General features: G+C 69.2%; 37 protein-coding genes and 1 pseudogene. 17 read left to right on the top strand and 21 right to left on the bottom strand.

What is annotated here, in order from left to right:
• A pseudogene (locus ASF39_RS22055) lies at positions 1 to 212 on the top strand (calcium-binding protein); the annotation flags it as partial.
• Positions 213 to 238: 26 nt separating this feature from the next.
• Positions 239 to 1,102 carry a calcium-binding protein gene (locus ASF39_RS10770; protein ID WP_056283672.1) on the top strand — a complete coding sequence of 288 codons (864 nt, stop codon included), beginning with the start codon at positions 239 to 241 and terminating at the stop codon, positions 1,100 to 1,102.
• 191 nt (positions 1,103 to 1,293) lie between these two features.
• Here ASF39_RS10770 and ASF39_RS10765 read toward each other — a convergent pair whose 3' ends face one another.
• The gene (locus ASF39_RS10765; protein WP_055884787.1) at positions 1,294 to 1,755 is read right to left on the bottom strand and encodes a hypothetical protein; all 462 of its coding nucleotides are present in this window, start codon (positions 1,753 to 1,755) and stop codon (positions 1,294 to 1,296) included.
• A 469-nt stretch (positions 1,756 to 2,224) separates the two neighbouring features.
• Between ASF39_RS10765 and ASF39_RS22530 the strand changes: the two genes are divergently transcribed.
• Positions 2,225 to 7,000: a M10 family metallopeptidase gene (locus ASF39_RS22530; RefSeq protein WP_056283669.1), complete on the top strand. Its 4,776-nt coding sequence runs from the start codon at positions 2,225 to 2,227 to the stop codon at positions 6,998 to 7,000.
• Positions 7,001 to 7,268: 268 nt separating this feature from the next.
• Positions 7,269 to 8,405, top strand: a complete 1,137-nt coding sequence (locus ASF39_RS10755; RefSeq protein ID WP_056283665.1) for a hypothetical protein — start codon at positions 7,269 to 7,271, stop codon at positions 8,403 to 8,405.
• A gap of 8 nt (positions 8,406 to 8,413) precedes the next feature.
• On the opposite strand, the gene ASF39_RS10750 is transcribed toward ASF39_RS10755, so the two are convergent.
• From ASF39_RS10750 to ASF39_RS10740, 3 genes are all read right to left on the bottom strand, one after another.
• Positions 8,414 to 8,809: a hypothetical protein gene (locus tag ASF39_RS10750; RefSeq protein ID WP_055884797.1), complete on the bottom strand. Its 396-nt coding sequence runs from the start codon at positions 8,807 to 8,809 to the stop codon at positions 8,414 to 8,416.
• A gap of 154 nt (positions 8,810 to 8,963) precedes the next feature.
• On the bottom strand, positions 8,964 to 9,623 hold the full coding sequence (locus tag ASF39_RS10745; protein ID WP_055884800.1) for a 3-oxoacid CoA-transferase subunit B: 660 nt from the start codon (positions 9,621 to 9,623) through the stop codon (positions 8,964 to 8,966).
• 15 nt (positions 9,624 to 9,638) lie between these two features.
• Positions 9,639 to 10,373, bottom strand: coding sequence for a CoA transferase subunit A (locus tag ASF39_RS10740; RefSeq protein ID WP_056283664.1), 735 nt, complete (start codon positions 10,371 to 10,373; stop codon positions 9,639 to 9,641).
• Between the two features lie 403 nt (positions 10,374 to 10,776).
• Here ASF39_RS10740 and ASF39_RS10735 point away from each other — a divergent pair, with 403 nt between their 5' ends.
• The 4 genes from ASF39_RS10735 to ASF39_RS10720 all read left to right on the top strand — a co-directional run bounded on the left by ASF39_RS10735 (position 10,777) and on the right by ASF39_RS10720 (position 14,725).
• Positions 10,777 to 11,325, top strand: coding sequence for a hypothetical protein (locus ASF39_RS10735; RefSeq protein ID WP_156387660.1), 549 nt, complete (start codon positions 10,777 to 10,779; stop codon positions 11,323 to 11,325).
• Positions 11,326 to 11,848: 523 nt separating this feature from the next.
• A complete protein-coding gene (locus ASF39_RS10730) occupies positions 11,849 to 12,199 on the top strand; it encodes a phasin (protein WP_056283660.1) in 351 nt (116 codons plus the stop codon).
• A gap of 348 nt (positions 12,200 to 12,547) precedes the next feature.
• On the top strand, positions 12,548 to 13,168 hold the full coding sequence (locus tag ASF39_RS10725) for a hypothetical protein (RefSeq protein WP_210168665.1): 621 nt from the start codon (positions 12,548 to 12,550) through the stop codon (positions 13,166 to 13,168).
• Positions 13,169 to 13,279: 111 nt separating this feature from the next.
• Positions 13,280 to 14,725, top strand: a complete 1,446-nt coding sequence (locus ASF39_RS10720) for a DegQ family serine endoprotease (protein WP_055884815.1) — start codon at positions 13,280 to 13,282, stop codon at positions 14,723 to 14,725.
• A gap of 3 nt (positions 14,726 to 14,728) precedes the next feature.
• Here the strand turns inward: ASF39_RS10720 and ASF39_RS10715 are convergent, their stop codons facing one another.
• Complete coding sequence (locus tag ASF39_RS10715; RefSeq protein WP_082494493.1) at positions 14,729 to 15,430, bottom strand: intradiol ring-cleavage dioxygenase; 702 nt, start codon at positions 15,428 to 15,430, stop codon at positions 14,729 to 14,731.
• A gap of 174 nt (positions 15,431 to 15,604) precedes the next feature.
• On the opposite strand from ASF39_RS10715, the gene ASF39_RS10710 reads away from it, so the two are divergent.
• From ASF39_RS10710 to ASF39_RS10695, 4 genes are all read left to right on the top strand, one after another.
• Positions 15,605 to 16,924 (top strand): replication-associated recombination protein A, encoded by a 1,320-nt coding sequence (locus ASF39_RS10710; protein ID WP_055884884.1) that lies wholly within the window; start codon positions 15,605 to 15,607, stop codon positions 16,922 to 16,924.
• Positions 16,924 to 17,253: a GlpM family protein gene (locus ASF39_RS10705; RefSeq protein ID WP_055884822.1), complete on the top strand. Its 330-nt coding sequence runs from the start codon at positions 16,924 to 16,926 to the stop codon at positions 17,251 to 17,253. The genes ASF39_RS10710 and ASF39_RS10705 overlap by 1 nt, the downstream gene beginning before the upstream one ends.
• A 32-nt stretch (positions 17,254 to 17,285) precedes the next feature.
• Complete coding sequence (locus ASF39_RS10700) at positions 17,286 to 17,837, top strand: hypothetical protein (RefSeq protein ID WP_056283652.1); 552 nt, start codon at positions 17,286 to 17,288, stop codon at positions 17,835 to 17,837.
• A 62-nt stretch (positions 17,838 to 17,899) separates the two neighbouring features.
• The gene (locus ASF39_RS10695) at positions 17,900 to 19,147 is read left to right on the top strand and encodes an Hsp70 family protein (RefSeq protein ID WP_056283650.1); all 1,248 of its coding nucleotides are present in this window, start codon (positions 17,900 to 17,902) and stop codon (positions 19,145 to 19,147) included.
• A gap of 12 nt (positions 19,148 to 19,159) precedes the next feature.
• Here the strand turns inward: ASF39_RS10695 and ASF39_RS10690 are convergent, their stop codons facing one another.
• Together ASF39_RS10690 and ASF39_RS10685 are read right to left on the bottom strand one after the other, a co-directional pair.
• Positions 19,160 to 20,551: an ATP-binding protein gene (locus ASF39_RS10690; protein WP_056283647.1), complete on the bottom strand. Its 1,392-nt coding sequence runs from the start codon at positions 20,549 to 20,551 to the stop codon at positions 19,160 to 19,162.
• Entirely contained in the window at positions 20,548 to 21,267 is a 720-nt protein-coding gene (locus tag ASF39_RS10685; protein WP_056283678.1) for a response regulator, read from the bottom strand. The genes ASF39_RS10690 and ASF39_RS10685 overlap by 4 nt, the downstream gene beginning before the upstream one ends.
• Positions 21,268 to 21,458: 191 nt before the next feature.
• Between ASF39_RS10685 and ASF39_RS10680 the strand changes: the two genes are divergently transcribed.
• Positions 21,459 to 21,770, top strand: a complete 312-nt coding sequence (locus ASF39_RS10680) for a hypothetical protein (RefSeq protein ID WP_056283675.1) — start codon at positions 21,459 to 21,461, stop codon at positions 21,768 to 21,770.
• Positions 21,771 to 21,862: 92 nt separating this feature from the next.
• Complete coding sequence (locus ASF39_RS20420; protein ID WP_162240587.1) at positions 21,863 to 22,273, top strand: EF-hand domain-containing protein; 411 nt, start codon at positions 21,863 to 21,865, stop codon at positions 22,271 to 22,273.
• A gap of 147 nt (positions 22,274 to 22,420) precedes the next feature.
• Here the strand turns inward: ASF39_RS20420 and ASF39_RS10670 are convergent, their stop codons facing one another.
• The 9 genes from ASF39_RS10670 to ASF39_RS10635 all read right to left on the bottom strand — a co-directional run bounded on the left by ASF39_RS10670 (position 22,421) and on the right by ASF39_RS10635 (position 29,180).
• Complete coding sequence (locus tag ASF39_RS10670) at positions 22,421 to 23,578, bottom strand: chromosome partitioning protein ParA (protein ID WP_244472363.1); 1,158 nt, start codon at positions 23,576 to 23,578, stop codon at positions 22,421 to 22,423.
• Positions 23,579 to 23,708: 130 nt separating this feature from the next.
• Positions 23,709 to 24,191 (bottom strand): YidB family protein, encoded by a 483-nt coding sequence (locus tag ASF39_RS10665; RefSeq protein ID WP_056283642.1) that lies wholly within the window; start codon positions 24,189 to 24,191, stop codon positions 23,709 to 23,711.
• Positions 24,192 to 24,399: 208 nt separating this feature from the next.
• Positions 24,400 to 24,837, bottom strand: a complete 438-nt coding sequence (locus tag ASF39_RS10660) for a BA14K family protein (protein ID WP_055884845.1) — start codon at positions 24,835 to 24,837, stop codon at positions 24,400 to 24,402.
• A gap of 308 nt (positions 24,838 to 25,145) precedes the next feature.
• Positions 25,146 to 25,529, bottom strand: a complete 384-nt coding sequence (locus ASF39_RS10655; RefSeq protein WP_056283639.1) for a CsbD family protein — start codon at positions 25,527 to 25,529, stop codon at positions 25,146 to 25,148.
• Between the two features lie 76 nt (positions 25,530 to 25,605).
• The gene (locus ASF39_RS10650) at positions 25,606 to 25,809 is read right to left on the bottom strand and encodes a CsbD family protein (RefSeq protein ID WP_056283636.1); all 204 of its coding nucleotides are present in this window, start codon (positions 25,807 to 25,809) and stop codon (positions 25,606 to 25,608) included.
• A gap of 66 nt (positions 25,810 to 25,875) precedes the next feature.
• Positions 25,876 to 26,781: a PhnA-like protein gene (locus ASF39_RS10645; protein WP_156399240.1), complete on the bottom strand. Its 906-nt coding sequence runs from the start codon at positions 26,779 to 26,781 to the stop codon at positions 25,876 to 25,878.
• A 116-nt stretch (positions 26,782 to 26,897) separates the two neighbouring features.
• Positions 26,898 to 27,401 (bottom strand): CsbD family protein, encoded by a 504-nt coding sequence (locus tag ASF39_RS10640; RefSeq protein ID WP_056283630.1) that lies wholly within the window; start codon positions 27,399 to 27,401, stop codon positions 26,898 to 26,900.
• 61 nt (positions 27,402 to 27,462) lie between these two features.
• Positions 27,463 to 27,636: a CsbD family protein gene (locus ASF39_RS20415; protein ID WP_244472362.1), complete on the bottom strand. Its 174-nt coding sequence runs from the start codon at positions 27,634 to 27,636 to the stop codon at positions 27,463 to 27,465.
• Positions 27,637 to 27,722: 86 nt separating this feature from the next.
• Positions 27,723 to 29,180, bottom strand: coding sequence for a PAS domain S-box protein (locus ASF39_RS10635; protein ID WP_056283628.1), 1,458 nt, complete (start codon positions 29,178 to 29,180; stop codon positions 27,723 to 27,725).
• A gap of 282 nt (positions 29,181 to 29,462) precedes the next feature.
• Here ASF39_RS10635 and ycaC point away from each other — a divergent pair, with 282 nt between their 5' ends.
• The gene (gene ycaC / locus ASF39_RS10630) at positions 29,463 to 30,110 is read left to right on the top strand and encodes an isochorismate family cysteine hydrolase YcaC (RefSeq protein WP_056283624.1); all 648 of its coding nucleotides are present in this window, start codon (positions 29,463 to 29,465) and stop codon (positions 30,108 to 30,110) included.
• A 24-nt stretch (positions 30,111 to 30,134) separates the two neighbouring features.
• Here the strand turns inward: ycaC and ASF39_RS10625 are convergent, their stop codons facing one another.
• Complete coding sequence (locus ASF39_RS10625) at positions 30,135 to 30,887, bottom strand: lysophospholipid acyltransferase family protein (protein WP_055884865.1); 753 nt, start codon at positions 30,885 to 30,887, stop codon at positions 30,135 to 30,137.
• Positions 30,888 to 31,041: 154 nt separating this feature from the next.
• Between ASF39_RS10625 and ASF39_RS10620 the strand changes: the two genes are divergently transcribed.
• Both ASF39_RS10620 and ASF39_RS10615 read left to right on the top strand, forming a co-directional pair.
• The gene (locus ASF39_RS10620; protein ID WP_055884868.1) at positions 31,042 to 31,851 is read left to right on the top strand and encodes an exodeoxyribonuclease III; all 810 of its coding nucleotides are present in this window, start codon (positions 31,042 to 31,044) and stop codon (positions 31,849 to 31,851) included.
• Between the two features lie 694 nt (positions 31,852 to 32,545).
• Complete coding sequence (locus ASF39_RS10615) at positions 32,546 to 35,572, top strand: Rne/Rng family ribonuclease (protein WP_056283621.1); 3,027 nt, start codon at positions 32,546 to 32,548, stop codon at positions 35,570 to 35,572.
• Positions 35,573 to 35,683: 111 nt separating this feature from the next.
• On the opposite strand, the gene ggt is transcribed toward ASF39_RS10615, so the two are convergent.
• From ggt to ASF39_RS10595, 4 genes are all read right to left on the bottom strand, one after another.
• Positions 35,684 to 37,270, bottom strand: coding sequence for a gamma-glutamyltransferase (ggt, locus tag ASF39_RS10610; RefSeq protein ID WP_056283619.1), 1,587 nt, complete (start codon positions 37,268 to 37,270; stop codon positions 35,684 to 35,686).
• Positions 37,271 to 37,560: 290 nt separating this feature from the next.
• A complete protein-coding gene (locus ASF39_RS10605; protein WP_056283616.1) occupies positions 37,561 to 40,473 on the bottom strand; it encodes a bifunctional [glutamine synthetase] adenylyltransferase/[glutamine synthetase]-adenylyl-L-tyrosine phosphorylase in 2,913 nt (970 codons plus the stop codon).
• On the bottom strand, positions 40,470 to 41,873 hold the full coding sequence (locus ASF39_RS10600) for an ATP-binding protein (RefSeq protein ID WP_244472361.1): 1,404 nt from the start codon (positions 41,871 to 41,873) through the stop codon (positions 40,470 to 40,472). Before ASF39_RS10600 ends, ASF39_RS10605 begins: the two co-directional genes overlap by 4 nt.
• 26 nt (positions 41,874 to 41,899) lie before the next feature.
• A complete protein-coding gene (locus tag ASF39_RS10595) occupies positions 41,900 to 42,607 on the bottom strand; it encodes a response regulator transcription factor (protein WP_056283611.1) in 708 nt (235 codons plus the stop codon).
• Positions 42,608 to 42,775 lie beyond the last annotated feature (168 nt).

Genomic DNA, 42,775 nt, shown 5'->3' with positions numbered 1-42,775 from the left:
GTCCTCACCGGCAACGGCGGCGCCAACGTCCTCAACGGCGGTCTCGGGGCCGACACCATGTCCGGCGGGGCCGGGTCCGACACCTACTACGTCGACAACGTCGGCGACCGCGCCCTGGAGGCCAACGGCGCCGCGGGCACCGATCTCGTCTACGCCTCGGTGTCGTACTCGCTCGCCGGAGCGGAACTGGAGGCCCTGGTCCTCACCGGCGCNCGGGACCGGCAACTCGCTCGCCAACGTGATCACCGGCAACGGCGGCGCCAACGTCCTCAACGGGCTCGTCGGGGCCGACACCATGTCCGGCGGGGCGGGGTCCGACACCTACTACGTCGACAACGTCGGCGACCGCGCCCTGGAGGCCAACGGCGCCGCGGGCACCGATCTCGTCTACGCCTCGGTGTCGTACTCGCTCGCCGGAGCGGAACTGGAGGCCCTGGTCCTCACCGGCGCCGGCAATCTCACCGGCACCGGCAACTCCATCGCCAACACGCTGACCGGCAACGGCGGCGCCAACGTCCTCGACGGCCAGGGCGGCAACGACCTCATGACCGGCGGTGCCGGGGCGGACACCTTCGTGTTCAGGACGGCGCTGGGCCCGAGCAACCTCGACCGGATCGCCGACTTCTCGGTCATCGACGACACGGTGCAACTCGCGCGCAGCGTCTTCACGGCGCTGGGAGCCGGTCCCCTGGCCGAGGCGGCGTTCAAGGACCTCTCCACCGGAGCGGCCGATGCCGGCGACCGCATCCTCCCCTGGCCGAGGCGGCGTTCAAGGACCTCTCCACCGGAGCGGCCGATGCCGGCGACCGCATCCTCTACGACAAGGCGACGGGGGCCCTGTCCTACGACGCCGACGGCAGCGGCCTGGCCTCGGCCGCGGTGCAGTTCGCCACCATCGACACCAAGGCCGCCCTCACGCACCTCGACTTTTTCATCGTGTGACGGCCGGGCTCACCCGATTTTCCGCGCGCTCGCCCGAGCGCAAGGAGCGGATCGGGTGCGACCGCGTCGCGACCGGCACCGCCAGCCCGGGCATCCGGACGCTCCCAAGCGTCCGGATGCCCGTCTCGGCTGTCACCGCCCCGCGGAACCCGACCGGTGACGGTTCGAGGAGCGCGTCCATCTCTCATGCGATGACAGAGCGCGATCTCGAGGCTTGGCTGCCGCCTGCCAATCCGGCGATGCCGAATTTCAGAACTTCAGGACGGCTGCCGTTCTCATTGATCGATGCCGGTGGCGTCGGCCTGATACACTGGCTAGTCGTGCGAAACGTGACCGACACGCAGCGACGGTTCAGTCCGAATAGCGCCCCGCCGGCCCGTTATGGCGCGCACGAATGAGCTGGTCGAACACAATCTTCGCGCCGGATGGCTTGTATCGGACGCCCATGGCGCGCCGGCCGATGTTCAGGCTCTTGCCGGTGTCGATCAGGGCCTTGAAACCCGCCGGCGACACCGCGGCCGCGGTCAGGACCCACACGACCTCGGTGCCATTGGCGCGGTCGTTGGGCGGTGGCCGGCCGGTGCACGCGAACTGGCGCGCATCCTCGGCGCTGTAGACCGCCCAGCCGAGATAACCGACCATGCGCCCGTCATCGATCGCGAACAACGCATGTCTGCGCCGGATTTGACCGTCGAGCGTATTGACGAAGTCGCCGAAGCGAAACCCGGAGAAGGGCGCCCGCCGCGCCAGGAAATGCGTCGCGATGCCGAGGGCGGGATACGGTGCCTCGATGGGTTGGATCGTCAGCGCCATGGAATCACGACTGCGTTGGGCCGCTTTCCTACCACGACCGAGCCGGTGCCGCATCTCCTCGGTCGTCAGACACTGCAATGCCTTAAAAGTGATCGCGCCGTTCGGTGATCCGTATGCGCGATCCTGCCGCGTGCCCCTGAATCACCAAATCGTCCGCGGTTGCATGAAATCGATCGACGCCCTTCCGGAGGCCGCGCAGAGACGACGACCCACGGCAATGGCAGGTTAAGGCCAGTTTTCATCGATCCATGGGTTTCGCGCTTGATTTCGGCGCCTGCAATTTACTGCATTCGGATATGATGCGACGCTTTCACATTGATTTTGAATCGTGTATCCAATCCTCGACCAAAAAAATCCCGTTTGAAATGGCTGAGATCGCCGTGAGATGCGGTCGTGTCGTGCAATCTGCACGCGGCCACGCACCATCATGTGACCGAAAACCGTCAGGGATCACTCCCGAGGAGGTACCATGGCCGGACAAGTTGGCGATTCCGCCGTCACCGACGCCAGCGGCAATACGATCGTCGACGCCCTCCTTTGGGACCGGCACTGGGCAAATCGGAACCTCACTTTCCAGATCCCGACGACGGCGACCGGCTATGGCTACGGTGTCTCCGGGTTCGGCGCCCTGCTCGCGCAGCAAAACACCGCCGTCAGGGAGGTCCTCGCCAGCTACTCGGCCGTCTCGCTCCTGACCTTCCAGGAGGTCACGACGAACGACGCGAGACTCAAGTTCGCCCGCGCCGATGCCGTGGACCGGAACGTCAACGGCACCTACGAGTCTACGAGCGCTTATAATGAGACCGTCGGCACGGCCTACGGCATCCCGCCCGACCCGGACAGCTACGATCGTCGCGAATGGGGCGACATGTGGTTCAACGACAATCCCGCCGGCGGCACCAACGACATGACCGACCCCGTGAAGGGGACCTACGCCTATCACACGATCATCCACGAGATCGGCCACGTCCTCGGAATGGACCATCCCCACGGGGATGCCGGTATCGGCGACAACTTCGGGAACCTGCCCTCCAACTGGGACTCGATGGAGTTCTCGGTGATGACGTACCGGTCCTTCGTCGGGGACACGGCGGGAGGGGGCTATGGCAATGAGGGTAACAGCTACGCCCAGAGCCTGATGGCCGTCGACATTGCGGCGATCCAGAACGTCTACGGCGCCAACTACGGTTCGAATGCCACCGACACGGTCTACAAATGGCGTCCCACGACGGGCAACATGGAGATCAACGGCGTCGCCCAGGACGCGGCGACGGCACCGGACGGCAACCGCATCTTCCGCACCATCTGGGACGGCGGCGGCGTCGATACCTACGATTTCGCGAGCTACGGCACGAACCTCGGCGTCGACCTGCGGCCGGGCACCTCCGACGACCCCAACGTCGGCTGGACCACCACCAGCACGGTGCAACTCGCCCGGCTGGGGACGGATGCCGCCGGCCAGGCCGTGTTTGCCCGGGGCAACATCGCCAATGCCTGGCTCGTCATCGACGACACCAGTTCGAGCAACTACCTGCGTCCCCTGATCGAGAACGCGGTCGGCGGCACGGGGAACGACACCATCCGGGGCAACAACGCCAACAACCGACTCGATGGCGGACAAGGCAACGACACCCTCTTCGGCGGCCTGGGCTTCGATACGCTCATCGGCGGCGGCGGCATCGACCGGCTTTTTGGCGAGCAGGACCGCGACTTCCTCGTCTCGGGCGCGGGCGCGACCTACCTCGACGGCGGCGACGGCCTCGATTTCGCCGACTACAGCGCCTCGACCACCGACGTCTATGTCGACTTCTCGATCGGGAAGGTGCTCGGAGGCTTCGCTCAGGACGACACGCTGGTCAGCATCGAAGGGCTGGTCGGCTCCCGGTTCGACGATTCCCTCGGCGGAAACGACAGCCAGAACGAACTGCGCGGCGGTGGCGGCGACGACACCCTGCAGGGCTACGGCGGCAGCGACACCCTGCAGGGCGACGACGGCTCCGATATCCTGATCGGCGGCGCCGGGTTCGATACCCTCGACGGCGGCATCGGCTTCGACACGGCGTCCTACGAGGGCTCGGTGGCGGTCACGATCGATGTCGACGCGCGCACCTACGGCGGCGCCGCGGCCAACGATACCCTGATCTCGATCGAACGGATCGCCGGGTCGTCTGTGGCGGATTCAATCGCGGGCTCTGCAGCCTCGGAGAGCTTCGCCGGACGGGCCGGGGCGGATGCGCTCTACGGACGCGGCGGTTCGGACACGCTGGAGGGCGGCGCCGGCGGCGATACCCTCGACGGCGGCGACGGCTCCGATTGGGTCAGCTATGCCGGCTCGACGGCGGGCGTCTACGTCGATTTCTCGTTCCAGGGCGGCAAGGTCCTGTACGGCGACGCGCAGGGCGACACGCTAGTCTCGATCGAGAACATCGAGGGCTCCGGCTACGACGATACCCTCGTCGGCGGCACCGCCGCGGACCAGATCTGGGGCCAGGGCGGCGCCGATCAGGTATCGGGCAACGACGCCAACGATCAGCTGGCCGGGCATGGCGGCGACGATACCCTCGTCGGCGGCGCCGGGGCCGACTACATGGACGGCGGCGACGGGTCCGACTGGGCGTACTACTCGGATTCGAATGCCGGCGTGACGATCGACATCAGTGCGGGCAAGATCGCCGGCATCGGCGGAACCGCCGAAGGCGATGCGCTCGTCGATTTCGAGAACATCCGCGGATCGATCTACAGCGACCGCATCACCGGCAGCGCGGCCTCGAACTGGCTGGTCGGGCTCGACGGCAACGACACGCTCTTCGGGCTCGGGGCGAGCGACACCCTCGACGGCGGGGCCGGCGAGGACAGCCTCGACGGCGGGGCCGGCGACGATCTCGTCCAACTCATCGCCAGTGCCGGCGATCGGGTGGCGGGCGGCGGCGGGGTCGATCGCCTCGTCCTGACCCGGGCCGCCGGCGCAGCGGCGTGGTCGTTCGACTATGCCACCGGTCGTGGATCGGACGGCTTTGCAGCGGACGGCTTCACGAAGATCGACGTCTATGGAGGAGACGCCAGCGAAACGATCACCGGCGGTGCCACGGCCGACGTCATGAGCGGTGGCGCCGGGATCGACCGGCTTCTCGGCGGCCTGCAGAACGACACCCTCGAAGGGGGCGCTGGCGCCGACACGATCGATGGCGGCGCCGGCATCGATTGGGCCGATTACGCGACGGCGCCAGCGGGCGTCACCGTCAACCTGTCGACCGGCGTCCATACCGGCGTCGCCGCGGGCGATACGCTCATCGCCATCGAGAACCTCGGCGGCTCGGCCTTCGGGGACGTGCTCACCGGAAATGCGGCCGGCAACGCCCTGTCCGGGCGGGGCGGCACCGACCGACTGGTCGGGCTGGGCGGAGCCGACACCCTCGACGGCGGCGACGGAAGCGACACCGCCGATTACTCCGGGTCGAACGCGGCCGTCGTCGTCGACCTGACGACCGGTCTCGGCACCGGAGGGACCGCGCAGGGCGATCGCCTGGTTTCCATCGAGCGCCTGATCGGCTCCGCCTTCGGCGACCGCCTGACCGGAAACGGGGACGCGAACGTCCTGACAGGCGGCCTCGGTCAGGACACGATGGCGGGCGGTGCCGGCATCGACTGGTACTACGTCGACAGTTCTGGAGACCAGGTCGTCGAGACTGCCGGAGGCGGCAGCGACAGGGTCTTCACGAGCGTGAACCATACCCTGGCGGCGGGCCAGGAGATCGAGCGGCTCGACACCACCGACGAAGCCGGCACCGGGTCGATCAACCTCTCGGGCAACACCTTCGCCAACACGTTGGTCGGCAACGCCGGTATCAACATCCTCAACGGCGGTCTGGGCGCCGACCTGCTCTACGGCCGGGGCGGCAACGACGTCTATTACATCGACAGTTCGGGCGACCGGGTGTTCGAGGCAGTGGCCGGCGGCAGCGACCGGGTCCTGACGAGCATCAGCCACACCCTGGCGGCGGGCCAGGAGATCGAGCGGCTCGACACCACAAACGAATCCGGCACGGGATCGATCAACCTGTCCGGCAACGCCTTCGCCAACACGCTGGTCGGCAACGCCGGCGTCAACATCATCGACGGCGGGGCCGGCGCCGACCTTCTCTACGGCCGCGGTGGCAGCGATTTCTACTTCGTCGACAACGGCAACGACCGGGTCTTCGAGGCGGTGGCCGGCGGCAGCGACAAGGTCCTGACGAGCGTGAGCTTTACCTTGACGGCGGGCCAGGAGATCGAGCGGCTCGACACCACCAACGAAGTCGGCACGGGGTCGATCAACCTGTCCGGCAACGCCTTCACCAACACGGTGGTCGGAAACGCCGGCGTCAACATCCTCGACGGCGGGGCCGGAGCCGATCTGCTCTACGGCCGCGGTGGCAGCGATTTCTACTTCGTCGACAATGGCAACGACCGGGTCTTCGAAGCGCTGGGCGGCGGCAACGACAAGGTCCTGACGAGCGTGAGTTTTACCCTCACGGTGGGCCAGGAGATCGAGCGGCTCGACACCACCAACGAAGCCGGAACCGGCTCGATCAACCTCTCGGGCAACGCCTTCGCCAACACGCTCGTCGGCAACGCCGGCGTCAACATCCTCAACGGTGGGGCCGGCGCCGACCTGCTCTACGGCCGCGGCGGCAGCGATTTCTACTTCGTCGACGATGCCGACGACCGGGTGTTCGAAGCGGCGGGCGGCGGCAGCGACAAGGTTCTGGCGAGCGTGAGCTACACCCTGGCGGTGGGCCAGGAGATCGAACGGCTGGACACCACCAGCGAGGCCGGAACGGGGTCGATCGATCTGACCGGTAACGCCTTTGCCAACACGCTGGTCGGAAACGCCGGCGCCAACGTCCTCAATGGCGGTGGCGGGGCCGACGTCCTCTACGGTCGTGGCGGGGTCGATACCTTCGCCTTCAGCACCGGGCTTGGCGCCGGCAACGTCGACCGGATCTCGGACTTCTCGGTTCCCGACGACACTATCCAACTCGCGCGCGGCGTCTTCGCTGCGCTCGGAGCCGGTCCCCTGGCCGCAACGGCATTCAAGGACCTCTCCACCGGCGCAGCCGATGCGAACGACCGTGTCCTCTACGATAAGGCGACGGGAGGCTTGTCCTACGATGCCGACGGGAACGGCACGGCCTCGGCCGCGATGCAATTTGCCATCCTCGACAACAAAGCCTCCCTCACGCACGCCGACTTTTCGGTGGTTTGAGCCGATCGACAGATCGCCGGCCTGCACGATCGCGCGGGGCATTGCTTCGGGCCCGGTCGGTGCCGACTGGCGCCAGCCCATGTCGAAAGACGCCCGTGCCGGAGCGGCGGCTTAGGCTGTCGCCGGAGAAACCGATACCGCCGGGATCGGTCCCGACCCTTCTTCGCCATCCGGGGCTTGGACCCGGGAAGCCCCCGCTTCACGGACTGCGGATTTCGGGTAGACACCTGCTTCGTCGGCACAGGGCCGGCGGTGGAGGACCGAGGACGTGTCGGCTTGGGCTTGGATCCGGCTCGCCCTGGTGGCGGCGCTTCTCGGCTCCGGCGGCGCCGGGGCCGCGCCGTTGCGATTGCTGCCGCCCGACCCCGTCTACGCCCGTGCCGCAGGCTGCCCGGCCGTCAGGATCGACCTGCCGGCCGCCACCCATGCCCTGCCCGGCGGCGTGAAACTGTCGCCGCGTCCCACCGATATCCCGGTGGGCCAGGGCGACAGCGCGATCTGCTATGCCTATGCCACCGCCGACATGATTTCGCAGCGCGTGGGGGTGGCGGTCTCGCCCCTCGACGTCGCCACCAAGTTCTATTTCGCCGATCCGGCCCGCCTCGCCGCGATTCCCGACCCGGCGCTACAGGCGCACCTGCGTGCCCATCCCGGCTATCTCGCCGACATCGCCTGGGCCCGGAACGCGGCGGAAGTCTCGAGGGATCGCAACCCGCGGGCCGAACCGTATTTCGACAAGCTCGAGGGCGGCGAGGAGGATGCCTCCGCGCTCCTCTACAACATCGACGGCCTGTGCGAGGAGCGGGACCTACCGAGCCACGAGGGCTACGCGCATTTCACCGCGCGGTTCGCGGCGCTGCGTTTCAGCAGCGAGGTGCGCGCACCCCGGCAGTGCCTGCGTGCGGTCGGCGCCACCGTGGCGCAGTTGCGCAGCCGGCGTGCGGATGCCTTCAACACCGGCTGGCTCGCGCTCGTCAAGCAACGTTGCCGCCGTCGCCCCCTGCCGGTGCCCTTGCTGCCGGTCTCCTACCGGGTCGCCTCGAACCAGCTCGACTTCATGGAGCGGGTGGAAGCCGGCCGCGCCCCGCATCCGCGCCAGGTGACCCGCATGCTGGCGATGGTGGATTACGCTCTCGACCGCGGCCGCGCCCCGACCATCGGCTACAGCTGGTACGAGCTCCAGGAGCGCGACCCCAAGGACCCGGATCTCGCCGCCGACCATTCGAGCACCGTCATCGCCCGCAGGCGCGAGGGCGGCCAGTGCCGCTACCTCGTGCAGGACAACACCGGCGAGTATTGCTCGCGGATGCGCGCAGGCGTCCGTGAACGCTGCGAGGACGGTCGCGTCTGGCTTCTCGAGAGCGAGCTGCGCCGTACCCTCTACAGCGTGATCTACCTGCGCTGAAGGCCGGTTCAGGCCGGCTGGTCGAACAGGAAGCCGTCGACGGCCGGGATCGTCACCGAGGGGCCGTCGCCCGTGGCATGGGACGCCTTCGAGACGCGCCAGGGCCGCTCGGTGCGGGCGCGGATCGCCTCCGACGGACGCAGCCGGCGAAAGGTGCCCGCGTCCGTCACCTCCTCGACCACGAGGAATCCGTAGACCTGGAGCCGCGAGGCGATCAGCTTGGTCTCGCGGTCGCCGGCCGCCACGGCCAGAGTGCCGGTGGCATAGACCGCATCCATCAAGGCGCGCTGGTCGCCGCGCCGGGCGGCCAGGGCCGAGGGCGCCGGCGTGGCGCCAGGAGGGGGTGACCCCAGCCGGCGGAACGGCACCACATTGTCGTCCCGCTGCAACGCAACGCTACCCATACGCCTCGACCCTCGTGAACCGTCCGGTGGCGCCCCGCCCTGCGTGCGGCGCGCCGTCCGGCTTTCGGTCAAGGTCTACGAGTCCGCTTAACGCTGGCTTAGCCGTGTCGCCGCCGGCCGGGAGCGGATCGTCCCGAAACGATCCCGCTGGCCTTCAGGTCAAGGCGACGGCGAAGCTCGCCTCCGTCTTGGCACGGACCTCGTCCTCGCTCACGCCCTCGGCGAGTTCGACCAGGGTCATGCCGCCGTCGCCCTTCTTGTCGATGGTGAAGACGCCCAGATCGGTGATCACCATGTCGACGACGGCGGTGCCGGTGAGCGGCAGGTCGCAGGCCTTGAGGAGCTTGGGCGATTCGGACCCGTCCTTGCCCTTGGCGGTGTGCTCCATCACCACCACCACCTTCTTGACGCCGGCCACGAGGTCCATGGCGCCGCCCATGCCCTTCACCATCTTGCCGGGGATCATCCAATTGGCGAGGTCGCCGTTCTGCGCCACCTGCATCGCGCCCAGGATCGACAGGTTGATGTGGCCGCCGCGGACCATCCCGAACGAATCGGACGACGAGAAGTAGCTCGTGGTCGGCAGCGCCGTGATGGTCTGCTTGCCGGCGTTGATGAGGTCGGGGTCCTCCTCGCCCTCGAAGGGGAACGGCCCCATGCCGAGCATGCCGTTCTCCGACTGCAGCTGCACCGACATGCCGTCGGGAATGTAGTTCGAGACGAGGGTCGGGATGCCGATGCCGAGGTTCACGTAGTAGCCGTCCTGCAGCTCCTTCGCGGCGCGCTCGGCCATCTGTTCGCGGGTCCAGGCCATGGTTTGGAAGCTCCCTCAGACGACGCCGGCGGCGGCCGGATTGGCCGGCTCGCCGCGCTTGCGGGTGGTGCGCTGCTCGATGCGCTTTTCACGGATCGCCACGTGGACGATGCGCTTGACGAAGATGCCGGGGGTGACGATCGCGTCCGGGTCGAGCTCGCCCGGCTCGACGAGGTGTTCCACCTGCGCCACGGTCATCGTCGCGGCGGTGGCCATCATCGGGTTGAAGTTGCGCGCCGTCCTCCGGTAGGCGAGGTTGCCCTCGGTATCGCCCTTCCAGGCGTGGACGATGGCGAGGTCGGCGAACAGGCCGCGTTCCATCACGTAGTCCTCGCCGTCGAAGGTGCGGACGTCCTTGCCCTCCGCGATCAGGGTGCCGACCCCGGTCTTGGTGAAGAAGGCCGGGATACCGGCGCCACCGGCGCGGATGCGCTCAGCCAGCGTGCCCTGCGGATTGAATTCGATCGCGAGCTCACCGCCGAGGTACTGCCGGGCGAACTCCTTGTTCTCGCCGACGTAGGACGAGATCATCTTCGCGACCTGGCGGGTTTGCAGGAGCTTGCCGAGACCGACGTTGTCGATGCCGGCGTTGTTCGAGATCACGGTGAGATCCTTGACGCCCGAGGCCTGGATGGCGTCGATCAGCTCGTCCGGGATGCCGCACAGGCCGAACCCGCCGGCCATGATCGTCATGCCGTCCTTGAGGACACCGGCCAGCGCCGCCGTCGCATCCGGATAAACCTTCTTCATCGATGCCGTCCCTCTCCACCCGTTCTGCCGTCACGTCCCGCACGGGCGAGGGGGACGACCGTCCCCGATGCATGCGGAGGGCCAGGCCCCCCGCGCCATGCCCTGCCGGTCACCGTGCCGGTCCGGCTCGCCGCCTCGCTGCAAAGCCGCCGTTCAGCCGCCCGTGTTTGAGCCAGGCGACCGACGAGGACAAGCCTCGCCTCGGGGAGAAACTCTGTTCGGGCCCGCGATACCGCAAGAGGCCCGCTCGTGCCGGCGCCAACGCGGGCTTTCTTTCGCGTCGAAGGGCACGCATCGTCACGGGGCTGGTTCGTCGTCGCCAATCCGGTTAGCGTCGTCGCGACCTAAACTTCGCCGACCAGCGGCCTTTGAGCACGAGATACCGATTGCCATGACGTTGAGAATGAGCGCGCGCGAAGCGGAGTTGTTCAAGAATTTCGTGACGCAGTCGAAATGCTACTTCGAGTTCGGACTCGGCGGAAGTACACTTTTCGCGGCCGGCGTCGTGGACGGCCCGCTCGTCGCGATCGACTCGGACGTGGCCTGGATCGAAAAAATCTCCCAGCAAATCGCGCCGTCGGGTCACGAGCGTCGATTGATCCACGTCGACATCGGCCCCACGGGAAATTGGGGCGTTCCCATATCCAGCGACCACCGTCCGCAGTATCCGAAGTATCACGAGACCATTCTCAACGCGTCCGGCGACTTCGACCTCTGTCTGGTCGATGGACGCTTTCGCGTGGCGTGCTTTCTGCAGGCTCTGCGGCGATTGGATCGAAATGCCATCATCGGCGTGCACGACTATCGAAGCCGGTCATACTATCATGCCATCGAAGAATTCGCCCGGCCCATAGCAGAGGCGGAAGATCTGACGTTTTTCGTATCGAAGACCGGCGCGAAGTCTTGGGCGATCGAAAGCGCGCTGGAAGCCTATCGTTACGACCAACGGTAAGCCGGAAGGCTGGGTTGTGGCGGCATCGATCGCGCCTCGCGCGCGACCGATGCCGCGTTTTCGAACCGACGTCCCGCCTCATGGAGCGCACGCAGGCGTCCCGACCCTGAGAGCGCGACGGCGCGTTGCCCTGCGGCTCGCCTGCGCGACCGGCGTGAGCGAATCCCCGTCGTCTTCGCCGACATGCCCCTGCATGTCCTCCCCCTGCATGTCCTCGCGCCGCCGAAGCCGGCCAAGCGGCGGGCCTCTTCGAAAAATCGAAGCGAAATTCCGTCGACGGTGCTGTACACGATAGCCGGGTCGTGCGCTCGGCATGATCGGTACTGAATCGGCGATGGCGGTCATGCGGGGTCGCGAATCCGTTCCATCGGCTCGTTCGTTCGGTGGATGGACAGTCGATGACCTTGGGCGGCGGCGGGACCACCGAGATCGTATCCGCGTTCTTGACGTGGATATTGCAGTGCAATATATTTCTGCCGTGATGCAGCATGATTCGCTGTGTCGGATCGACAGGAGAACACCCATGAACGCCCCCACCTTCGAAATCCCGGCCGAGATGCGCGATTTCGCGGAAAAGAGCGTCGACCAGGCGCGCAACGCCGTGGGCACGCTGATCGGCACCGCCGTGAAGGCCAGCGAGCAGACGCAGACGCTCCAGAGTTCGATGCAGGGCGTCGTCGCGAAGGGTCTCGACCACGTTCAGACGAACGCCAATGCGACCTTCGATTTCGCCCAGAAGCTGGTCCGCACCCGTGACCTGCGCGAGGCCTTCACGCTCCAGGCCGAGTTCCTGAAGAGCCAGATGGCGGCACTGCAAGCCCAGGCCAAGGACCTTGGAGCGCTGGCGCAGACCGCCGTCAAACCAGCCGTCTGATACGGTTTCCGCTTAAATCAAGCGGGAACCGCACAACCGAGCCCGCGCGGCGCCTGAGCGAAGCCCATTTCCGCATCACGAAGTGATCAACCGGAAAATGGTATGAAGCGACGAAGGGCAGCGACCGGCCGACGGTGAGGTCGCCGCCGGTGACGTGAGGGACGGAGACGCGGCATCGTCTTCTTTGCCGGGTATCATCGGGACGGATCGCGCGAGACGATCCGTCCATCCCGTGACCGGCGCAAAGCCGGGTCGGGTCGCGGGTAGGGAGAATGGACCATGGTGAAGCGGATGCCCGTGCGGCCCTCGAAGCGCGGACCGCTTCCGCCCAAGTTGTCCACCGACACGATGCCCGTTCCCGTCGTCACGCTTCCGGGCGCGGCCACGGATACGGAGCCGGGCCCCATCCCCGACCTCGCCGAGGTCGTGCCCGAGACGCCGCCGACCGATCTCGTCACGGCGTTGCGGTCCGATCCGACACCGGAGAGTGACGGGGAATCGCGGGCTCCGGTCGACCTCGACACCACCCCTGCCGACGCATCGGCGAAGCCAGCGTCGTCCGCCGCCGATCCGGAATCGCTCGTTCCGCCGTTTCCCCTTCCCGCGGTCGGCCTCGCCCTGGTGGCACTCGAGCCGCCGGAAGAGCCACCCGAATCTCCTTTCGTGGTTCCGACCGAGGCGGTGACACGCCCGCACGCCGTCCCGAGCGATCTCGTCTCGGCCGGCGCGACCCTGCAGGCGTTCCTGTTGAACGAAGGACTGGCAGCCGTCGCGCATTGGCAGTCCCTGGCGGCGGCGCGATCCCCCGCCGAAGCGGTCCGCCTCCACGTCACCGAGGTCCAGCGCGCCGCCGAGGCGTCCATCACCTGCATGGGCCGGATCGCGAACCACCTCGGGCGGGTCGTCACGACGCCCTCCCCCGACGCCGAGGCGGCATCGCCCGTCCGGCCGCGGAAGGCGAACGCTTAACCCCCTCGCGCCGGCCGGGCGACGGGGCTAGACATCCGCGAACGACGCGGGACCGCGTGCAGACCGTCAAGGCGGCGCATGCACGGTCCCCGATCGATTCCGGAGAGTCCGATGCCGCCTCGTACCGCCTTGCTCGCCTCGCTGCTCGTCGTCGGCCTCGGCGCGGGTCCCGCCGCCGCGCAGATCATGAAGACACCGGAGGTGGCGCCCGAGAAGGTGGCGCCGCAGGGCAAGGGGCAGGTGCAGTTGTCCTTCGCTCCGGTCGTGAAGCGGGCCGCACCGGCGGTGGTCAACGTTTACGCGTCCCATGTCGAGAAGCGCGGCACCAGTCGCAGCGCGATGGACGAGTTCATGCGCCGGTTCTTCGGCGAGGAGGGGTCCGGTCGGCGCGGGGCCCCGGGCGAGCGGGCGCAACGTTCCCTCGGCTCGGGCGTGATCGTCGACGAGAGCGGGCTCATCATCACCAACAACCACGTCATCGACAACATGAACGAGGTTCGCATCGCGCTGGCCGACCGGCGCGAGTTCGAGGCCACCGTGGTGCTGCGCGATCCGCGCACCGATCTCGCCGTCATCAAGATCAAGGCGCCGTCCGGCGGCCTCGTGCCGATGCCCTTCGGCGATTCCGATACGCTCGAGGTCGGCGACTTCGTGATGGCGATCGGCAACCCCTTCGGCGTCGGCCAGACGGTGACGCAGGGCATCGTCTCGGCGCTGGCGCGCAACCAGGTCGGCTCGTCCGACTACCAGTTCTTCATCCAGACCGATGCGGCGATCAACCCGGGCAATTCCGGAGGGGCGCTGGTCGACCTGCAGGGGCGCCTGGTGGGCATCAACACCGCGATCTACTCGCAGTCGGGCGGCAGCCACGGCATCGGTTTCGCCATCCCCGCCAGCATGGTCCACGCGGTGGTGGAGACCGCCAAGGCGGGCGCCTCCACCGTGCGCCGGCCCTGGCTCGGGGCGCGGGTGCAGAGCGTCACCCCCGACATCGCCGAGAGCATGGAGCTCGACCATCCCACCGGCGTGCTGGTGGCGAGCCTGCAGCCCAAGAGCCCGGCCGAGGAAGCCGGCCTGAAGCGCGGCGACCTCATCCTGACGGTGGACGGCAAGGCGGTCGACGACCCCGAGGCCTTCGGCTACCGCTTCGCCCTCAAGGGCCTGAGCGGCCACACCAAGTTCGGCATCCAGCGCGGCACCACCCGCTCCACCATCGCGATCAAGCTCGGCGCCGCGCCGGAGACGCGCCCGCGCGACCTCCTCAAGGTCAAGACCCGCTCGCCGTTCATGGGGGCCACCCTCGTGAACACCTCGCCGGCGATCGCCGAGGAACTGCAGGTGGATTTCTCGAGCGAGGGCGTCGCGGTGGCCAGCGTCGACGAGGGCTCCTTCGCCAACCGGGCCGGCTTGCAGAAGGGCGACGTCATCGTCGCGATCAACGGCACCCCGGTCTCGACCACCAAGGACCTGGAGCGCATGACCCGCACCGCCTTCAACGCCTGGGAGGTCTCGATCAACCGCGGCGGCACGGTGCTGACGTCGGTGTTCGGGGGGTGAGCGTCAGCCCCTGCCGGCCTCGACCACGATGTTGAGGTCGGCGACGTATCCGCTTCCCTCCGGCCTCATGGCGCAGAAGCCGAGACGCCGGGGATCTTCGGAGCGGGCGAAGACGTCGGTGGCGTTGAGGGTGTCGCGCGCCAGCCGCCGCCCACCATAGGCGGCGGTGCGGTAGATCGTTTCGTTGACCGCGTCGGGAAAGTACATCTGGCCGGTGACCAGGGTGCGCGGACCGACGAACACCTTGAAATGGACATGGGTCGCGCGGCCCGGATACCACCCGGGATGGATGGTCTCGAAGGTGACCGCGCCGGCCTCGTCGCTGAACTGCGTGCCACGCAGGAACGTCTGTCCCACCGTCGAGAGGCGCCGCCCGTCGCCCTGGCCCTCGTAGCCCGAATACACCCCCTGCGCGTCCGCATGCCAGACGTCGACCCGCGCCCCCGAAAGCGGCGTGCAGCCTCCGGCCGCGATGACCCGCAGGTCCAGTCGCAGCGGCACACCCGGGCGACCCTCGGCCAGGACCGGCCGTACGAGACGCGGATCGAGATAGAACGGGCCCTCGATCGATCGCGGCGTGAGGAGGCAGGAACCCGGTGCAAGTCGCGCCGGTGCAGGCGCCGCCCGCGCCGGCCGGATCAGCGAGGGCACCGCCGTCAAGCCGATCAGCGCCGCGCGTCGGGAAAGGTCGAATGCGTTCGTCATCGACATAAGGACACCCTCGCCATCGATCGGGAGGCACATCCTACAGCCATGCGCGATCGAGCGTGACGCGACACATCCAGCGAGCCCCCCAGCGCGACGCTTTCCCGAAAGCTCAAGGGGACGTCGCCGTTTTCACGGTTGCGGTCCTGCGCCGCCCGCGTCTTCATGCGCGCCATGTCCGATCTCTTCGCCGCCGCCGGCCTTCAGTCCACCGCCCCCCGCCCGCTCGCGGATCGCCTTCGCCCGGCCAGCCTCGCCGAGGTGGTGGGCCAGGAGCATCTGACCGGGCCGGACGGGGCCCTGACCCGGCTGCTGGCCGGCAAGGCGTTCGGCTCGCTGGTGTTCTGGGGGCCGCCGGGCACCGGCAAGACCACGGTGGCGCGGCTGCTCGCGCACGAGACCGACATGGCCTTCGAGCAGATCTCGGCGATCTTCTCGGGCATCGCCGACCTCAAGAAGGTGTTCGAGGCCGCCCGCCGGCGTCGGACCACCGGCCAGGGGACGTTGCTGTTCGTCGACGAGATCCACCGTTTCAACCGCGCCCAGCTCGACGCCTTCCTGCCGGTGATGGAGGACGGCACCGTGACGCTGGTCGGTGCGACCACCGAGAACCCCTCGTTCGAGCTCAACGCGGCGCTTCTGTCGCGGGCCCGCGTGCTGCTGTTCCGTGCCCTCGACGAGGCGGCCATCGACAAGCTGCTGGTGCGGGCCGAAGCGATGACCGGCCGGCCCCTGCCGCTGGACGAGCAGGCCCGCGGCGTCCTCGTGCGCATGGCCGACGGCGACGGGCGCGCCTCGCTGACCCTGGCCGAGGAGCTCTGGCGTTCGGCCAAGGAGGGCGAGATCTTCGATGCCGAGGCGTTGCAGGCGATCGTCCAGCGCCGGGCGCCGATCTACGACAAGTCCCAGGAGGGGCACTACAACCTGATCAGCGCCCTGCATAAGACCGTGCGCGGCTCGGACCCGGACGCGGCGCTGTACTACCTGTGCCGGATGCTCGACGGGGGCGAGGACCGGCTGTTCATCGCCAGGCGCCTCGTGCGGATGGCGGTGGAGGACATCGGGCTGGCCGACCCGCAGGCCCTGGTGGTGGCGACTGCCGCCAAGGACGCCTTCGACTTCCTCGGCTCGCCGGAGGGCGAACTCGCCCTGGCGCAGGTGACCGTCTATCTCGCCTGCGCACCGAAATCGAACGCCGTCTATTCCGCCTACAAGGCGGCCACCAGGATCGCCAAGGAGCACGGCTCGCTTCCGCCGCCGCGCACCATCCTCAACGGCTCGACGAAGCTGATGCGCAAGATCGGCTACGGCGAGGGCTACCGTTACGACCACGACGAGCCGGACGCGTTCTCGGGACAGGACTACTGGCCGGAAGCGCTGGGGCGACAGCGGTTCTACGATCCGACAGACCGGGGCGTGGAGAGCCGTTACCGCGATCGCCTCGCCCATTGGGAGCGCCTGCGGACCGAGCGCCGCGACGAGGCCGAGCGCTGATGGACGTGCTGTGGAAAGGCGTCGTGGGCGGCCTCGTCACCATGGCGATCGTGCTGGCGTCGAGACGCGGCAACGTGCTTCCCGGCATCCTGCCGCTGGCCCCGACCTTCGCCATCATCGCGCTGCTGGCCGTGGGCGCCAAGGGCGACGCCGAGGGCTTCCGGCAGGCGTGCCTGGCCGGTGCCAAGACGATCCCCGCCTATCTGGTCTTCCTCGGCGTCGCCTACGCGCTCGGAGGATCGCTCGACCATCGTCTCGCCATCCTCGGAGGGCTCGCCGCCTGGCTGGTGGTGGCGTTCGCGATCTTCCTCGCCCCACGCTGGTTCTGAACGGTGCCCGATCGCTCCGACGGAGATGGCTGATGCCGGTCCTGCTTTTCGTCCTCGTGATCGGCGGTATCGCCGTCTTCCTGTCGCTGCGCACGCAGCGCACGGCGCAGGACCCGCGTGCATCGAGCGAGGACGGCGGGCCGCTGCCGCAACGGGGCAGGCCCACTCTGCTGAGCGTCGCCGCAACGCCCCTGGAGGGCGTGCGCGACGTGAGGCTCGCCGCCGTGATCCTCATGATCCAACTCGTCCGCACCGGCGATTCCGTCTCCGCCGCCGAAACGGCGCGGATTCTCGCGCTGATGCGGGCACCCCTGGAGATCGAGGCCGTCGCCGACACCTACGAGCGGGCGTTCGGCTACACCGACCCCCACCGCCCGTTCTCGCTCGTCGCCGATCCGCTGCTGCCCCTGTTCCGAGAGGCGCTGACCGAGGCCGAGCGGCTGCAGTTCGTCGAGATGCTCGCATCCGTGGCCGAGGCCGAGGCACCGGCCAGCGACTTGCAACGGGAGGCCCTGGTTCGCCTGAAGCGCCGCCTCCTCGCCTCGCTCGCCCTGATCGGGGCGAACCGCGCCGGCGACGCCTGAAGGCGGTGGACCGGACGCGACCGAGCCTGTAGGCCGGCCGGCCCCCTTCACCGGAGACCCTCATGGCGGCTTGCGGCCTCGATTTCGGCACGTCCAACACGACCCTGGGCCTCGTCGCCGGGCCGCATCCGGCCCTGGTGCCGCTGGAAGGCGACCATCTCACGATTCCGAGCGCGATCTTCTTCGAGCCCGGACGCGATGCCCTCGTCGGCCGGGCCGCCATGGCGGCTTACGTCGAGGGGACGCCCGGTCGCCTGATGCGCAGCCTCAAGTCCGTGCTCGGCTCCTCTCTCCTGGAGGAGACCACGCCGGTGGGGCGCGAGCGCATCCGCTTCCGCGACGTGATCGGGCGCTATCTCGCCGCCGTGAAGGCGCGGGCCGAGGCCGCCACCGGCCGGTCCCTCGACACCGTCGTCCACGGCCGCCCGGTGCACTTCGTCGACGGCGACCCGGAGGGCGACGCCCGCGCCGAGGACGCCCTGCGGGAGATCGCCAGAAGCATCGGCTTCGCGCACGTCTCGTTCCAGTTCGAGCCGATCGCCGCCGCCCTCGACTACGAACGCCAGGTCGCCCGCGAAGAGGTCGCGCTGATCGCCGACATCGGCGGGGGCACCTCGGACTTCTCCATCGTGCGGCTCTCGCCGGAGCGGCACGCCAAGGCGGACCGCGGCGGCGACATCCTGGCCAACGACGGCGTGCGCATCGGCGGCACCGATTTCGACCGCCGGCTCAGTCTCGGCACGGTGATGCCGCTGTTCGGCCTCGGCACACCGATGAAGCGCGGCGATCTCGACGTGCCGAGCTCGTACTTCCACGATCTCGCCACCTGGTCGAGCATCAACCGGCTCTACAATGCCAAGACCCTGCGCGAGGTCGAGGAGGTCCGGCGCGACGCGCAACGCCCCGAACTGCTGGACCGGCTCTACACCGTGATCGAGGCCGAGCGCGGCCATTCCCTGGCGATGGAGGTGGAGGGTGCCAAGATCGCCACCTCGGAAGCGGGTGCGGGCGGGGTCGACCTCGACTGGGTGGAGCGGGGACTCTCGGCCGACCTCGACCGGGCCGGCCTCGTCACCCACACGAACGAACTCAGCCGCCGCATCGCCGAGCGGATCGACCGCTGCCTGTCGCAGGCCGGGCTGAGGGCGGACGCCATCGACGCCCTGTTCCTGACGGGCGGCTCCACCGGCCTGCCCCACGTCCGCGCCGCCCTGGTGGCCGGGGTGCCCAACGCCCGCGTGGTCGACGGCGACACCTTCGGCTCGGTGGGGACCGGGCTGACTATCGAGGCGGCACGGCGGGCCGCCTGAGCGGGCGGGGGGTCACGAACCCGTAGTGGGCGTCCGGCCCCGGCTCGTGGCATCCTGCGTCGGCAGCGTCACCTGCGCCCGCAGGCCGGCCCCGTCGCGGTCCAGGAGCCTGATGGTGCCGCCGTGCGCGCGGATGGCGGAACGCGCGATGGCGAGGCCCAGCCCGGTCCCTCCGGTCTCGGCGCTGCGCGAGTCCTCCAGCCGCGCGAAGGGCGCGAACATCTCCTCGATCCGGTCCGGCGGGATGCCGGGGCCGTCGTCGTCGATGGCGATCAGGATCGCCCCGTCCGAGCGGTCCAGGCCGATCCGGGCGCAGCCGCCGTAGCGCACCGCGTTCTCGACGAGGTTGTCGAGGGCGCGGCGCAGGGCGATCGACCGCCCGTGGAAGGGAATCGTATCGGGCCCGGAGACGGTGACGTCGCGCCCGAGCACCGTGTGCTCGTCGACGAGGGATCGGATCAGGACCGCGAGGTCGAGGGGACCGCTGTCCTGCGCCATCGCATCGTCGCGCGCGAAGGCCAGGGTCGCATCGACCATCCGCCCCATCCGCGCGATCGTCGTGACCATCGCCTCGCGCAAGGCCACGTCCTCGACCATCTCCGCCCGCAGCCACAGCGAGGCGATGGGGGTGCGCAGGTCGTGGCTGATGGCGGCCAGCATCCGGGTCCGGTCGGTGACGAAGGCGCGGGACCGGGCCTGCATCTCGTTGAACGCCGCCGTCATCGTGCGGAGTTCGTCCGGGCCGCGCTCCGGCAAGGGATCGACCGCGATGCCCCGCCCGGCCCGTTCGGCCGCCTGGGCGAGGGCCGTCACCGGCCCGACGACGCCGCGCATGGCGATTGCCACGACGGCGAGTACGGCCACGACGCTCACGGCGGTCTGGAGCAGGCCGATGCGGATCCAGGGCGGCGGATGCAGCGCCAGCGGCGCCTCGCCGTTCAGCCAACGTCCGTCGTCGAGGCGGACGGAGACGCGCAGGGCCTGCGGCCTGGCCGACGCGCGATCCGCCGACGCGTCCGCATCGCGGTCCACCAGCAGCAGCCGGGCCTGGCTCGCACCGTCCCGCACCCGGCGGTCGAGGCGGCGGGCGAACCGGGCCTCGTCCGCATCCATCTCCTCCTCGGCGACGCGGCTGGCGGCGTCGATGGTGAAGCGGTGCCGGGAAGAGCCATAGGCCTCGATGACGCCCGGTACGGCGTCCGCCGGCACCGTATCGAGCAGGCGCACCAGCGTGGCGACGCGGTCGACGACCTGGGTCCGGGCCGCGGCACGGCCGACCAGGGACGATTCCCGCGCGAACAGGGCGAAGGCGACCGCCTGCGCGCCCACCACCGCGATCACCAAGAGAAGCGCCAGCCGCCCGCCGAGGGAGCGCGGCACCAGCGCCGTGGCCGCTCGCTTCACGACACGGTCCTCACGTCGGACGCCAGCACGTAGCCGCCGCCCCAGACCGTCTTGAGGAGTTCGGGATTGGCCGGGTCGCGTTCCAGCTTGCGCCGCAGGCGGCTGACCTGGTTGTCGATGCTGCGGTCGAACCCGTCGGCGGCGCGGCCACGGGTCAGGTCGAGGAGCTGGTCGCGCGAGAGCACGATCCGGGGGTGGCGCGTCAGGGCGGCGATCAAGCGGAACTCCCCGGTGCTGAGGGCCACCGTAGCCCCGGCCTCGTCGACGAGCTGGCGCCGGTCCGTGTCCAACGTCCAGCGGTCGAAGGCGAGCCGGCGCCCGTGGGCCTCGTCGCGGGAGCGGGGGAGCGACCGGGCACGGCGGAGCAGGTTCTTCACGCGGGCCAGCAGCTCGCGCGGGTCGAACGGCTTCGTGACGTAGTCGTCCGCTCCGATCTCGAGGCCGACGATCCGGTCGGTCTGCTCGCCGAGGGCGGTCAGCAGAATCACCGGCGTGTCATGGACCTCGCGGATGTGGCGACAGAGGGAGAGCCCGTCCTCGCCCGGCATCATCACGTCGAGGATGACGAGGTCGATGGCCGCCCCCGACAGCACGGCGCGCGCGGCGCCGGCGTCCGAGGCGACGCTGACGCGCAGGGCGTGCCGCTTCAGATAGGCCGCCAGCGGGTCGCGGATTTCGCGGTGGTCGTCGACCACCAGGACGTGTGCACTGTCCATGTCTCCGGTTTCCATCACGCGGTCCTAGACCACCGCGCGCATCCTTCGGCGGTGAAGTCGTCGCGATTCGTGTCGGCGCGCTCGGGTCTGCGACAGACCGCGACACAATCGCGGGTTCTCGACAAACCTTCGCGACGGCCCCGGAGCATGATCCCCCCATCGGCAAACACCGATCGGAAAAGGGAATGACGATGACAGTCTCGTTCGCATCTTCGACACTGAAACGGCTGCTGCCGGCGGCGGTGCTGGCGGCCGGCCTCGCGGCTCCGCTGGCCATGTCCGCCCCGGCCGAGGCCCGGGACGGCTGCGGCCCCGGCTTCCACCGCGGCGTCTACGGTTGGTGCCGCCCCAACCTCCGGCCGAGGGCCGTGTTTGTCCCCTACGCCTATCGCCCGGCGTTCTACGGCCCTCGCCGGTTCCATGGGGGCGGGCCGCGCTGGCGCCGCTGGGGTGTGGTCCATCGCCCCGTCGGCTGGCACCGCGGGTGGCATCGCCGCTGGTGACGTGACGCGATGACACCGGGGATCGCGGCGAAGGCCGCGATCCCGCCCGATCCTCCGGCAGGGAGCGTTCCTCCATGACAAGACGCTGTTCCATGGCCGACCTCGCCTCGACGACGAGATTGACCGTCTGTCTGTCCCTCGCGGTACTCCTGGCGGCCTCCCCCGCTTCGGCCGCGCCTCCCACGGCGACATCGGCCGCGCCGGGCACGCAAGTCGGCGTCGATCTCGCGACGTTTCTTACACGGCACCGGACGCGCCTGATGAAGGCCGATGCCGATGGCGACGGTCGCATCTCGCAGGCCGAATGGTCCGCCTGGTGGGCGGCACACCCCGGCAAAGGTCCGTCCGATCCCGAACGGCGCTTCCGCCGCATCGACGCGAACGGGGACGGCGCGCTGACGGTCGAGGAGATCGATGCGGTCTTCGCGAAGCGTTTCGCGCGTCTCGACGTCGACCGCGACGGGCGGGTCACCCGCGCCGAACGGCCGTGCCGCGTCGAGTGATCGGGAGGGCAAGGCCTCGGCACTTGCAAGGCCTCGGCATCGGAATGACGGCGGCTCCCGCGGTCATGACGGACGTGCACTCGGAAGATCTGTCTCACCCGGATCGGCACCGGAAAACGGTGCCGATCCGGGGTCGTTCAGGCAGGCCTACTTCGCTCGCTGAGCCGGTGCGGGCTGGTTCGGCGGGGTCGCTCCGCCGGCCGGCTGGTTCGACAGCTGCTGCCGGATGTCGGCCAACTTGGCCTGTGTGGCACTGAGGTCCTGCCGGGCCGTGGCGAGTTGCTCGTCGACGGTGGCCGCCTCCTTGTTGCGCGTCGCCAGGGTCTCGGTGAGCGTCGCCAGCTCGGCCTGGGCGTCGGCCTGGCGCTTCTTGAGGGCCTCCAGGGCCGCGGTTCCGGCGTCCCGGTCGGTGGACAGTTTCTGGAGCGTCTGCTCGAGCTGGTTGCGCTCGGACGTCACTCTGTCCCGCTCGGCCTGGGCCTGGGCGAGGTCCTTGCGGGTGGTAGTGAGCGTGTCGCGCGCCTGCTGCGCCTCCCGGTTGGCCTGCTCGATCTCCGCCGCCAGCTTCTCGCGCTGAACGGTCAGCGTGGCGACGGCCTGCTCCATGTCCGTGCGCTGCTTGGTGGCCTGCTCGGCGGCGGCGCGGGCCTCGGCGAGTTCCTTCTGTGCCGCGGCCGCACCTTCGCGGGCGTTCTGCTGGCGCTCCTCGGCCTTGGCGAGGTCGTTCGTCTTGTTGGACGCTTCCTGTGTCATCGCCGCCAGATCGGTGCGCAGCTTGACCTCCTGCACCCGCACCTCCTCCAGCCTGCGACCGACGTCGGCGAGTTCCTGAGTCCGCTCGACGGCGGAGGCCTCGGCGGCGGTGGCGGCCTCGCGCAGAGGCGCGAGCTTCTGCTCGGCCTGCGCGACCTGCGCCTTCAGGTCGTCCAGGCGCTTCGTCTCGGCATCCGCCGTCTTCTTGGCCTCGGCCGCCTTGGCCTCGGCCGCTTGCTGCTCCTGGCTCAGGGTCGCGAGGCGGGACTTCGCCTGTTCGGCGGCCTGCGTCGCCTGGCGGTCCTGCTGCTCGGCCGTGCCGATCTTCGCCTGCAGCGACGCCAGGGTGCCGGCGGTGGCGATCTGCCGGTCGAGGTCGGATTGAAGGGCGGTCTGCTTGGTCTCGACCTCGCGGATGCGGTTGTCGCGGGCGCTGCGCTGCTTCCCGGCGGCGATGGAGGCGACCACGAGCCAGATCAGCAGCACCGTGGCCACCACGGCGAGACTGAACGGAACGGGTCTGCGAAGTTCGGAGCGATAATCGATGGCCATGATGCTCTCGCGATGTCGGTCAGGGGGTCGATCGAACTTCGGCGGGTGCCGTCGGGGTCGCTGCGGCCGGGCGTCGGAGCGGCCGCAGCGACGGTCTAGCGCAATTCGACCCGGCTGGCGCCCGTCGGCTTCAGGCCGGGTGGCGCCCGTCGGCGGCGTAGCGGTCGATGGCCGAGGGAAGTTCGCGCGAGAGGCGCGACAGGAGGGCGGCGCGGCTCAGGCCGGTCTGCTGCGTCAGGTGATCGAGGGTCTCGGGACCGATCGCCCGCTCCAACTCGGCCTCCGCGATGCTGCGGCCGGGGCCCTGGTTGACCCAGGATTTCGCCGTCTCGGCGTGACCGCTCTTGGTGAAATGATCGACGAGTTCGCTCAGCCCGCTGGCGATCAGCCCACCGACGCCCGCCGTACCGACACCGCCGAGCAGGCCCGCCAATCCGGGAAGCCCGCCTCCCGTGGCGGTAGGCCCGGTGTTCGGAATCGGCTGGACGGGGATCCGTGCCGGCTCGGCGCCGCCATGGCCCTTCAGAAGTTCGGCGATCTTGTCGCGGTTCTGGTAGCCCGCCACGGCCAGAAGGCCGAGAAGCGCGGTCATCGAGGGATAGCCCTTGCTCATGGTCGATCCTGATTGGTGGTGTGGAAAGGCCGGACAGTCACCTGCCCGGTGTGGAGACGTCGACCAGCGGCGGGCTCGGGCCACGCCGCCGGAGCTGGACGAACGCGAAGCAGGCTCGCGTTGGCAGGCCAATGCTTCATCCTGCCTAGGTTTCTGGTGTGGCGCAGATTTTCGACTGAGAACCGGCGACCGTTTTTACGAAACCTGCTTACGGGCACGCGTGGCGGGCGCCGTCGTTGCCGAGGTAGGTCCCGCTCGCTGCGTCGTAGGAGCGGAAGCGGCGGGCACAGGCGGCCACGGCCTCGGGATCGGCCCCACCCCGGACGATCACCGGGGCCGCCTGGGCCTGGGAGTTGGCAATGGCCCCACCGATGATGGCGCCGGCGGCCAGACCGGCGACGCCCGCACCGACGGCGGCACCCACGCCGGGGCCGCGGCGATAGCCGTAACCGCGACCGTAGCCGCGGTGGCCGAACCGGCGGGGGCCGTAACCGCGAGATCCGAAGCGGCGATACTGCACGTACTCGGTGGGAAGGGCGCCCTCGGTGAGGGCCTGGATCGGGCCGGGGCCGATCGGGGAAGCCTGGGCCGGCAGCCCGATGAGGGTGGCGGCGACGGTGGCGGCGAGGGCGAGGGTCAACTTCATCGTGTGTGGGTTCCCATTCTGGAGATGCGAGATCGGGATATTCGAGAGTGATCGGCTGACCGACAGACCGAGCCGGGTCAGGTGACGCCGGCCCGACGTGGCCGCGGCAGGACCGCGAGCGGCGCCCGGTCGGCGGAACGTCAGCAAACGGGACGACCGTCCGACGCTCACGCTAGCGTTTCCACCGGTGGCCGACCCGTCGTGGTTCACGATCAGGGCGGCGGGCCGTCTCGTCCCGGCTGATAGTCCGGGACCGGGGGGATGGCCGCGATCCCTTCAGATCCTGAAGCGAAGCGAGCGCCTGGAATTCAGGGCTTGGGACGGACGAACCAGCCGACCGCGAAGGCGACGGCGGCGAGACCGAACAGGGCGGAGGCCCGGTTGTCGTCGGCGTAGCGCACGGCGCGCTGTCCGTAGGCCGCTCCGCGCTCGCGGGCGTCGTGGGCCAGATGGCGGCCGTCTTCGATCAGGTTGCCGGCACGGTCCCGCACCTCGTGCGCGAGATGACGGCCGTCCTCGGCGAGATCCCCGGCGCGTTCGCGCACACGGCCGTAGGCGTATTGCGCGCCGCCGGCCACCTGGTTGACGGCGCCGCGGACCTGCCGGGCGGGATCGCCGGTGATACCGCCGAGCGCCGTCTGGGCACGGCCCTTCAGGTGGCGCGAGGCGCCATGGAATTGGTCGCGATTCATGCAACTCTCCTCGTGTTCGTTCTCGCTCGCGGCGGGTGGCGGGGGCGCGATCCGCGCTCCCGCCGCCGCGGCGCGGTCAGTGTTTGCCGGTCACCTTGTCGACGACCGATTTCACGCCGTCCTTGGCTTCGCCGACGGTGCGTTGGGCCTCGCCCTTGAGTTCCTGGGCCTTGCCCTCGACGACGAGCTTGTCGTTTCCGGTGACCTTGCCGGCCACCTGCTTGACGTTGCCGGCGGCCTCGTTGGCGAGGCCCTTCAGCTTGTCCGTGGTGCTGCTCATGGCTGTGCTCCTGTGTGAGGGATCAGGGAAAGTCGGCCGGTCTGGACGACCGGCCGAAGCGGTCTGTCAGACGCGGCGGGCGTCGTAGCCGGCGACCAGGGTGGCGGGCTTGGGGGCGCCGAGGCGACCGCCGAAGAAGCCGGCGAGGGCGCCGAGGATGAGCGCGAGCGCGCCGTAGAAGGCACCCTGGCTGGCCGCGCTCCGGGTGGCCTCGGCGGCGGCGACGGCCTTCTGCTTGGCGTCGGCGACGGCGGCCTCGTACTGCTTCTGGTAGGACTGGATCTGGGTCTTGGCCTGATCGACCGGGATACCCTGCGCCTTGGCGAGGGCATCGGCGGCGCGGTTCTCGGCTTCCTGCTTCTTGGCCGGATCACCCGACAGAAGAGCCCGCACCGCGGCGGCGGCGGCGTCACGCAGGGCCTCGGGGTCCTGGCCGGACGCCTGCTGGCGGACCGACTTCTCGATGCCGTCGAGCGGGTTCGAGATCTGGGCGAGGGAGGGGGCAGCGGCCTGGGCTGCGGTCTTCACGGTGCCGCCGACGAGGGAGCCGGCCCCGCCCAGCGTGCTGGTCACGCCCGAGAACGCGCCGCCGATGAGGCCGCCCGCCGCGGAGGTGAGCAGGTACAGCACGACGAGGGTGGTGACCGCCCAGGACACGAGGCCGTGCAGGCCGGCCGCAGCGGTGACGGGCTTGCCCGAGAGCCGGCCGGCGATGAACCCGCCGGCGAGCGCGGCGACGATGCCCGAGACGATGAACCAGACGCCGGCGCCCATCGACAGGGTCGAGGCGGCCGGGTTGTCGGCGGCGTTGGTTCCGACGCTGGACAGGCCGATGCCGACGCCGACCATGTTGAGGACGACCTGGGACACCAGGGCGGTGACGGCACCTGCGAAGATGGCACCCCAGGACACTTCGTTCAGCAGGACGGTGCGGGTGTCGTTCGCCGCGGCGATGGACGTCGATGGCACGATGGGGGATGTGGACACGTGGTGAAACTCCGGGTCGTTGACCGTCCGGGACGGTCGGTCGGGAAGGCGGCTCGCGAGACCTTCGCGCGAGACGCCGACGTGGGGTTGCGGTCGAGACCTCAGTCGCGGCCGTGGATGAGCAGGCCGAGGCCGTAACCGAGGAGGCCGGCCACGAGCAGCGCGGCGATCGGATGTTCGGCGACCTGATGCGTCACCTCGCGACCACCCTGGCGCACGGCGCGGCTGCCGTTCTCGTAGGTGTCCTCGGCGTAGTCGTAGGCTTCGCGGGCACCATGGCGCACGGCGCGCTCGGCCCGGTCGTATTCGGCTTCGGCCTTGCCCTGGACCCGGCGGCCGCGATCCTCGACGTCGTGCGACCCGACGAGGTTGCCGACCGCATCGCGGACCTTGCCGCCGATGTCGCGGGCGGTGTCGGCGACCGTGTCCGCGGCGTCGCGGACGGTGTCCTTGGCCTGACCGTAGAGGTTCTCGGCGGCGCCCTGCGCCTCGCGGGCACGGCCCTCGACCGAGTCGCGCTTCGAACCGGTCAGGTCGCCGACGGCGCCCTGAACCTTGCTGCCGATCTCCTTGGCAGCACCCGTGATACGATCCGTATCGACCATGATGACTCTCCGTTTTGACTGTGGCGTGACATGGGGGTTGTGTTTCGACGGACGGGCGAAGCTACGGCTTCGACGTCGTCTTCGGTTTTGCATCGGCCTTGGCCGAGATCTGCTCGGCCTTGCCTTCGGCTTCGATCTTTCCGTCGCCGATCAGCTTGCCGATCGCTTCCTTCACCGAGCCCTTGAGCTTTTCGGCCGAGCCGGTCGTCTTCGGCTTGCTCACGATCGTCTCCAAACTGCTCGAACGGCTGGCGTCGGTCAGTCAGGTGGCCCGTCGGAGCCATGGATCAATGATACAGATGTACCGGTAGACCGGTTTTTTCAGCTCGAACTCACGGCCGGAAAACCGTTGTTGCGTCCCCAGACGATCGCTTCGGAACGCTTGTGGACATCGAGCTTCCGGTAGAGCGCCGCGGAATGGTTACGGACGGTGTTCCGGGAGAGGGACAGGCGTCGGGCGATGGCCTCGTCGTTCTGCCCCTGGCAGATGAGGTCGAGGATCTGGCGCTCCCGCACGGTGAGGTTGGGGGCGATCCCGTCCTTCCTCTCGTTTCCGGGCTGGCGCAGGTTGGCGAGCTTTTCGATGAGGCCGCGGCTGAACCAGGAGGTGTCGGCCATCACGGCTTCGATCGCCTCGAACAGATCCCGCTCGGTGCGTTTGCGTTCGGTGATGTCCTGCAGGACCATGAGGGCGAAGATCTCGTCTCCGATCTCGACCCTCTCCGCGGACACGAGACAATCGAGGTCTGTGCCGTCCTCGTGGCGCAGGCAGACCTCGAGGCCGAGCACGTAGCCGGTGCGTGTGAGCGCGCTCTCGAAGGTCGATCTCGCCGGCTCGGAGACCCACAGCCCGATCTCGGCGGGCGCGCGCCCGGTGATCCGGTCGGCGCCGTAGCCGAACACCCGGCTGAAGGCGTCGTTGACGCCGGTGATGGTGAAGCCGTCGGCGCGGGCCAGCACGGTCGGCACCGGCGTCAGGCGGAACGCCTTGGCGAACCGCTCCTCGCTCTGGCGCAGGGCGGTCTCGGCTTTGCGCCGCAGTTCGAGGTCGGCGAAGGTAAAGAGCATGCAGGGCTCGTCGCCCAGGTCCATCGGCTGACCGGCCACGATGACGAAGCGGGTGTCGCCGTTGGGCAGGTCGAGGCAGGCTTCCATCTGCGGGATGGTCCCGCCCTCGTTGAGCCGGGAGATCGCCAGATCGCGGCTGCGGGCGCCCGCCAGCACGTCGACCTCGTAGACGCTGCGACCGATGACGGCGTCGCGGGTGTAGCCGGTCATCTCGAGGAAACCGAGATTGACCTTGACGTGGCGCAGGTCCGAAAGCCGACAGATCACCGCCGGGGCGGGGTTGGCGTTGAAGGTGGTCTCGAACCGCTCCTCGGCCTCGAACTGATCCGACACGTCCTTGAGGATGAGGGCGAGGCAGCTCGGATTGCCGTCGCGGTCGGTGGCCACCAGGCTGCGCAGGCAATGGACGAACTCGATGTCCGGCCTGTCGGTGCGGGTGACCTCGACGATGACGTCCTGGAAGCTTTCCCCGGAGACGACACGTTCGATCGGGTACTGGTTGGGGGTGCGGTTGTTGCGGTAGCGCAGCGAGAACCGCGCCCGATACGCATCCACGGTCTGCCCGAGTTCGTCGATGGTCTCGACCCCGTGCATCGCGAGGGCGGCCGCATTGGCGTAGGCGATGGTCTGATCGGGCTCCACCAGGATCACGCCTTCGCTGAGACCCGCGATGATCTGCCGGAGTTCATGCCTGTCGACGCCCGTCGTCACCGCGCACCACCCTCCGAGGTCGCCCGTCGCGACCTGGGTTGCAACAGGTGCGTGCGTCCCCGGGTTCCAAGGGCGTCGCGGAAAGGTTGGTACAGCCACACCATCGATGTGACCGTGATCGATCAGAATACGTGAGGGATCCCGCCGTGTCCCGCGTGCGGGCGATCACCGAAAGTGAGAATGGAAACGATGGGTTTCGATCGTTTCTGTTTCGGGCCTGCCGGGCCTGCCGCACAGTGTCGTCGTCGCAGGTACGCTGCGCCTCACGGACCGGAGATCACGATGACCAAGCCCTACACGCGCCTCGACCTGGACCAGGCGGTGGTCCTCCTGGTGGACCACCAGGCCGGGCTGCTCTCCCTGGTGCGGGATATCGATCCGGACCGCTTCAAGAACAACGTCCTCGCCGTGGCGGACCTCGCCGCCTACTTCGCGCTGCCCACCATCCTGACCACGAGTTTCGAGGACGGACCAAACGGCCCGATCATGCCCGAGCTCAAGGCGAAGTTCCCGAACGCACCGTTCATCGCGAGGCCCGGCCAGATCAACGCCTGGGACAATCCGGACTTCGTCGCGGCGATCCGGGCGACCGGCCGTAGGCAGCTCGTGATCGCGGGCGTGGTCACGGAGGTCTGCGTCGCCTTCCCGGCCCTGTCGGCCATCGCGGAGGGGTTCGAGGTCTTCGCCGTCACCGACGCCTCGGGCACCTTCAACGACGTGGTGCGCGACGCCGCCTGGAACCGGATGTCGGCGGCCGGCGTGCAGCTGATGACCTGGTTCGGCGTCGCCTGCGAACTGCATCGCGACTGGCGGCGAGACGTCGAAGGGCTCGCGACCCTGCTGTCGGACCACATTCCCGACTACCGCAACCTGATGACCAGCCACAGCGCGCTGAAGGGCGCGACACCGCAGGCAGCGACGGCGTCTTGAACCGAGGGCGCCCGGCCCCGGCCGTCAGGACGTCGGCAGGCCGACGTCGGCCACGGGGCGGATGCGCGGGGCCACGCGCCAGCGGTCGAGTTCGCGGTCGATGGCGTCCTGCGTGGCGCTCATGAAGCCGGCCGAGGACAGGCCGGGCGCCAGGGCATCGAGGTAGCGCACGATGACCTTGCCCGGCCGCTTGGCGCCCCCGCTCGGCCAGTACAGGCCCGAGTTCACCGCCACCGGCAGAACCGGCAGGCCGAGCCTCGCGTAGAGCAGTTCGACGCCGCGCTTGAACTGGACCGGCTCACCGATCTCGCCGCGGGTTCCTTCGGGGAACATCAGCACCGAGCGGCCCTGCGCGATCGCCTCGCGGCTCTGATCGATCATGGTGCGCAGGGCCTGCGAGCCGTTCGCCCGGTCGATGATGATCATCGGCGAGCGCTTCAGGAACCAGCCGACTACCGGGATCGCCACGAGTTCGCGCTTGGCGACGATGGCCACGTCCGGGATCAGCACGAGGAACGCCAGCGTCTCCCAGGCCGATTGGTGGTTGGCGACGATCAGGCAGGGTTCGGACGGGATGTGCTCGCGCCCCTCCTCGACATAGGTCAGCCCGACGATGCGGCGCAGGCCGTACAGGATGCCGCGGGCCCACAGCCGCGTGGCGGCCCGGATCGGCCGCTCGGGCGACCCGCACAGGGCGAGCACCACGAGGGGCACCAGGAAGAGCGCCGTCCAGGCGGCCCAGTACAAGTTGAACGTCACGGAGCGAAGGCGCGGCACGGCAGGAGCGTCCTCTGGGGTTGCGAAGGGCTGAGGCTGGGACCGAGGGCGCAATCAGGCCGTCGGCGAGGCCGCTTTCACAGCGACGATCGACGCGATCCGGTCTATCGGTGACATCCGCCTCATCGATACCGCATACCACGAGCCAGAGCCGTTGCGCCTCACCGTCTCAACCTGGAACATCAATTCCGTTCGCCTGCGTATCGATCAGGTGCTGCGCTTCCTAGCCGAGACGCAGCCGGATGTCCTCTGCTTGCAGGAAACCAAGTGTCCCGACGACGCCTTTCCGCTGAAGGCCCTGCGCGGCTCGGGCTACGAGCACGTCGTCTTCGCGGGCCAGAAGGGCTACAACGGCGTCGCCATCCTCTCGCGGTTTCCGCTTTTGTCCCGTGACGTGATGGGCTTTTGCGAACGGGCCGATGCCCGCCACCTCTCGGCCGTGCTCGGGCCGGAAGCGGGACGCGCGGCGGGGCTCGCGATCCACGACTTCTACGTCCCGGCCGGCGGCGACATCCCCGACGCGGGCCTCAATCCGAAGTTCGCGCACAAGCTCGCCTTCCTCGACGACCTGCGCGCCTGGGGAGCCCGGCGACCGACCGGCCCGGCGATCCTGGTGGGCGATCTCAACGTGGCGCCGCTGGAACACGACGTCTGGTCGCACAAGCGGCTCCTCGACGTCGTCAGCCACACCCCCATCGAGACCGAGCGCCTGGAAACCCTGCGCGGCGAGGCCGGGTGGATCGACACCGCCCGGTTGCTGAGGCCCGAGCCCGAGAAGATCTACACGTGGTGGAGCTACCGCTCGCCCGATTGGGCGGCGGCCGACAAGGGACGGCGCCTCGACCACGCCTGGGTCTCGCCCGACCTCGCCGGGTGCGTGCGCGCGGTGACCGTGACGCGTGAAACACGCGGTTGGGACCGGCCGTCCGATCACGTACCGGTGACCCTGACCCTCGACCTCTGACGCGGTTTCCGTTCGATTCGAGGGGGAACCGTATCACGAAGCCCGCGCGGCCCATGAGCGAAGGTGGAATCCGCGTCGTGAGGCCTTCGAATGGCGGTCGCATCGGCGGTCCGTGCACCGTTCGTCGCATCCCTGCGGCGATTGTCCCTTGCCAAATCCACGCACGGATCGGTAATGATACGGTCCCCTTCCCGGTGCCGTGCGGTTCGATCCGCGGCCCGCGGGCGCGTCCTGGTCTTTTTGGCCTCGTCGCCTTCGCAGTCGGTCCACCGCGTTCGTTCCCTCGGCGTCTTCAAGACCGGGCAGGTGTCGGTAGAGGTGGCGATCCTTTCGCGGTCGCCGCACCGTTCTTGAAATCACCGGCCGGCGGCTAGCCCGGTCGCATGTCTTCGCGAGGTCAGGGAGAGGATGGTCGGACGCACAGCACCGGTTGCCGTTGCTCGTGTTTCAAGCGCCCGCATCGTGCGTGGCGCCGGTTCGCCGTCTGCCCTGGCCAGGATCAACCCCACGCGCGCCGCCCACAGGCGCCCAGCGGCGGTTGGCGACAATCCCTCATCCCTGGCCCCCACCACCCGATCGATCGGGTCGGCGCGAGCGTTCCCCGTCGAGGCTTTCCGCTTCGGACCGGTCGGCGCTCCACCGGGACCGCCCGGTCACAGGAGAACGGCGTCGGCCGCCATGTCGAAAGATCGTCATGGCCAACAACAAGATGCTCATCGATGCGATGCACCCGGAGGAGACCCGGGTCGTCACGGTCCACGGCTCTAGGGTCGAGGAATTCGACTTCGAAGCCGCCAACCGGCGCCAGCTGCGCGGCAACATCTACCTCGCCAAGGTGACGCGGGTCGAGCCCTCGCTGCAGGCCGCCTTCATCGAGTACGGCGGCAATCGCCACGGCTTCCTCGCGTTCAGCGAGATCCACCCCGACTACTACCAGATCCCCCTGGCCGACAGGCAGGCGCTGCTCGAGGACGAGGCTCGCGATGCCGAGGAGCACCGCGAGCGCGAGGAACGCAAGCCGCGCCGCCGCACCCGCGGCCGCCGCTCGGAGGCCAAGTCCGCCAAGACCGCAGAGACGGTGACCGCCGAGGACGAGGCCGGCCCCGTCGACGTCGGCTCGCCGTCGTTCGAGACCGCCATCGCCGCCGAAGCCGACGGCGTCGAGGTCCAGGCGGTCGATGCAGCGGATTCCGCGATTCCGCCGCTGGCCGACGAGCAGGCCGCGCAGGCGGGTGACACCGGGGCCGACGAAGCCGACGTCGTCGCGGCGCCGCCCCCCGCGAGCGCGTCGGACGCCGCCGACGAAGAGACCCAGCCGGCAGGCGAGACCTCCGTCGAGCCCGTTGCCGCCGCCGGCCCGATGCCCGCCGCTGAGGGCGAGACCACCGCTACCGGAGGCGGCGACCACGCCGAGCCGACGACCGACGAAAACTCCGACGAAGATTCCGACGAGGACGATGACGACGACTCCGAGGACGACGAGGAGGATGGCGACGACGACGAAGACGGCGACGACGAGGAGGATGGCGAAGAGGACGGCGAAGAGGACGGCGAAGACGCCGAGCCGAAGATCGCCCAGGTCGGCGGCGACGCGCTTGCCGAGATTCCCGAGCGTCCCCGCACTTATCGCCGTCACTACAAGATCCAGGAGGTGATCAAGCGCCGTCAGATCATCCTGGTGCAGGTCGTCAAGGAAGAGCGCGGCACCAAGGGCGCGGCGCTCACCACCTACCTGTCGCTGGCCGGCCGCTACTCCGTTCTGATGCCCAACACCGGCCGCGGTGGCGGAATCTCGCGCAAGATCACATCGGCCGCCGACCGCAAGCGCCTCAAGGAGGTCGCCCAGGACCTGGAGGTGCCGGACGGCATGGGCGTGATCCTGCGCACCGCCGGCGCATCGCGCACCAAGCCCGAGATCAAGCGCGACTTCGAATACCTGATGCGCCTGTGGGAGAGCGTGCGCGAGCTGACGCTGTCGTCCTCGGCCCCGGCCCTGGTCTACGAGGAGGGTTCGCTGATCAAGCGCGCCATCCGCGACCTCTACAACAAGGACCTCGACGAGGTACTGGTGGCGGGCGACGAGGCCTACCGCGAGGCCCGCGACTTCATGCGGATGCTGATGCCAGGCCAGTCCAAGGTCGTGCAGCCCTACCGCGACGCAACGCCGATCTTCGCCCGCTACGGCGTCGAGCAGCAGCTCGACGCGATGTTCTCGACCCACGTGACCCTGAAGTCCGGCGGCTACCTCGTCATCAACCCGACGGAGGCCCTGGTCTCCATCGACGTGAACTCGGGCCGCTCCACCCGCGAGCACGACATCGAGGACACGGCGCTGCGCACCAACCTGGAGGCGGCCGAGGAGGTCGCCCGCCAGCTGCGCCTGCGCGATCTCGCCGGGCTCGTCGTCATCGACTTCATCGACATGGAGGAGAAGCGCAACAACCGCGCCGTCGAGAAGAAGCTCAACGAGTGCCTCAAAGACGACCGCGCCCGTATCCAGGTCGGCCGCATCTCGCCGTTCGGGCTCCTGGAGATGAGTCGCCAGCGCATCCGCACCGGCATGCTGGAAAGCTCGTCGCTTCCCTGCATCCATTGCGGAGGCTCCGGCTACGTGCGTGCCACCGCGTCGGTGGCCCTGCAGATCCTGCGCTCCATCGAGGAATCGCTCCTCAAGAGCACCAGCCACAACCTCGTGCTGCGCACCCGCACCGAAGTCGCGCTGTACATCCTCAACCAGAAGCGGGCTCACCTGCGTGAGCTCGAGGTCCGCTTCGGCGTCTCCGTGACCATCGCCGCCGACGAGCGCCTGGCCGCCACCTCGGCGTTCCAGCTCGACCGCGGCGAGCCGGCGGTGAGGACGGAAGGACCGGTGACGGGCATCCGCGCCACTGCCGTGATGCCGGAGCTCGAAGAGGACGAGGAGGAGTTCGAGCCCGAGGCCGAAGAGGCCGAGGGCATCGAGGCCGCCTCGGAATCGGCCGATGCGCCCGCATCGCGCGGCGACGGCGAGGAGACCGCCGAAGGTCGCAGCCGCCGTCGCCGGCGGCGGCGTCGGCGCGGCGGTCGTCACGAGACCGGCGAGCAGGAAGCCGGCGACCAGGACGCCGGCGAGAACGAGACGGCCGGCGACGACGAGCATCAGGCCGGTTCGGAGTCCGATGAGGATGCCGAAGGCGCCGACGCGGCCGTCGCAGAGCCCAGGGCCGAATCGGCCGCGGCGGGCGAGGCCAGCGAAGACGAGGGTGCGGGTCGCCGTCGGCGCCGCGGACGTCGCGGCGGTCGTGGTCGCGAGCGCGGTGAAGGTCGCGAGCGCGGGGCTTCGGTCGGCGAGGCCGATGGTGCGGGGTCGGAGGGCGCCGGATCGGATGAGGACGCCCACCCGTCCGAGGAGATCGCGACGGTCCTGCAGGCCGAGCAGCCCGTGTCCGCCGATATCGTGGAAGCGGTGAGCGCGCCCGGCGAGGGCCCGGACACCGGCGAGACGACGCCTCCTCCCGTGGAGACGGTGGCGATCGACCTACCGATCTCCGTCGCGCCTGAACCGGTCTCGCCGACAGAGGCCCCTGCCTCATCGGCGAAGAGCGAGGACACCGTGCAGGAGCCTGCGAAGTTCGAGCCGCGGCCGGAGCCGGTCGCCGTCGTGCTGACGCCTGCCGATCCCGATCGTCCCAAGCGGGCCGGCTGGTGGTCCCGCACTAAGGCCGCGCTAACGGGCGAATAGGCCCCACGGACAATCGTCGAACGAAGAACGGCGGAGGCGCGACAAGCGCCTCCGCCGTTCTGTTTTCCAGGGGTGAGCGTCGTAATCCGCCGGCCGTCGCCCGACCCGCGGTCAGTAGCCCAGCGCACTGCCGTCCTTGCGCGGGTCCGAACCGGCCACCAGGGTCCCGTCCTCGCCGATCCAGATGATCTGCCCGCCGCCGATGGCCTGGGGCGCACGGACCGTCCTGTGGCCGCGGGCCTCCAGGGCGGCCGGGAGATCGGGCGAGAACCCCACTTCCAACTCGAGCTCGCCGCCGTAGGCGAAGCTGCGCGGGGCATCGAGGGCCTCCTGCACGTCGAGGCCGCGGTCGATGATGCCGGTGAGCAACTGGACGTGGCCCATGGCCTGGTAGTGGCCGCCCATGACGCCGAACGGCGCCACCGTGCGCCCCTCCTTCATCAGCATGCCGGGGATGATGGTGTGCATCGGCCGCTTGTTCGGGGCGATCGTATTGGGGTGGCCCGGCTCGACCCGGAAGGAGAGTCCGCGGTTGTGCAGGAGCACGCCGCTCTCCGGCCCCATGATGCCGGTGCCGAAGCCCTGGAACAGCGAGTTGATGAAGGAAATCGCGTTGCCGTCCTTGTCGACGATGCAGAGGTAGATCGTGTCCTTGTGCTGTCGCTCAGCCTCCACCTCCGGCCAGATCACCGGCGGCGTGGCACGGGCCATGTCCACGGCGCCCCTGGCGCTCGCAAGCCAGGCGTCCGAGAGCAGGTGCTCGACCGGCACCGCGTTCAGCACCGGGTCCGAGAACAGCGCGTCACGATGGTGATAGGCCTGTTTGCAGGCCTCAGCGTAAAGATGAACGCGGTCGAGTTCGCCCATGCCGCCGATGTCGTAGTGCGTGAGCACGTTCAACATCATCAGGGCAGCCAGTCCCTGACCGTTGGGCGGGCATTCGTAGACGTCGTAGCCGCGATAGCGGGTGGTGATCGGCGTCACGTACTCGGGAGCGGCGGCCGCGTAATCCTCGAGCGTGTGCAGGCCGCCGAGGCTCTGCAGCTTGGCGACGAGATCCTGCGCCACCGGCCCCTCGTAGAATCCCTTGGCACCGTGCTCGGCGATGCGCCGCAGGGTGGCGGCGAGCTTGGGGAGCTTGACGATCGTCCCCGCCTCGGGCGCCTGGCCGCCGACGAGGTAGCTCGCCGCCGCATCCACATCCTGCGCCACCCGCGTCGCCGACCGCTCCCAATCCCAGGCAACGCGGGGCTGGACCGGAAAACCGCCCTCGGCATAGGCGATGGCCGGCTGGAGCACATAGCCGAGGCTACGCGTACCGTGGTCGCGCAGCAGCGTCTCCCAGGCGGCGATGGCGCCGGGCACTGTGACCGCGTGCGGCGAGGTCGGCTCGATGGTGATGCCCCGTTCGAGGTACCAGGCGTCCCTGGCGGCAGCTGGCGACCGGCCCGACCCGTTGAGGGCGACCGGCTTTCCGGCGCCCTTGGGCGTGTAGAGCGCGAAGCAATCCCCGCCGATGCCCGACATCAGCGGATCGACCACGCATTGCACGGCGCAGGCCGTGATGGCCGCATCGACCGCGTTGCCACCGCTGCGCAGGGCCTCGATCGCCGCCAGGGTCGCGAGGGGATGCGACGTCGCCACCGCCGCATTGGCGGCATAGACGGGCGAGCGGCCGGGCAGGGAGAAGTCTCTCACGGGATGGCTCCTGGATTCTTTCAACGGTTGGGCTCGGCGGAGCCGGGCATCGTCGGGCAGAGGTTGTCGGGTCGGCGCAGGACCCGTGAGGGATGTCCCTTCGGGCGCTTCCGTGGGGATCACCGTCGGCGGCAGCATAGGGATACCCCCGGTGTCGTCCACCGGCCGCGTCGCCCGCAAATCTCCGGCCACGACGGACCGTACGTCCGCTTAATTGCGGATCGGCCCGCGTCCCGCGCCGGCGTGGCAGTCCGACCCGCCAGCGCGTGAAAAGAACGGGCAATTTGGGCTCAGGGACGCCCGAGCAGGCGATCGAACAGCTTCCTCACTTCGCTGCGCTCCGCGGCGAGCTGTGCCGTCAGGCTGCGGGCGTCCGGCGCGCCCATCGCCTTGGCGAGCCGCGCCAGGGTCACCGTCGAGGTACTGGTCGGATCGCCCTGCACCATCAGGCGCTGCCACTGATGCACGGCCTCGAACAGGCGGTGGGCGGCGGACAGTCTCGCGGCGGATTCTTCCGGCACCAGCCCCACCTCGGCGGCATGCGCGAAGAGATCCGGTCCGTGGAGCCCGATCAGGCCGGGATGTGCCCGGGCGTGGCCCAACACAAGGGCCTGGCCGAGGAAATCGAGGTCGAGAAGCCCACCCGGACTCAGCTTGAGGTCGAGGGCGCCGCGCGACGGCTTCTCCTTCTCCACCAGCGCGCGCATGGCGCGGACGGCGGCATTCACGGCCGCCGGCTGGCGCGGACGCAGGAGCGTCGCGCGGATCGCGGCCTCGATCTCGGCTCCGAGCCCGGCGTCGCCGGCGATGAGACGGGCGCGGGTCAGCGCCATGTGCTCCCATAGCTCGGCTTCGTCGGCCTGATAGGCGAGGAAGCTGCGCCATTGCGTGGCGATGGCACCCTGGCCGCCGCCGGGCCTCAGGCGCAGGTCGACCTCGTAGAGGCCGCCGCGCCGGGTCGGAACGGTGAGGCTCGCCACCAGTCGCTGGGTCAACCGGTTGTAGGCGACCGCGGCATCCAGCGGCCGTGGACCGGAGCTACGCCGGTCGTCCGGGTCGAAGTCGTAGACGACCATCAGGTCGAGATCGGATTCCGCCGTGAGCTGGTGCGAACCGAGCCGGCCAAGGCCGATCACCGCGAAGCGACCACCTGGAACCGGTCCGTGCTCCGCCTCGAACAGGGCCGAGACGGCGGCCAGACTCCGGCCGACCACGACATCGGCGATTGCCGCATAGGAACGTCCGGCCATCTCGGGCGACAGGATCCCGCAGATCAGCCGTGCGCCTGTGGCGAACCGCATCTGCCGGGCCGCGTCGCGGCTGCGGTCGAGGAAATCCTCGTGGTCGGCCGGCCGGCCGAGAAGGTCGCGGAACTGCCGATCGATGTCGGCGGGATCGTCGCTGGGCGCCACGAAAGCCGGATCGATCACGCCATCGAGCACATGCGGACTGAAGGCGACGGTCTCGGCCAGTCGCGGCGCCGATCCGAGCAGGTCGGCAAAGAGCTGGCGCAGGCGATCGTTGGAACGCAGGATGGTGAGGAGTTCGAGGGCCGCCGGCATCCGGGCGAAGGCCCTGTCGAGGGTATCGAGGGCGGCATCGGGCTGAGCGGTGCTGCCGATCGCCTGCATCAGGGCCGGCACGAGTTCGGTCAGCACCTCGCGGGCCCGGGCCGTGCGGACTGCGGGCCGACGCCCGAAATGCCAGCCGCGCACGGTCTCGGTCGCACGCTCGGGCTCGCGGAACCCGAGTTTCCGAAGGGTGGCGAGGGTGGCGGGGTCGTCGTCCGTCCCGCTGAACACGAGGCTGCCGCCCGCCGCCGAAAGATCCGGTTCGGCCTCGAACAACAGCGCGTAATGCGCCTGGACGCGGCGGGCGTGATGGAGCAGCGCCGCCTCGAACGCCCGCTTGGTGGGAAAGCCGGCGAATTTCGCGAAGGCCGTGAGTTCCTTCGGGTCGGTCGGCAGGCGCTGGGTCTGCTCGTCGCGCAGCATCTGCAGGCGATGCTCGATGGTGCGCAAGAAGACGTAGGCCGCCGTCAATTCGTCCCGCGCCGTGGCGTCGATCCAGCCCTCCTCGGTGAGGCCGGCCAGCATCCCGACGGTGGTGCGGCCGCGCAAGGTCGGCCTACGGCCGCCGAACACGAGCTGCTGCGTCTGCACGAAGAACTCGATTTCCCGGATGCCGCCGCGCCCGAGCTTGATGTCGTGACCGGCCACCGCGATGGTGTCGTGGCCGCGCACCGCGTGGATCTGGCGTTTCATCGCATGGACGTCGGCGATGGACGCGAAATCGAAGTACTTGCGCCAGACGAACGGCGTCAGGCCCGCCAGGAACCGTTCGCCTGCAGCGATGTCCCCGGCGATGGCGCGGGCCTTGATGAAGGCGGCCCTTTCCCAGTTCTGGCCGACGGTCTCGTAATAGACATAGGCCGAGTCCAGCGAGAGCGCGGTCGGCGTCGAGCCGGGATCGGGCCTGAGCCGGTAATCGACCCGGTGCACGTAGCCGTCTCCGGTGCGCTCCTGCAACAGCTTGGCGATCCCCTGCGCCAGCTTGATGAAGAAGGGTGCGGGTTCGATCCCGGCCTTGAGGGGCGCCGTCTCGGGATCGAAGAACACGATCAGGTCGATATCGCTCGAATAGTTGAGTTCCCGCGCCCCGTGCTTACCCAGGCCGAGGATGACGAGGCCGGACCCGGCCTGCGGATCGGTGGGATCCCGCGGCAGGAACCGGCCGGCCGCCGTGGCCTCGAACAACAGCGCCTCGGCGGCGGCGGCCACCGAGGCATCGGCGAAATCCGACAGCGCCGCGGTGACCGTCTCCAGCGTCCAGAGGCCACCGATATCGGCGAGCGCTACGAGGAGGGCGTGCTCGATGCGGGTTCTGCGCAAGCGGCGCGCGACTTCGTCGAGGGAGACATTCCCGCCTCCGGCAGCCCGCCGCTGCCTCTCGCAGAGTTCGCGTCCAACGACGTCCGGCGACCGGTCGCAGAGGGCCACGAGACGGGCGGGGTCCCGCAGGACCGCCTGCCACAGGAACGGCGAATGATCGGCGAGCCCAAGGAGCAGGGCACGCAGGGGCGGCGTCAACAGATCGGGCGGCAGGCCGGGCTCGATCTCGGCCAAGCGCGCTGCCGCCGCTCGCGCATCGCTCAACGGCGGCGCGGCCACGATCCCGTCACGCAACGTCCCCTCGCCCGTCATGCCCCCTCCCCGTCCTGCGCCAGGGGAAGGGTTATCACGACGCGAAGGCCGGGCGCATTGTCCTGCAGTGCGACGGCGCCCTCGTGCAGGCGAACCACGGCCCCGACGAGGCTGAGGCCGAGGCCGAACCCTGGGCGCGACCGCGCGTCCTCCAGGCGCACGAACCGGTCGAACACACGCTCGCGCGCCTCCTCCGGGATACCCGGCCCCGTGTCGGCCACGACGAGGCGGATGGCCCCGGTGTCCCGGGTCACGGCGATGCGTATCGTACCCGGAACATCGTCGGGAGCATATTTCAGGGCGTTGTCGAGGAGGTTGGCCAACGCCTGCCCGATGAGCTCTCGGTTGCCCCGCAGCATCAGGTCCGGTTCGGCCTCGACCTGGAGGTCGAGGCCCCGGTCGGCGGCGACGGCCTCGTAGAGATCGGCCAGTTCGCGAACCGCGGCAGACAGGTCGAAGGCGGTCATCGCCTTGCGGATGCTGCCGGCTTCCAGGCGGGCGATCATCAGCAGTGCGTCGAAGACCCGAATGAGGCCGTCGCTCTCCTCGATCACCCCCTCCATCGCCTCCCGCAACGCCTCGGGTGTCCGCGCGGTGCGCAGCGCATCGTCGGCCCGGTTGCGCAGGCGTGTCAGGGGCGTCTTGAGGTCGTGGGCGATGTTATCGGACACCTCGCGCAGGCCCTGCATCAGAGCGCCCATGCGCGCCAACATGGCGTTGAGATTCTCGGCGAGGCGGTCGAGCTCGTCCCCGTTGCCGGCGACGCCGAGCCGGCCGTCGAGATCGCCGGCCATGATCCGGCGGGCGTTCTCGGTCATGTCGTCGACGCGCTTGAGAACCCGGCTCGCCACGAACCAGCCGCCGGCCACGCCCAGCACCACCACGAGGGCGAGGGAGGAGGCGAAGGTCCGACCGATCACCCCGCGCAGACGGTCGCGCTCGACCACGTCACGCCCGACGAGAAGGCGAAAACCGCCCGGCAGCGTGAAGACGCGCATGATCGCCTCGTGGTCGAGGCTGTCCGATTCACCACGGCGGGAATAGGAGCCCTCGGTCTGGCCGGGCTGGGACAGAAGCCCCGGCGACAGGGAGCCGACGTTTCCCACGATGTGCTCGCCGGCCGGCGTGGTCACGAGGTAGAGCGAGGCCCCCGGCTCGCCCGCCCGTCGTTCCACCGTGGCGATGAGACGGCGCAAGCCACCGGCGCCGTACTGCTCGGCCAACCCGTTGATCTCGGCATCGAGGGTGGACACGATCTGGTCGTCGAGGACGCGGGCCGCGTTCCAGGCGACGTAGCCGAGGGCCAAAAAGGCGACGGTGGCGAAGATCGCCAGGTACGCGAAGGACAGCTTGAACGCGGTCGTCCGAAACAGCTTGCCGAGGCCGCGGGGAAACCTCAACCGTGGAAGCCTCAACCGCGGCAGCCTCATGATGCCCCCGCCGCATCCGTGCCCGCGTCACGCATGACATAACCGGTGCCGCGGATGGTATGGAGGAGCGGTCGCTCGAAATCCTTGTCGATCTTGGCACGCAGGCGCGAGATATGGACGTCGATCACGTTGGTCTGCGGATCGAAGTGATAGTCCCAGACGTGTTCGAGCAGCATGGTGCGGGTCACCACCTGCCCGGCATGCTGCATCAGGTACTCCAACAACCGGAACTCGCGAGGCTGCAGGGCGATGTCGCGCCCGGCGCGAGCGACGCGGTGCGACAGCCGGTCGAGTTCAAGATCGCCGATCCGGTAAGCCGTGGCGACGGCCGCGCCAGGGCCGGACGTCCGCCGCCGCGCCAGGACTTCGACCCGGGCGAGCAGTTCTGAGAAGGCATAGGGCTTGGGCAGGTAGTCGTCGCCACCCGCGCGCAGCCCCTTCACCCGGTCGTCGACCTGCCCGAGGGCGGAGAGGATCAGGATCGGCGTGGTGACGGCCTGCTCTCGGAGAGCGCGGATGAGGGACAGCCCATCGAGCTTGGGCAGCATCCGGTCGACGACGAGGACGTCGTAGTCCCCACCCTGCGCCAGCGCATAGCCGTCGAGACCGTCCGCGGCGCCATCGGCGACATGGCCGGCCTCGCGAAACGCCTTGGCGAGATAGGCCAGTGCCTCGGGGTCGTCTTCGATCAGGAGAAGGCGCATCGCGTGCCTATAGCGTCGGCACGCCAACGCAGAAAGGGCCACCTCCGTGAGGAGATGGCCCTTTTGCGTGTGATCGTTTTGTATGAGGGCGTGTTTTGTTCTGTGCAGGTCTGGCGGCGACCGACTCTCCCGTGTCTTGAGACACAGTACCATGGGCGCTGGTGCGTT

Source organism: Methylobacterium sp. Leaf108 (assembly GCF_001423265.1).
Taxonomy (GTDB): Bacteria; Pseudomonadota; Alphaproteobacteria; order Rhizobiales; family Beijerinckiaceae; genus Methylobacterium.
The sequence above is the reverse complement of the archived record's forward strand: the minus strand, read 5'-3'. Positions and strand labels throughout refer to the sequence as shown.

What these genes read in the sequence shown, in the direction of transcription:
- ASF39_RS10730 (WP_056283660.1), top strand. Translation starts at nt 11,849, where the DNA reads ATGAACGCCCCCACCTTCGAAATCCCGGCCGAGATGCGCGATTTCGCG.
- ycaC (WP_056283624.1), top strand. Translation starts at nt 29,463, where the DNA reads ATGACCAAGCCCTACACGCGCCTCGACCTGGACCAGGCGGTGGTCCTC.
- ASF39_RS10695 (WP_056283650.1), top strand. Translation starts at nt 17,900, where the DNA reads ATGGCGGCTTGCGGCCTCGATTTCGGCACGTCCAACACGACCCTGGGC.
- ASF39_RS10605 (WP_056283616.1), bottom strand. Translation starts at nt 40,473, where the DNA reads ATGACGGGCGAGGGGACGTTGCGTGACGGGATCGTGGCCGCGCCGCCG.
- ASF39_RS10650 (WP_056283636.1), bottom strand. Translation starts at nt 25,809, where the DNA reads ATGAGCAGCACCACGGACAAGCTGAAGGGCCTCGCCAACGAGGCCGCC.
- ASF39_RS10660 (WP_055884845.1), bottom strand. Translation starts at nt 24,837, where the DNA reads ATGAAGTTGACCCTCGCCCTCGCCGCCACCGTCGCCGCCACCCTCATC.
- ASF39_RS10680 (WP_056283675.1), top strand. Translation starts at nt 21,459, where the DNA reads ATGACAGTCTCGTTCGCATCTTCGACACTGAAACGGCTGCTGCCGGCG.
- ASF39_RS10705 (WP_055884822.1), top strand. Translation starts at nt 16,924, where the DNA reads ATGGACGTGCTGTGGAAAGGCGTCGTGGGCGGCCTCGTCACCATGGCG.
- ASF39_RS10700 (WP_056283652.1), top strand. Translation starts at nt 17,286, where the DNA reads ATGCCGGTCCTGCTTTTCGTCCTCGTGATCGGCGGTATCGCCGTCTTC.
- ASF39_RS10595 (WP_056283611.1), bottom strand. Translation starts at nt 42,607, where the DNA reads ATGCGCCTTCTCCTGATCGAAGACGACCCCGAGGCACTGGCCTATCTC.
- ASF39_RS10665 (WP_056283642.1), bottom strand. Translation starts at nt 24,191, where the DNA reads ATGAGCAAGGGCTATCCCTCGATGACCGCGCTTCTCGGCCTTCTGGCC.
- ASF39_RS10735 (WP_156387660.1), top strand. Translation starts at nt 10,777, where the DNA reads ATGAGCGCGCGCGAAGCGGAGTTGTTCAAGAATTTCGTGACGCAGTCG.
- ASF39_RS10670 (WP_244472363.1), bottom strand. Translation starts at nt 23,578, where the DNA reads ATGGCCATCGATTATCGCTCCGAACTTCGCAGACCCGTTCCGTTCAGT.
- ASF39_RS10710 (WP_055884884.1), top strand. Translation starts at nt 15,605, where the DNA reads ATGTCCGATCTCTTCGCCGCCGCCGGCCTTCAGTCCACCGCCCCCCGC.
- ASF39_RS10745 (WP_055884800.1), bottom strand. Translation starts at nt 9,623, where the DNA reads ATGGCCTGGACCCGCGAACAGATGGCCGAGCGCGCCGCGAAGGAGCTG.
- ASF39_RS10740 (WP_056283664.1), bottom strand. Translation starts at nt 10,373, where the DNA reads ATGAAGAAGGTTTATCCGGATGCGACGGCGGCGCTGGCCGGTGTCCTC.
- ASF39_RS10750 (WP_055884797.1), bottom strand. Translation starts at nt 8,809, where the DNA reads ATGGGTAGCGTTGCGTTGCAGCGGGACGACAATGTGGTGCCGTTCCGC.
- ASF39_RS10685 (WP_056283678.1), bottom strand. Translation starts at nt 21,267, where the DNA reads ATGGACAGTGCACACGTCCTGGTGGTCGACGACCACCGCGAAATCCGC.
- ASF39_RS10720 (WP_055884815.1), top strand. Translation starts at nt 13,280, where the DNA reads ATGCCGCCTCGTACCGCCTTGCTCGCCTCGCTGCTCGTCGTCGGCCTC.
- ASF39_RS10615 (WP_056283621.1), top strand. Translation starts at nt 32,546, where the DNA reads ATGGCCAACAACAAGATGCTCATCGATGCGATGCACCCGGAGGAGACC.
- ASF39_RS10640 (WP_056283630.1), bottom strand. Translation starts at nt 27,401, where the DNA reads ATGGTCGATACGGATCGTATCACGGGTGCTGCCAAGGAGATCGGCAGC.
- ASF39_RS10655 (WP_056283639.1), bottom strand. Translation starts at nt 25,529, where the DNA reads ATGAATCGCGACCAATTCCATGGCGCCTCGCGCCACCTGAAGGGCCGT.
- ASF39_RS20420 (WP_162240587.1), top strand. Translation starts at nt 21,863, where the DNA reads ATGGCCGACCTCGCCTCGACGACGAGATTGACCGTCTGTCTGTCCCTC.
- ASF39_RS10715 (WP_082494493.1), bottom strand. Translation starts at nt 15,430, where the DNA reads ATGACGAACGCATTCGACCTTTCCCGACGCGCGGCGCTGATCGGCTTG.
- ASF39_RS10725 (WP_210168665.1), top strand. Translation starts at nt 12,548, where the DNA reads ATGCCCGTTCCCGTCGTCACGCTTCCGGGCGCGGCCACGGATACGGAG.
- ASF39_RS22530 (WP_056283669.1), top strand. Translation starts at nt 2,225, where the DNA reads ATGGCCGGACAAGTTGGCGATTCCGCCGTCACCGACGCCAGCGGCAAT.
- ASF39_RS10765 (WP_055884787.1), bottom strand. Translation starts at nt 1,755, where the DNA reads ATGGCGCTGACGATCCAACCCATCGAGGCACCGTATCCCGCCCTCGGC.